Genomic DNA, 54,948 nt, shown 5'->3' on the forward strand with positions numbered 1-54,948 from the left:
TCTTGGGGTGATCTCGCTTGCGCTCTATGGATGGGACATCGCGACGATCTATCGCTCCCGCAAACGGCGCCAGCTCGAGCTGAACATGCGGATGGCAACCGTGTCTTTCGCCAATTTGGCGGCGACGGTGACGCTCGGCACCGTCATCATCGTCACCGGAAAGGTCGGCGTTCATGTCGGCGCGTTCGCGTTCTTGGCCGTGTTCGGCTGGCTGTCTGGTCTCATATTCGCGAAGCTCTACAAGATTATCGCCTTTCTGACCTGGCTCGAAACCTACGGTCCCGTGATGGGGCGCGCCCCGACGCCACGGGTTCAGGACCTGGCGGTGGAACGTCGGTCCGAGAAGTGGTTCATCATCTATTTTCTAGGCGTATGGGCGGCGACCATCATGTTGATGATGGGCGAGGGCCAGGCGTTTCGCGGCGCCGCGGCGGTCATGGCCGTGGGCAGTCTTGGAATCATACACGAGCTTGTGCGAGTCCGACGTCTTTCCGATGTTGCGGGCTCCCGGAGGCTTCCGGCCGGAGCCATCGCGCCAAGCCTGTTGTTCGCCAGAAACTAGGAGGAGAGCCATGACCGCGTACATTGACGTCGACGTCCGACCGATTCTCAGGGCCGGAGGCGAACCGTTCTCCATCATCATGGACGCGGTCGGCCGGCTGGCGCCAGGCCAGGGTGTGCGGCTGATCGCGAGCTTCAGGCCGGTTCCGCTGCTCTCCGTCATGGCAGGAAAGGGCTTCGCCCACACCGATCGACCGCTCGACGATGGCGACTGGGAAGTGCTGTTTTCGCCGTTGGCTGCCGAGGTCGCCGGTCAGGAAGACGCTGGTGCCAGCCTCGCATTCGAGCGATGGCCAGATCCCGTAGTCACGCTCGACAACCGAGAGCTCGACCCACCCGAGCCGATGGTGCGCATCCTTGCGGCCGCGGAGGAGTTGGGCCCTGGAGAGACCTTGTCGGCACTTCTGGGCCGCGAGCCGGTCTTCCTGTTCCCTGAACTTGAGAAGCGTGGCTTTCGCTGGCTCGGCGGGTTTACGCCGGATGGATCGACCTACGAACTGTCGGTGAGGGCTCCGCTATGAGCCGCGACGTCATCGACCGCATCCGCGACGCAATGCGCGTTGTCATCGATCCGGAGCTGGGGGAAAACGTGGTCGATCTCGGCTTCATCTATGAGATCACGGCGACGGATGGTGTCGTGCATGTCACGATGACGGCCACAACGCCCGGGTGCCCCGCAACAGGTTTTCTCAAGGAAGGGGTCGCAAGCAGCATTGCGGAGATTGCGGACGTCGAAGCCGTGGACGTGACGATGACATTCGATCCGCCTTGGACCCCATCCAGAATTGATCCGGCCGTTCGTGCTGCGCTGGGTTTCGACAACGTCAATTGACCGAACGAAAGCGAAAAGCTGGCAGCGGCTCGGCCGGAGAGGCGGCGTCGTTACGCCCGCTCGTCGAAGAACACGTCAACCGTCGTGGACGCCTTCGGCCCATCGCCCGAGTGCGTCTGTCGTGTTCTGTCTTCAAATCCTATCGTCTGTCTTGCTTCGCCATCTCAACAAGATTGCCTGCTTCGGTCGTCCGGTCCGGAAGCCACTCCCGCGCGTTGGCGTGGAGCCCGGGGACGCCGAGCAGGTTGATCGCGCGACAGGCGATCTGCTCGATGACGTCATCGAGCGACTGGGGCTTCAGGTAGAACGCCGGCATTGGCGGCGCGATGATCGCGCCGATCTCGGTGGCCTGCGTCATCGCTCGGAGATGACCGAGATGCAGCGGGCTCTCCCGCACCAGGAGTATCAGCCGGCGGCGCTCCTTGAGTTGAACGTCGGCGGCGCGGACCAGCAGGTTGTCGAGCTGGCCCCAGGCGATCGCCGAGAGGGTGCGGATCGAGCAGGGCGCCACGATCATGCCGGCTGCAGAAAACGAGCCGCTGGCGATGCTCGCGCCGATGTCGGCGACATCATGAGCATGCGCCGCCAGATCGCGCAGCCGCGCCAGGCCGCCCTGGCCGAGCTCCTCGTGCAAGGTGCGCACGGCAGCGTCAGACACCACGAGATGGACCGCGCATTGCGGCTGCTCCGCGAGCCGTTCGACGATGCGCGCACCGATCGCGGCGCCCGAGGCGCCGCTGATGCCGACGATGACGTGATGCCGCCCGTTCATGCCGAGGCCGTTCGGTCGGCTATGGCATCGCCGAGGCCGAGGCTCGGCCACATCGCGTCGATGCGCGCGGCTACAGCGGGGTCCATCGCCAGCACCTCGCCCCAGGCGCGTTCGGTCTCGACCCCGAGCTTGGTTGTGGCGTCGATGCCGAGCTTCCCGCCGAGGCCGGATTTTGGCGAGGCGAAGTCGAGGTAGTCGATCGGCGTGTTGGCAAGCGGCAGCAGGTCGCGCGAGGAGTCGCAGCGCGTTGCGACGGCCCACATCACCGCGCGCCAGTCGCGGACGTCGATGTCGTGGTCGACCACGATGAGGAGCTTGGTGTAGCTGAACTGCGGCAGCATCGACCACAGGCCGAGCATGATGCGGCGGGCCTGGCCCGGATAGCGCTTCTCGATCGCTACTACGGCGATCCTGTAGGAGCAGGCCTCCGGCGGCAGATAGCAGTCGACGACCTCCGGGAATTGTCGTCGGATCAAGGGGACGAACAGCGTGTTCAGCGCCTCGCCAATTCGAGACGGCTCGTCCGGCGCGCGTCCCGTGAACGTCGACAGATAGAGCGGGCTGCGACGCGTGGTGATCGCGGTGACCTGAAGCACCGGAAAGCTCTCGACGGCGTTGTAGTAGCCGGTGTGATCGCCATAGGGCCCCTCCGGCGCGGTCTCCGTGGCCGACACGATGCCCTCGATCACGATCTCGGCTGCCGCCGGCACCGTCAGGGGCACGGTGAGGCATTCGACCAGCTCGGGACGGTCGCCGCGCAGGATGCCGGCGAAGCGCAGCTCGGAGATGGTCTCGGGCAACGGCAACACGGCGCTGAGGATGGTGGCGGGATCGGCCCCGATCACGATCGCAATCGGCATGTCGCGCCCCTGCGCCTGCCACTGCTGGTGGTGGCGGGCGCCGCCGCGATGGGCGAGCCAGCGCATGATGGCGCGATCGCGGCCGAGCACCTGCATGCGGTAGACGCCGACATTTTCCTGCTCGCCGGCGGACGCGTCCGGCGGCACGGTGATGACGAGCGGCCACGTCAACAGCGGCGCTGGCTCGCCCGGCCAGCAGATCTGGGCCGGCAAGGTGGTCAGGTCGATGTCATCGCCCATCGTGACACATTCATGCACCGGCGCGGCTGATCGCAGCCTCGGCCGGGTCGACAGTGCTGCGCGTGCCAGCGGCAGCTTCTGCAGCGCTTCCCTGATGTCGCGCGGCGGCTGGGGGGCGCGCAACTCCGCCATCATCTCGCCGAGCTCCGCCAATCGTTCCGGCTGCACGCCCATGCCCCAGGCCACTCGCTCCACGGTGCCGAACAGATTGGTGACGAGCGGCATTGCCGAGAGCGATCCGCATGCCTTGATCGGTCGTTCGAACAGCAGCACGGGCCCTTCGGCGGAGATGACGCGGCGATGGATCTCGGTGATCTCGTGGACGACCGAGACGCTGTCGCGAATGCGTCGCAGCTGTCCCCGCTCGTCGAGAAAGCGCAGGAAATCCGACAGCTCGCGGAAGCGAGGGACATCACGTCGCAACGATAGGCTCCGTTCAAAAAACGCCTCGTAGCTGGAACAATCAGTGTGATCTTTGTTCCGGGTCAAATACTTCCCCCGCCGATCCGGCCAGAGCTTGTGCCATGAGCTCTCTTCAGGACGCGCCTTCGACCTCACTGCCCCTGTTGCCGCCACTGCTCAGGCAGATGCTGCGTCCGTTGCCATTGCTGCCCCTGCAGATCGCGCTCGGCGCTTTCCTGCGTGGGCTTTTGCGCCGGCATCCGCATCTTCTCGACCGGCTCGGGTCGCATCGCGGAAAGCGCTTTGGCATCAAGCCGACCGATCTGCCGTTCGCTTTCGTGATTCAGGCGGGCCCACAGCAGCCGCAACTCGCGGCGGTGCGCGAGTTGCCCACCGGCCTCGATGCGTCCATCTCCGCGTCGATCGTGAGCCTGTTGGCGCTGGTCGAGGGCCGGCTCGACGGCGATGCGCTGATGTTTTCGCGTCAGCTCGTCATCGAAGGCGATATCGAGGCGGTGCTCGCGCTCCGCAATGCGATCGACGATGCCGGTCTGGATCTGGTCGGCGAGATCGCAGCGCTTTCGGGGCCGTTCGGCGTGCCCGCGCAACGCCTGCTCGCGGCCGCGCGTGACTCGCTGCTGAGATCAACGACGAACGAAAGCGGGATGCGACCATGGAGCTGATCTGTCCGGCAGGGACGCCGGCGGCGCTGAAGAGCGCGGTCGAAGCCGGTGCCGATGCCGTCTATTGCGGCTTCGCCGACGAGACCAATGCCCGCAACTTTCCCGGGCTGAATTTCAGCCGCGAGCAGATGCGCGAAGGAGTAACGTTCGCGCATCGGCGCGGCGCCAAGGTGCTGGTTGCGATCAACACCTTCCCGCGGGCCGGCGCCGTCGAGCTGTGGCGTCGCGCGGTCGACGATGCCGTCGAGGCCGGGGCCGACGCGCTGATCCTTGCCGATGTCGGGCTGATGCACTATGTCGCGCGGCGCCATCCCGAACAGCGACTGCATGTCTCGGTGCAGGCGGCGGCGGCGAATGTCGACGCGATTGCGTTCTATGTTGAGAATTTCGGCGCCCGCCGCGTGGTGCTGCCGCGCGTGCTGAGCGTGCCCGAGATCGCCGATATCACCCGTGAGACGGCATGCGAGACCGAAGTGTTCGTGTTTGGCGGACTATGCGTTATGGCCGAGGGGCGTTGCTCGCTGTCCTCCTACGCCACCGGCAAGTCGCCGAACATGCAGGGGGTATGCTCGCCGGCCAGTCATGTCGTCTATCAGGAGACGATACTGGGCACGACCTCGCGGCTTGGCGCTTTCACAATCAACCGTTTCGGACGCAACGAACCTGCCGGCTATCCAACGCTGTGCAAGGGGCGTTTCTCGACCGCACAGGGTTCTGGCTACATCTTTGAGGATCCGGTCAGCCTCGATGCCACGACCCTGCTCGCAGGCTTGCGCGAAGCCGGCGTCACCGCGCTCAAGATCGAGGGCCGCCAGCGCGGCCGCGCCTATGTCGACGGGGTCGTGCGGCATTTCCGCAGCGTGCTGGCAGCGCTCGATGCCGGCCGGTCCGCCGACGCGTCCGACCTCACGGCGTTCACCGAAGGGCAGGCCACCACGCAGGGCGCCTACCGCAAGACCTGGCGCTAGGACGACATGACAATGGCGGAACAAGGCGCAGGCCGAATGCAGCTCACTCTGGGGCCCGTGCTCTACAATTGGCAGCCCGAGCGCTGGCGTGATTTTTACTTTCGCATGGCCGACGAGGCCCCGCTCGACCGCGTCGTGGTCGGCGAGGTCGTCTGCTCTAAGCGCGCGCCGTTCTTCGAACCCCATTTGCCTGAAGTCATCGAGCGGCTTATGGCTGCCGGCAAGCAGGTGCTGCTGGGTTCGCTGGTCCTGGTGTCGTTGCGACGCGAGCGCCGGCAGACGGCAAGCCTCGCCGAGTTCGGCCACGGTCTGGTGGAGGTCAACGACCTCACCTGCCTCAAATCGATCGCCGGTCGGCCGCATGCCATCGGGCCATTCGTCAACATCTACAACGAGGCCAGCGCCGCGTTTCATGCCGCCCAGGGCGCTACCCGGATCTGCCTCCCGCCGGAGCTGCCACTGTCCTCGGTTGCCGCGATCGCCGGCGCCGTGCCGCAGGTGGCGATCGAAGTGTTCGCCTTCGGCCGTGTGCCGCTCGCGATCTCCGCGCGCTGCTATCACGCCCGCCTGCACAAGCTCGCCAAGGACAATTGCCGCTTCGTGTGCGAGCAGGATCCGGACGGCCTCGTCGTGACGACGCTGGACAATGAAGCGTTCCTCACCATGAATGGCGTGCAGACGTTGTCGCATGGTTGCTGCAACCTGCTCGGCGATCTCGATCGTCTGACGCAGAGCGGCGTGAGATCGCTGCGGCTGTCACCTCAGACCTGCGACATGGTCGCGGTGTCCGAGCAATTCCAGGCGGTCCTGGCGGGCCGCGTGGAAGCTGAGGCAGCCAGGGACCGCTTGCGCGAGATCTATCCGGACGTTCCATTCGCCAACGGCTTCTTGCACGGCGCCCCCGGTGCCTCCTACGTCTCGGGGTAGGTACTGCCGTGTCCTTCTGTCGAGGTGAACTCAGATGTGCCCAGTCTGCATGTTGACTGACCACGGATGGACGACGTTGAGCGACGGCGCGCAGCCCGTTCGTGCCGGCATGCTGCAGATTGCTGACCGCGCCCAGGCGGAAGCCCAGGAAGCCGGGGAAATCGTGGTCTGTCCCCGATTTCCCCTCCCAAGCCGGCTGGCGTCCTACGCGCCGACCGCAAAGCCCAGCTGACGGCCGACGCCTCATCCCGATTTGTCACTGAACGCGGCGGGAAGCGCAGCGAGGAACGCCATGACGCGCTGCGTGCGCAGGGGCGGCCGGCGGTCCGAGGTGCGCAGCATCCATAGGGGCTCCGCCGGCGCGCGCCACGGCTCGAGCACTTCGACGAGCCGACCTGTGCGCAAGTCGTCGTGGACGAGCCATGCCGGGCCCCAGCCAATGCCGAACCCATTCGCGATCAAAGCGACCGAAGCGTGCGCGTCGTCGCAAATGTGCTTGGGCTTGGGCGCGACGCGAACGAGTTTCTTGCCGCGCGGGTCGGTGAAGCGCCAGGTCAGGATCTGCCCGCTCGCGGGATTGCGGAAGCCGACGTGGTCATGTTCGGACAGCTCGTATGGAGTCGCCGGCGCGCCGCGCGCGTTCAGATAGGCGGGCGAGGCGCAAGCGATCCAGGAGAACGTGCAAAGCCGCCGCGCCAGATGACCGGGCGCGCGATCGAGGGGTCCTGAGCGGATGGCGATGTCGACGCCTTCCGCTGCGAGATCAAGAATCTCGTTGCGGAATTTGATCTCGATCTCGATTTCCGGCCGCTCCCGCAGGAACGCAGGCAGTCGCGGCAGGATGCAGGCACGCGCGAACGAGGCGGGGGCGGTCACTCGCACCCGTCCGCCATCGTTACGCGCGGCTTCGCCGAGCGCGGATTGGACGCGATCGAGACTTTCGGCCAGCGCGCGTCCCGCCGCCATCAGCCGCCCGCCCTCTTCGGTCAGTGCCAGCGAATGGGTGGTGCGGTGCAAAAGCCGTATTCCGCGAGCCTGTTCGAGGCGGGCGACCGCCTTGGACATCGCCGAGGTGGTCGTCCCCGCCCGCCGCGCGGCTTCGGCGAAGGAGCCCGCCTCGACGACGCGGACGAAGGCGAGGAGACGCGAGAGGTCGGGAGGCAAGGCTGTTGTGGACATTCAGTCCACATAGTCATGGCGACGGGGTCGCTACAAGAGGCCGTTCCGATGGGCCAAATGGGGAGCGTTAGCGCGCATGCTGCGCCGCTAGAAACCGCGAGAAGTCCCATGAACGCCATCGAAATCACGCTGCAAGCCCTCGACGCCGCCGAGCGCGCGATTCCCCCCGGCCAGCCGGTCTACATGCTCAATCTGCTGCGCTACCGCGCGTATGCGCGTTACGAGGACGGCTTCGACGCCGCGCCCTGTTCGGGCCGCGAAGCCTTTAACGAACGCTATAGACCGGCCTTCCGGCGTCTCGCAGCCGGTAAGCCGCTGGTGCGGATGTTTTCCGGGCCGGTCCTGGCGAGCCTGGTCGGCCCGCAAGGCAAACGCTGGGACGAAGCGGCGATCAATGAATACGGCGATTTCGCCGCCTTCCGCTCGATCGTCGACACCGAGACCTACCAGCGCGAAGTCGCCCCGCATCGGCACGCGGCGCTCGAGGATTTCCGGTTGTTCGCGCTCGCCAAGGCGATGTGAACGCATTGAGGCGGCGGCCTTATGCATTCGCCTTAACCAAACGTGACGCTACGACGAGCCCGGGAATCCGTTCCACCGATCGCAAGAATTGGTGTCGCGGGCCCCGGGATTGGGACTTGTTCATTGGCATTTGGGCTGCCCGCCGACAAGAAAACAGGGCTTCCGAAATAGTGGGTCTAGCGATGTAGCGGACGCCCGACTCGAACCACCGATGCCTCAAGATGGTGGCTCCTACATGTTGGATCGCGGGCGCGCCAACCATGTTTTCAGGCATAGTGACAATCTCTGGCCCGTAGGCGAGGGGCGATCTTTGGGCCCGCTTCAATCAATCGGACAATCCAGAAAAGCTATGTCAGTTCAATCGCGCCTAGAGCTGCGTTTTGTCCGAACGCACCTTGAAAGTATTCAAATGCCGAAACCCTTCCAAGCTGAGTACGATGTTCGACCTTTCATCGCTCCAGATGAAGTTTTCACTTTCTTCTTGTTTTCGGCGCCTGTCAGGCAACCCGCACCGAACGGATGGAATGGAGAGTCTCTGGCTTTAGATGCGTGTAGCGACGCAGCATTTTCCAATCCTTGTGTCCGGTGACAAGTGCAACCTGTTCAATGGAAAATCGTGCCTCGAAAAGACGACTCGTGCCTTCGTGGCGCAGATCGTGGAAATGTAGGTCATCGATCTTCAATTGTTGGCACTGACGGCGAAATGCCGTTCCAACGGATCGTCCTGCAGGGGAATTCGCTGATCGTTGCCCTTCTTCTTTCGGGGATCTTTCCGATTGCGAATGAGGAGCATTCGGTTGCCGGCGTCGAAGTCGCGCATTCGACTCTTGCAATTTCATCTTGCCGCATAGCCGTTGCGATCGCGAATCGGATCACACGACCGACTGGGATCTGTTGCCGACTGTTTAATTCGAACGCTGAGATAATACGATCGAGTTCGTCTTGCGTGGGACGGCGGTTGCGCTCATCGCCTTTTCCGACGAGCCCGAGACGTCGAAGAGCGATCCGGGCGTGGTCGAGTGGTTCGGTTGAAACAACGATGCCGTGTACTGCGGCGGCGTGAGACAGAATCGTTTTGATGTATCCAAGATCGATACCGACGGTCACCGGGCCGACCCCCTCCATCGCGCGCTCTTTTCCAAATTTGATGAACCGCTCTCGATCAAGCTCTGGAAGACGAAGATGCCCAAGTCTTTCGTTCAGGAAGATGAGGCTCGCAGTTTTGGAGCGACCAATGTCCTTTCCCACCTCGGCCAAATCTTGACGATGAAGCGTGACGAGATCGCCGAAGAGTTGGACGTCGCGGGACTTTTGCGTCGTTGTCGGTTCTTGGCGATCGATCCGCCGCTCGATATCGATGGCCCATTCCTCGGCATCCTTTCGGCGGAGAAACGTCCCGTTGACATATTCCCCCTTTCGTCGGACTTGGGCTCTCCAAGAGCCGGATTTCAGTCTGGTGATAGTTGCCACGCGTGTGCGCTCCGTGTGCACTGAGGCGGCAAAAAGCCAAAAAAACATCGCGCTGTGGCGTAGAATAGAGTGCACACGAGGCGACCTAACGAGTTGAATTTGCTCGAAAAATGAAGCAATATCAATCACATAGATTTGCCGTGGCGCCCATGATGGATTGGACCGACCGGCACTGCCGCGTGTTCCATCGGCTGCTGTCGCGCCGGGCGTTGCTCTACACCGAGATGGTCACCACCGGCGCCGTGATTCATGGCGACCGCCAGCGGCTGCTCGGCTTCGATCGAAGCGAGCATCCGGTGGCGCTGCAGCTCGGCGGCTCCGATCCCGGCGATCTCGCGACGTCAGCCAAGATCGGCGAGGAGTTCGGCTACGATGAGATCAATCTCAACGTCGGCTGCCCGTCGGACCGGGTGAAGGACGGCCGCTTCGGGGCCTGTTTGATGGCCGAGCCTGCGCTCGTCGCCGCCTGCGTCGCCGCGATGAAGCGCGCCGTTCGCATTCCCGTCACGGTGAAGTGCCGCATCGGCATCGACGATCAGGATCCGGAAATCGCACTTGATGTGCTGGCGGATGCGGTCGTCGACAGCGGCTCAGACGCGCTGATCGTGCACGCGCGCAAGGCGTGGCTGGACGGCTTGTCGCCGAAGGAGAACCGTGACATCCCGCCGCTCGACTACGACAGGGTGTACCGGCTGAAGGCGAGGCTGCCGCACGTGCCGGTCATCATCAATGGCGGCATCGGCAGCATCGAGGCTGCGCAAGGTCATCTCGCGCATGTCGATGGCGTGATGCTCGGGCGAGCTGCCTATCAGGAGCCGTGGCGGCTGCTCGATGTCGATCCCATGCTGTTCGGTGAGGCCGCGCCGCATCTGTCGATGCAAGAGGCGCTGGCGGCGCTGGAGCCTTATATCGAACATCAGCTCGGGCAGGGCACGCGGCTGCACGCGATGACGCGGCATCTCGTCGGGGCCTATCATGCGGTGCCGGGGGCGCGCGCCTTCCGCCGCCATCTTGCCGAACGTGGAGTCAAGCCGGACGCCGGCATCGAGGTGCTGCGCGAGGCGATGGCAATGGTCGAGGATCGTCCGGCGGTTGCGGCGCTCGCCTGAGCGGATCAGGCCGGCGGCAGCAACTCGGTGACGGTCTGTCGCGCGAGCGCATTCTCCTCCGGCAGGGCTGCAACGAGGCGCTGGGCCTCAGCTGCGGTCGGGAAAGCCGTGCAGCATCAGCCGGTCGGAGCGCACTTCCCAGCGCTCCAGCCGGTCGAGGAAGCTCATGCCGAGCAAATTGGTCTTCATCTGGCCGTGCGGCACTACCAAGGCCGGAACCGAGCGTTCCACCAGTTTGCCGATCGCAAGCCGGTCCAAGGTCAGGCGCGCCGCCTTGGTGTGACCGCCGGCGGTCTCGACGTCGACGTCGTAGGCGAGCAGTTCGAGCGGCAGGCCCGCGGCCTTGGCGGTCTCGTAGGTCAGAACTACCGATGTGGCGCCGGTGTCGACCACCATCGGCGCGGTGACGCCGTTGATCTTGGCGCGCAACGCGAACTCACCGCCTCTGGTGCGCTCGATCTCGACCGCGTTGGTCGGAGGGCTCGCCTTGGCTCTGAGCACGCGGCTGCGCAGAACCTCCGACACGGTGTCGCTTGCGAGCGCCGCCTGCTCGGGATCCTTGTAGACGATCACGGCGCCCGCGGTGAGCACCATGGTGACGAGAACGAGCGCGATCTTGTTCATGCCGCGCCTCCCGTCGGCACGGAGGCGCTCAGTCGTGCCGACGCGCCAGCGCGGGCAGGCCGGCGTCGTGCATGCGGGAAGGCAGCCCGTCCATCAGCGCCAGCCGCTCGTCGCGCGACATGCGGCCCCAGCGGGCGATCTCCGGCAGCGTGCGTCCGCAACCGAAGCAGAGCTTCGTCTTCGGGTCGATCATGCAGACGGCGATGCAGGGCGTATCCTGGCTCATGGAGCGAGTTTGAAAGGTTCTGCCACTGTCGTGCAAGTGCAATCATCTCACAGTCCCGTTCCGGCATTCATGATCGGCTTGCGCACCCGGCGCTTCTCCTTAGCGGGGGCGATCGCATGCTCCGGCTGCAATGGCGGGGCCTCGTCCGACAGCGGAGCGAGCGCCGACATCACCCGCTCCGGCGGGAAGGTGACGATCACCTCGGTGCCGATGCGGACCTTCGATTTCAGCGTGAACGTGCCGCCATGCATCTCGATCAGGTTCTTGGCGATCGGCAGGCCGAGCCCGGCCCCCTGTTCGGCCGACTTGATCGAGTTGGAGCCCTGGCCGAACGAGGCGAGCACGATCGGAATCTCGTTCTCGGGGATGCCCGAGCCGGTGTCCTTGACGCTGAGATATTGCCCGCCCGAGGCTGTCCAGCCGGCCTTGAGCCAGATGTCGCCGCCCTGCGGCGTGAACTTGATGGCGTTGGAGAGCAGGTTGAGCACGACCTGGCGGATCGCGCGCTCGTCCGCCCACAGCCGCGGCATCTTCCGCTCGAACACCTCGTGAATGGTGATGCCGCGGCTCGTGGCGCGCAGCTTCAGGAGATGATGGCAGTCGGCGATCACGTGCACGAGCGCCACGGCTTCCTCGTTGAGCTCGTAGCGGCCGGCCTCGATGCGCGAGAGATCGAGGATCTCGTTGATCAGGTTGAGCAGGTGGACGCCGGAATTGTGGATGTCGGCCGAATATTCCTTGTAGACCGGCACCGCGTGCGTTCCGAAGATCTCGCTCTTCATCACCTCGGAAAAGCCGAGGATGGCGTTCAGCGGCGTGCGCAGCTCGTGACTCATCTGCGCGAGGAAGCGCGACTTGGCAACGTTGGCCGCTTCTGCTCGGTAGCGCGCCTCGTCGGAGATCGCTTTGGCCTGCTCGAGCTCGCCGATCAGGGCGTCCTTCTCGGCGCGTGCTTCGAGCGTGGCGAGCGTGGTCGAATGCAGCTGATGGGCGAGCAGCACGAAATAGCCTTCTGCTGCGACCGCGAATCCGGCCAGCAGGTAATTGTCGAACGTGCCCGACAGCACGAGGCTGAGGGTGATCGCGACCGTGACTGGTGCGGTGACCGCGACGGCTGCGACGGGCAGGTTGGCAGCGAGCATGCTGGAGACGGCGATCACCAGCAGCATCAGGAACATCATCAGCGTGCCTGACACCGCCGCGAGTGCGGGGTGGATCAGGATCGCCATCCAGCACACGCCGTAGAGCAGGTCGAGCAGCACGAAGCGCGTGCGCCAACGCCGCGTCGCCGCCATCGACGGCTGGTCGGCGAGAAAGTTCGAGCAGTTGCGGACGATCGCAGCGTGGATGCAAAGCACGCCGGCCGTCCAGGCGCCGGCCGCCAGCGTATGGAGCCAGGCGCTCAGCATCAGGCCGGTTGCGACCACCAGCAGCACGACGATGTAGGAGGCGGAGATGCGGGTCTGCGCGTATTGGCGCAGCAGCTCGCGATCGAAGGCCGGACGCGTTCCCGATGTCGACGTTAACCGGTCGCGCGCTTCGCGCACCCGCTGCTGCGCGGCCCGGCGCTGGCTTGCCGGTGCAAGCGCCGGCGGATCTGCCGGAAGCTCGACGACCTCAGGCTTTTCAGCGGGTTTACTCATCAAACAACACAAATCCTGCCCGCGAGGTACGGGCTGCTTTCTGCATTGTCTATAACTGGGCCCAAATCCTTAAGACGGATTATAGACAACGAAAAATTTGCGTTAACCGCGCGTTAAATTAACCATTGTGCGAGGCTCAGCGGAGCTGCATTCGCAGGCGGCGCCAGCCGATCACCACGCCCGTGATGCTGAAGACGAGGCCGATCGCGCAAAGGCCGACGATGAGAGCCGTGCGCAGCGCCGCATGGGCGAGCAGGGCCGGAAAGTCGAGCGTGTGCAGCGCCTGATAGAGCCACCGATAGGCGCGTCGGGACGGATCGAGCTTCTCGAGCACCGCGCCGGAGGCGGCGTCGACATGATACCAGGTGTCGCCGCAGATCACGCGATGGACCGGCGCGCCCGTCACATCGGAGACGAACGGATAGTCGTCGCCCGGCTCGACTTCGGTCGAGCGCGCGCAATCGTGGCCCAGGCGGGACGTTGCGGCATTGACGTCGGCCGGCTGCAGCAAGCGTCCGATGATCCTTGCCGAAGCGCCGTCCAGCACCGAAATCTGCTGCTGGCCCGGCGCTCGCCGGGTGCGCTGATGGAGGCGGCCGCCGAAGGCGAACCACTCGATCTCGCGAGCCTCGCCATGCACCGCCGCGAGTGCAACCGCAGTCAGGCGGCTCCAATCCGGTGTGCCGACCAGCATGGCTTCCTCGGACGGCGTCAGATGGCCGGTCGCGAACAGCCTACCATGGTCCATCGACAGCCAACCGCTGACCATCCAGGTCAGCACGAACTGCATGCAGAGCAGACCAGCCCAATGATGCCACAGGTGCCAGCCGCGGTAGCGCGAGCACAGCCGCGCCTCGCGAGGTCGCAGCCGCATCGGACCGAGCAGGGCGCCGGTCACGGCGGCGATGACGGCCGCGAGCGATAGCCACCACACGACGACGTTCCAGGCCGCCCAGTCCTTGCGCAGGACGGTTGGATAGATCCAATGGACAACGCTGCCGACGTAGTTCCAGGCGCGTTCGAAGCGTGTCGTGTCGAGCACGACCTCGCCGGTCTTCGACGACACGTACAGCTCGGTCCCGTCGGGATCGTGGAGCGCGATCCGGTGCAGCGGACGATGCACATCGAACCGGTTCGGCACCGTCCATTGATCGTAGCTGTCCAGCGCTGCGATGGCGGCGCGATCGGCCTCGAGCCCGCGTCGCTGGGCTGCTGCGCGTGCCACCGATAGTGCGAGACCGGGATCGTTCACGTCGGCTGCGGCCAGCGTGTCGGCATGAAAGGCCGCGCTGAGGCCGGCGGCCGAGATGACATAGACCGGACCATCCACGCGCTGAAACAGCCGGATGCGGGCGGGATGATCGATGCCACCAGCGGCGAGGGCCTCCGCGGGACTGCGCAGCGACACGGCGATGTCGAGCACCGGCAGCGCGGCGAAGCGATCGCTCTCGGTCTGCGCCGGGAATGGCACGTAGTGCATCACGATCCCGGTCGCGAACCACAGCACGAACAGCGGACCGAGCGGGATGCTCAACCAGCGGTGCATGAGGATCAGCGCCTGGATCATGCTGTCATCAGAACTTGAACGAGGCCTCGACCTCGTAGGTGCGCGGCGCGCCGAGGAAGATCTGGTCGGGATAGAACGGATCGCTCCAGGCCGCGTAGCGCCTGTCGGTGACGTTGCGGATGCGCAAGGCGAGGCGCGTGCTGGTCGCGGTGGCGAACATCGGCACCTTCGGCAGATCGACGAAGGCGAACAGGTCGGCGGTGGTGTAGGCGTTTAGCTTCACCGTGTTGGCATCGGTGCTCCATCGATCGCCGACATGGCGCACCGAGAAGCCGAGCTCGACCGGCCACCAGCCGGGATTGAGGAAGCGGTAGGAGCCGCCACCATTGACGATGATGGCGGGAATGTTAGGCGGCGTGTTGCCCGAGAACGAGCCGCCGCCCGCGAGATCATAGTCGGCATAGCGGGCGCGGACATAGGCGACGTTGCCCCATAGCTTGCTCTCCGGCGTCGGCCGCACGGCGGCCGCGACCTCGATGCCCTGCGATTTCACCTTGCCGGCGAGGTTGAGCTGCTGGCCGGCCTGGGCGCTGTAGACGTTGTTGCGCGCGATGTCGAAGGCCGACAAAGTCCACTCCGCGCGCCCGTTCCACAGCAGCTGCTTGACGCCGGTCTCGTAGCTGCGGGAGTCGGACAGCGCGAGGTTCTGCGTCGGACTCAAGATGAAGATGCTGTCGGCCGAGATGTCGGTGGCCGTCGCATATTGGCTGTAGAAGGTGGTGCCGGGTAGTGCCTCCCACGTGTAGCCGATGTGGCCGGTGACAGGCTGCCAGCTCTTCGAATAGGGGAAGCCACTTTTCACCGCGCCATTCCTGTCGACCGAGTTGCGGTCGAGCGAGAACGGATTGTAGCGCAGGCCGCCGACCAGGGCGAACGTATCGGTGAGCTTCAGCCGGTCCTCGAGGTTCAGGGCGACGCTGTCGATCGTGGCGGTCTGCAACTGCGTTCCGAGCTGGCCATAAACACCGCGGTCGAAGCCGACCAGGGGGACCGAGTCACCGGGAAAGTTCGCCGCGCCGGGCCGCGTGAAGTCGGTATGGGAGCTCTCGACCGAGGTGACGAGACGGTTGGAAAGGCCGAAGATGCTGCCGTTCCAGGTCATGTCGGTGGTGTTGCCGACCATGTTATGGTTGTGGTGGACGAAGAAGCGCTCGCGATCGACCGTGTTGGTGGTCGCGTTGAACGCCGAGACCTCGTTGTTGTACCAGTCGCGGCTGGCATTGTAGTTGTAGATCTGGCTGCGCAGCTTGACGGCGTTGTTCAGGTCCCATTCGAAGCCGCTGCGAACCCAGGACTCCTTGATCGTCTTGTGTCCGTCGATCACGTTGTAGTTGGTCGATAGCGTGCGGCCGTCGATCGTGACCGCGCCGAGATCGGTGCCATTATAGGCGGACACCTTGGTGCCCGACACGATGCCGCTGGTCGCATTGGCGCCGCTGGAGGCCACCGGCACCAGCGGCGTGCCCTCATAGGGCTTGGCCTTGTAGTCCTTGAACTCGGCGGCAAAGAAGGTCTTGAAGCTGTCGGACAGTCGGTAGTCGAGCTGGCCCGAGACATGGACGTTCTTGAACTCGGTGTCGTCGATGAAGCCGACCTCCCTGGTTCGGCTGATGTCGAAGCGATAGTCGAGGCCCTCGATCGCGGTGCTGCCGCCGGAGTCGAAGCCGCTGCGGAACGTGCCGCGCTGGTCGAAGCCTATGAAAGCCTCGGTCTGGACCGGTCCGTTGTGCGGCGCCTTGGTCACGAAGTTGATGGTGCCGCCGACCGCGCCCTGGCCGGAGATCAGCGAGGAGGGGCCTTTGAGAAACTCGACCCGGTCGAGGTTGAACGTCTCCATCGTCAGCGCGGTGAAGCCGGTCGGCCCGATGTTGATGCCGTTGTAAAGGACGTTGACCTGGTTGCCCTGAAAGCCGCGCATGGCATAGCCGACATCGTTCGGCGCATCGCCAGCGCTGACGCCGGTGGCGCCTTTCACCGCATCGACGGTGGTGTGATAGCCCTGCTCGCGCAGAGTCGCTGCGCCCATTACCTCGATCGATGCCGGCGCCTCGCGCGCGATCAGGCCCAGCCGGCCGCCGACCGCCGGAGCCGCATTGCCGTTGAGTGGCGTCGCCGCTGGGGAGGCGGACGCGTGGGGCGATGGCGCGGCTGCCGGCGATGGCGTCGCTGTGCCTCGGGGCATGGGGTGCACCGTCCCGCTGGCTGTTCTGACCGGTGACGGCGAACGGCCGGCAGCCTGTCGCTGGCGCGGCGCATCGACGGTGACGTTTGGCAGCAGCGTGTCGGCCGCCGGCCTCACGCCAGGATTTGCTGCCTGCTGCGCACGGGCCAGCGGAACAGCTGCGCAGAAGACCGCCGCAACGAGTCCCGCCAACGCAATCAAACCCTGGACGTCCCGCATACTCATTCCGATTCCCCCACGCGGTCCGGCCATGCCGGTGTCCGCGCCCCCTCCAGCGCTCTTGTGACCGGGACGAGAGCTAACGCAGAGCGTAAAACATGTAATGTTATAACATTACATATCCTCTCTTCTGGTCAAGCCTGTCTCTGTTCGGCAACACATGCGAACGATTGGCGATTGCAACGGGTATCAGCGAGTCGGAGGGTGCGCAACGGCGCCGGCTGATACGGGTCAGACAGGGCGCGCGAGGTCCCGGCCGACGGCGGTGACGAGCCAGTTGGTCGTCACGGGGCAGAAATAAACGTGCCGCCGCTCGAAGCGAGCGGCGGCACGTTCATCGGATCGCGATCGCGGATTACTTCTCCAGGCGGGCCAGCAGGCTCGACGTGTCCCAGCGCTTGCCGCCGAGCTTCTCGACTTCGGAATAGAACTGGTCGACCAGCGCGGTCACCGGCAGATGGGCGCCGTTGCGGCGCGCTTCGCTGAGGCAGATCGACAGGTCCTTGCGCATCCATTCCACCGCAAAACCAAAGTCATACTTGCCGTCGTTCATGGTCTTGTAGCGGTTCTCCATCTGCCAGGACTGGGCGGCGCCCTTGGAGATGGTCTCGATCACGGCGGGCACGTCCAAGCCCGACTTCTTCGCGAAATGGATGCCCTCGGACAGGCCCTGCACGAGGCCGGCGATGCAGATCTGGTTGACCATCTTGGTCAGCTGGCCGGAGCCCGCCGGTCCCAGCAGCTTGCACATCCGGGCATAGGCCGCGATTACCGGCTCGGCGCCCGCATAGGCGTCCGCGGTGCCGCCGCACATCACCGTCAGCACGCCGTTCTCCGCGCCGGCCTGGCCGCCGGACACCGGCGCGTCGATGAATTTGAAGCCGGCCTTGGTGGCTGCGGCATCGAGCTCACGTGCCACTTCAGCCGAGGCCGTGGTGTGGTCAACGAAGGTTGCGCCCTTGGTCATGCCGGCGAAAGCGCCGTCCGGGCCGATGGTCACCGCGCGCAGATCGTTGTCGTTGCCGACGCAGCACATCACGAAGTCCTGGCCCTCGGCGGCCTGCTTCGGCGTCGCGGCGGTCTTGCCGCCGAACTTGTCAGCCCATTCCTTCGCCTTGGCCGCGGTACGGTTGTAGACCGTGACCTCGTGACCGCCCTTCTTCACGAGATGTCCTGCCATGGGGAAACCCATGACGCCGAGACCGATGAAAGCGACTTTAGCCATATGAGCTACCTTGACCTTGGGGTTCTGCCGACAGCCTTGAGAGGGCCGGGCCGTTCTTGACGGAAAACATCAGCGGCCGGCCGGGTTCCGGCGGCGGCGCTGGACGCCGCACCATAGCCGCTTGCGAAACAGGGGCAACGGCTTCGTGACGGATGCGAAAACGTCCGCCCGTGCTAAAGAGGCATCATCATGACGGCTTGCAAAGCCGTCATCCGGCAACGAAATCCAGTCAACCAACGAACCAGCCAGGGAGTATCTCGCATGGGCGTCAGCGTCGGCGTGCTCGATCATTTCAACATCCGGACCCGCAACCTCGCCGAGACCGTGCGCTTCTACGAGGACGTGCTTGGGCTCGAGAACGGCGCCCGGCCGAACTTCGCCTTTCCCGGCGCCTGGATGTACAGCGAGGGCCGCCCGGTGGTGCACCTGGTCGACATCTCGCCGACCTCGGAGGCACAGAAGCCGGACTCTGGCGTCGTCCACCATGTCGCCTTTGTCAGCCGCGGCTTTGCCGGCATGAAGGCGCGGCTCGTCGCCAAGGGCATGCCGTTCGACGCGCGGCAGGTGCCGGGTGGGGACCTGTGGCAGATCTTCGTGCGCGACCCCAACGGCGTAACGATCGAGCTCAATTACGAGGCGGCCAAGGAGCAGGCCGACGACGCGCCGGTGGAGACCGCCGGCGACATCGGAACCAAGGTGGCGTTTTGAGCCGGCCGGCCTTATGAAGCAGCGCAACGCAGGGCCGGGGCGGTCCCGTCGCGGACGACGGAAGATCATGTCCGGTCAACAGGATAGGGCGCGACGATGTGGCGCGTTCTGAACTTCTTCAGGAGACGCGCCGTGAGCGTGACGCAGCAGCAGGTTATCGAGGCACTCAAGCGGGTCCGCTCGCCACGCGGCGTGGCGCTGCCGGACGCCGGCGTGCTGTCGCCGATCACCGCCAATGACGGCAAGGTGTTCTTCTCGATCAATGTCGAGGCCAGCGAGGCCCGCGCCTGGGAAGACACCCGCGCGAAAGCCGAAGCCGCCGTGCGCGCCATTCCCGGCGTGACCATGGCGATGATCGCGCTGACCGCCGAGCGCAAGGCGGGCGCTGCCGCCCCGCCGCCGCGGCAGGGCGGCGTGCAGCCGGTCGCGGCGCATCGTCCGCATCAGCACCAGCATCCGGCCGACTCGCCGATGTCCCGGCAGGCTCCGATCCCGGGCATCGCGGCGGTCATCGCCGTCGCCTCCGGAAAGGGCGGTGTCGGCAAGTCGACCACCGCGATCAATCTCGCGCTGGGCCTGCGCGATCTCGGCCTCAAGGTCGGGCTGCTCGACGCCGACATCTACGGCCCCTCGGTGCCGCGACTGACCGGCCTGCAGGAAAAGCCCAAGCTCACCGACGACAAGAAGATGATTCCGCTGTCGCGGTTCGGCCTGTCGATCATGTCGATCGGCTTTCTCGTCGACGAGGACAGCCCGATGATCTGGCGCGGCCCGATGGTGATGTCGGCCATCAACCAGATGCTGCGCGACGTCGCCTGGGGTACGCTCGACGTGCTCGTCGTCGACATGCCGCCGGGCACCGGCGATGCCCAGCTGACTCTGGCGCAGAATGTGCCGCTGAAGGGCGCCGTGATCGTGTCGACGCCGCAGGACCTGTCGCTGATCGACGCCCGCCGCGGGCTTGCGATGTTCCGCAAGGTCAACGTGCCCGTGCTCGGCATCATCGAGAACATGAGCTACTTCCAGTGCCCGCAATGCGGCACCCGGTCCGACATCTTCGGTCATGGCGGCGCGCGCCACGAGGCCGAGCGGCTCGGCGTGCCGTTCCTCGGCGAGATCCCGTTGCACATGGACATCCGCACGACGTCGGACGCCGGCAACCCGTTGGTCGAGAGCGAGCCGAACGGTCCGCACGCGGCAATCTATCGGAGCATCGCCGCGTCGGTGCGGGATCAGCTCAAGGACGCCATCGCCGCTGCTTGATGCACTGCAGCGAAGCGCGTGCGACTATTGGACCGTTTGTCATTCCAACGTCGCGTTTTCGCTTAACCGGTTCCGTGCTAAAGCCCGGCCCGGATCGCCTTCGACCGTGTGCGGCCAATCGCATCGGCGGATAAATGCTTTTTCAACGGGAAACGCCCCCAACAAGGAGATGCCCTAATATGAAGCGTCGTGATTTTCTGAAGGTTTCGGCCGCCGGTGCCGCGGCGACGGGGGCCATCGCCTCGCCGGCGATCGCGCAGTCGTCGCCCGAGATCAAGTGGCGGTTGACCTCGAGCTTCCCGAAGTCGCTCGACACGATCTATGGCGGCGCCACCGAGCTGGCCAAGTACGTCGCCGAAATGACCGACAACAAGTTCCAGATCCAGGTGTTCGCGGCCGGCGAAATCGTTCCCGGCCTGCAGGCGCTGGACGCGACCGCCAACGGCACCGTCGAGATGTGCCACACGGTGTCGTATTACTACGTCGGCAAGGACCCGACCTTCGCGATCTTCGCTTCGGTGCCGTTCGGCCTCAATGCCCGGCAGCAGAACTCCTGGCTGTATCAGGGCGGCGGCAACGAGCTCGCCAACGAGTTCTACAAGAAGTTCGGCGTGATCGGCTTTCCCTGCGGCAACACCGGCACCCAGATGGGCGGTTGGTTCCGCAAGGAGATCAAGACCGCCGCCGACCTCTCGGGCCTGAAATTCCGCATCGGCGGCATCGCCGGCCAGGTGCTGCAGAAGCTCGGCGTCGTGCCGCAGCAGCTCGCCGGTGGCGACATCTACCCGGCGCTGGAGAAGGGCACCATCGACGCGGCCGAGTGGGTCGGCCCCTATGACGACGAGAAGCTCGGCTTCCAGAAGGTGGCCAAGTACTATTACTATCCGGGTTGGTGGGAAGGCGGTCCGACCGTCCATGCCTACACCAACCTGGACAAGTGGAATTCGCTGCCCAAGAGCTACCAGGCGATCCTGACCAACGCGACCATGGCCGCGAACACTTGGATGGCGGCGCGCTACGACATGCAGAACCCGTCGGCGCTGAAGCGCCTGGTCGCCGGCGGTACCCAGTTGCGCCCGTTTACCAACGAGGTGCTGGAAGCCTGTCTCAAGGCGACCAACGAGCTTTGGGGCGAGATCTCGGCCAAGAATCCCGACTTCAAGAAGTCGATCGATGCCATGCAGGCCTACCGCTCGGACGAATATCTGTGGTGGCAGGTCGCCGAATACACCTACGACAGCTTCATGATCCGCTCGCGCACCCGCGGCTGATCTTCAGCATTTCGATCGGCGGATAGACATTGAGCCCGGCCTCGCAAGAGGCCGGGCTTTTGCGTTGCATTGCGACATCGTTTTGCAATGGCACTCCGACGCACTTTGATCCACACTGGAACTAAGCCTCGCAAGAAGGCTGCCCAGGAAACGAACACAATCACCACAAGGGAGGAAAGAGCATGAAGCGGAGAGACTTCATCAAGGTCACCGGGCTCGGCGCTGCAGGCGCCGCCGCGATCGCATCGCCCGCGATCGCGCAATCGATGCCGGAGATCAAATGGCGCATGACCACGAGCTGGCCGAAATCGCTCGACACGCTGCATGGCGGCGCCGAGATCATGGCCAAGATGATTGGTGAGGCCACCGACAACAAATTCCAGATCCAGACCTTCGCCGCCGGCGAGATCGTGCCCGGCCTGCAGGTGCTCGACGCCGTGCAGAACGGCACCGTCGAGATGGGCCACACCGCGTCCTACTATTATTTCGGCAAGGACCCGACCTTCACCTTCGGCTCGTCGGTGCCGTTCGGCCCGAACATGCGCATCAACCAGGCCTGGTACCTGATGGGCGGGGGCAAGGAGATCCTCAACGAGTTCTACAAGAGCTACAACGTCACCTCGCTGCTGGCCGGCAACACCGGCTGCCAGATGGGTGGCTGGTTCCGCAAGGAGGTCAACTCCGTCGACGATCTCAACGGCATGAAATTCCGCATCGGCGGTTTTGCCGGGCGGGTGCTGCAGAAGCTCGGCGCGGTGCCGCAGCAGATCGCCGGCGGCGACATCTATCCGGCGCTTGAGAAGGGCACGATCGACGCCGCCGAATGGGTCGGTCCCTATGACGACGAGAAGCTCGGCCTCTACAAGGTCGCGCCGCACTACTACTTCCCCGGCTGGTGGGAGGGCGGGCCGATGCTGCTCGCCATGATCAACCTCGACAAGTGGAACGCGCTGCCCAAGCACTATCAGAAGCTGATCGAGCAGGCCGGCCACTACTCCAACAACTGGATGATGGCCAAGTACGATTCCGCCAACCCGCTGGCGCTGCGCAAGCTGATCGCCGGCGGCGCCAAGCTGCATCCGTTCCCGGCCCCGGTCATGGAAGCCTCGTTCAAGGCCGCCAAGGAGCTGCATGCCGAGGTCGCCGCCGGCAATCCAAACTTCAAGAAGGCGCTGGACTCGCTCACGGCCTATTCGGGTGCGGGCTATTCCTGGTTCCAGGTCGCCGAGGTCGGCTACGACAACTTCATGGCCCGGCGGTCGCAGAGCTGAGCGAGATTCCGTCGTTGCGAGCGCAGCGAGGCAATCCAGGGCTGCGCGCGTGCCCCTGGATTGCTTCGGCGCAAGGGCGCCTCGCAATGACGCGCTGATAGAGACGGTCCCAAACAGGTCCCAAACAAAAGAGGCGGCCCCAAACAAAAACCCCGGAAGCGGAGCTTCCGGGGTTTTCTTCATTCGGTCGGAGCCGCCGTCTACTGCTTCGGCGCACCGAAATCCAGCGGCGGCAGATCAATCTGCGGCACCTCGATCTTGACCTTGTCGAGGTCGACCTGGACCGGCTTGTCGAGCAGGCCGGTCACCGTGACCGGGAACGCGATTACGAGCAGCACCATGATCGCCTGCAGGCCGATCCATGGCATCGCGCCCCAATAGATGTCGGAGCTCTTCACTTCCTTCGGCGCGACGCCGCGCAGGTAGAACAGCGCGAAGCCGAACGGCGGATGCAGGAACGAGGTCTGCATGTTCACGCACAGCATGACGCCGAACCAGATCAGGGCGGCCTCCGGGCCGACCACCGGCGCCAGGATCTTCTGCGCGATCGGTGCGATCATCGGCAGGATGATGAAGGCGATCTCGAAGAAGTCGAGGAAGAAGGCCAGGAAGAAGATGAAGACGTTGATGAAGATCAGGAAGCCCCAGACGCCGCCGGGCAGGGAGGTGAGCAGGTGCTCCAGCCATTCGCCGCCGGAGACGCCCTGGAACACCACCGAGAAGCAGGTCGAGCCGATCAGGATGAAAGTGACCATGCAGGTGATGCGCATGGTTGTCTCGTAGCCCTGCTTGATCAGGTCGCGCAGGTCGGGGAGGGCGACGGCGCGGATGCAGAGCCAGGCAACCGCGAGATAGGTGACCGCGAAAGAGAGCTTGAATGCGAGGTTCTCGGTGAACAGCATCGCGATGATGGTGCCGATGCCGGCGGCGACGACGCCGACGATCAGGATGCTGCGATCGCTCTTGGTGAACTCCTTGTGGTGGATCACCGCCAGCACGATCGCGCCGACCGCGCCCATGGCGCCGGCTTCCGTCGGCGTGGCCAGGCCCATCATCATGGTGCCGAGCACGACAAAGATCAGCACCGCCGAGGGAATGATGCCCATCAGGCACTTCTTCCACAGCGCCCAGCCGGTCAGCGTACGCGCCTCCTTCGGCACCGGCGGCAGGTGGCCCGGCTTGACCAGGCCGAGCACGAAGGTGTAGCCGGCGAACAGCACGACCTGGAAGATCGAGGGGCCCCAGGCGCCGAGATACATGTCGCCGACCGATTTGCCGAGCTGGTCGGCCAGCACGATCAGCACCAGCGACGGCGGCACCAGCTGGGTGATGGTGCCGGACGCCGCGAGCACGCCGGTGATGTAGCGCATGTTGTAGCCGTAGCGCATCATCACGGGCATCGAGATCATCGCCATCGCGATCACCTGTGCCGCCACCGTCCCGGTGATGGCGCCGAGGATGAAGCCGACGATGATGACGGAATAGCCGAGGCCGCCGCGGATCGGCCCGAACAGCTGGCCCATCGAATCCAGCATGTCCTCGGCGAGCCCGCATCTCTCCAGGATCGCACCCATGAAGGTGAAGAACGGGATCGCGAGCAGCAGGTCGTTGGCGAGCACGCTGCCGAAGATGCGGCCCGGAATCGCCTGCAGGAAGTTGAGGTCGAAGAACCCTAAGTCGATGGCGAGGAAGCCGAACGACAGGCCGACGGCGGCGAGCGTGAACGCCACCGGGAAGCCGATCAGCATCGCCAGGACCAAGCCGCCGAACATCAGCGGCGGCATCATCTCCAGCGTAATCATTGCGTCGGCCTCTCGTATTTGGCGTCGATCGTCACTTCACCGCGCAGCGCGGCGGCGCGCTTGATCACCTCGGAGAGGCCCTGCAGCGCCAGCATCACGAAGCCCGCGGGGATGGCGAACTTCACCGGCCAGCGAAGCAGGCCGCCGGCATTGGCCGACATCTCGTTGACCGAATAGGACTGCATGAAGAACGGCCAGGACAGGTAGGCCAGCAGCAGGCAGGTCGGGATCAGGAAGAACAGTGTGCCGATCAGATCGAGCCAGAGCTGGCCGCGCTCGGACAGATAGAGATAGAGCAGCTCAACCCGAACATGCTCGTTGCGCCGGAAGGTGTAGGAGGCGCCGAACATGACCAGCAGCGCGAACATGTACCACTGCAATTCCAGCCAGCCGTTCGACGAGTAGCTGAAGGCATAGCGGATCATGGCGTTGATCGCGCTGACCAGGCAGGCCAGCAGCACCATGATATTGCAGACGTAACCGATCTTTTCGTTGAGCTGATCGATGGCGTTACTGATTGCCAACAAGGGGCGCATCATTGTCTCCGCTGCGGGCGCTGTCAGACGAGCGCGCCTGAGCTCTCAGGAGGCACGGCTTCGCGATCACGCAGAACGTGCATGTCGTCATGACGGCGCGCTTGAAGCGAATCCAACGAAACGTCCTCCCCCTCGATGCCTTCAGCTCTTGTTCGGCGCTTGTATGAAGGGCGAGCGCCCATCGGCCGCGCTGGGCCTGAAAGCGGGGGCACCATTTCAGCGCGCCGTCCTGCCGTCAATCGGAAAATGGACACATTGACGCGCCGGCAACAGTCTGGCGGCGCTGGCTAAACCCGGGTTCGGGGGGCGGCGTCCGGCCTGCCGAAAGAGCGGGCAGTTCGCTGCCGGCCGTCCATCGCTCCGATGGGGGCGGCCGTGGAGGATGGTCGCGTGGGCTGTCTGGGGCGGAGCGCGGGATCAGAATGTGGTGTGGTGATCCGGCGAGGCGTCTGATCCCCGGCAAGGGAATGTTGGCGTGGGGCCACAAGCTGGATAAAAGCGTCGGCGTGGACGTTTGATGCAGGGACCAACCGGATGAGCAAGCCGAGCAAGACCGAAGCCGAACTGATCGCGATGGCGGTGGCCGAGCTGAAGGCTCATACCGAGTACGCCGAGGGCATTCTCATCGCGGTCGTGCGGGACGGAAATTCCTGGGAGTTTCGCGCCAGTGCCGATCAGGAGACGATCGGCAGGCCCGGCTATCCCGAATGCGTCGCCATGTTGGTCCAGATTGGAGACCATCTGTCGAAGCAGTACGCGCTCCAGGAGAAGTGAAATGGCTTCGTGACCGCTGGCGGCGGGCACTCCGACACCGTCGAACCCGCAGGCATCTGCGGGATGCCAGGGGCCTGACCCGACGCGGCGAGCCTCCTCAAAAATCAAAAAACCGGCCGCGCCGCCTGATGTGCGGCGCTACAGCACCACCACGCCGGAATGCTTGGCCTTGTTCTCGGGTTCGACGTGGATGGTGATCCAGCTGTGCTCGTCGTGCTCGCGCAACGCGGCCTCGATCCGGTCGCAGATTTCGTGCGCCTGGTTGACCGACATCTCGCCGGGCACCACGAGGTGGAACTCGATGAAGGTCAGCTTGCCGGCATGGCGGGTTCGGACATCATGCGCCTCCAGCGCGCCGCCGGCATGCTGACTGATGATCAGGCGAATGCGCGCCAGCGTGGCGTCCGGGACCGCTTCATCCATCAGCCCGCTGGTGGATTCCTTCAGCACCTGCCATCCCGACCACAGGATGTTCACGGCGACCAGCACGGCCAGTGCGGGATCGAGGATCGGCAGCTGCAACATCACCGCGAGGCCGAGGCCGACCACGACGCCGCCCGAGGACACGACGTCCGTCAGCAGATGGCGTCCGTCGGCCACCAGCGCCGGCGACCGCAGCCGCTTGCCCCGCGTGATCAACAGCCAGCACCAGACCGCATTGATCGCGCTCGCCAGCCCATTCACCGCGAGCCCTTCGACGGGCGCCGAAAACGGCCGCGGATTGAAGAAATTCCCGTAGGCCTCATGGATGATGAGCAGCGCCGCCACGACGATCATGACGCCCTCGATCACCGCGCTGAAATACTCCACCTTGTGGTGGCCGAACGGATGGTTGGCGTCGGCGGGCTTGGCTGCGATGCGCACCGCGACGAGCGCGACGGCAGCGGTGACGACGTTGACGATGCTCTCGAGGGCGTCCGAGTACAGCGCGACCGAGCCGGTGATCCAATAGGCAAGATACTTCAGGCCGAGCACGATCGTTCCGACCACGAGGCTGCCGATGGCGAGCTTGAGCGATTGCGAGGCCATGATGTCCTGATCCGATCCCGCGCTGGGGTACTCAACGCTGCGGCGGAACGCAACCTCCGCTGCCGGCCGCTCGCTATCGGAAAAGCTGATATCCTCGGTTCATCGCCGTCGCGAATGCGCCGGGCGCGGCGTTGCCGCGAGCGCAATATGATCTGTGGAAAACAGAAAAGGCCGCGCCCACGGACATGGGCGCGGCCTTGTCGCGGCAACGCCAACAGGAATGACGCCGCCGACTACTTCTCTTTGATGACCTTGGTGGTGCTGGTGGAGCTGCCGACCGTGCCTTCGTCCTCGCAGACCTTGGTCTGGCGGATGCGGTCCTCGGCTTCCACGCGGCTGGTGAACGCCATCGGTCCGATCTGCGTGACGACCTCGCGGTCGGCGGGGCGTGTGGTGGTGATGGTGCAGCGATGGCTCGGTCCCTGCACGATGTAGTATTCGTCCGCGAGCACTGGCGCGACCGATCCGATGATCACTGCGCCGGCAAGAAGAAGGGGTGCTTTCATTGTCGCCTCTCTTTCCAAGAACAGCCAAAAGGGGAGCGGGATTCGATGAGGAGTTTTCTGCCTCATCGTTCGATGCTCCGCGTTTGCAACTCGGCCGGCTGGTCGGGGTTCCGGCAGTTCAAGCGAAGCCTGTGTTGATGCGGTGCAGTGTCGGCAGCGATGGACGCGAGATCCCGTCAGGGCAGCGACGCCAGCGCATGCCCGCGGTGGCTCGCTGGTCGATGTCGGCTGCGACGCGGACGATCTCGCCAAGTCCCCGCGACGGGACCCCGGCCATGCCGGTGGCGAAGCTGAACGAACGGTCTGTGCTCGTCCGGTCTGCACCGTTCCCCAAAACGCGAGCACTCGACGCGAAGATGTTTGCAGACCGGCTCGGGCTCGAGCGGTGACGTTCTTCCGGGCTTCACATTCTCATGCGACCTTATGTTGTGGGGCGGCCCACATGCGCCGTCGGCTCGGACGGGGAAGCGGGGACTCGGACATGCTTCGATTGCGTCTTTTCGGCTTGATCCTGGGAGGCCTGACCGCGATCGCGGCGATCGCGACGCCGTGTGCGGCAACACCGTGCAGCAACCTGCAGACGCTCGCGCTCGAGCATACCACCATCACGCTGGCGACCGACATCACGGGCGGCGTCTTCACCGTTCCCGGGAGCAATCCGGCGCAAGACATCACGGGACTGCCGACGTTCTGCCGCGTCGCCGCGACGATCGCGCCGGCCGTGGATTCGGCGATCAAGATCGAGGTCTGGCTGCCGACGTCGACCTGGAGCGGGCGGTTTCTCGGCCTCGGCAGTGGCGGATTCGGCGGCTACTACGACTACGGCGGCCTCGCGTTCCGCCTCAAGGCCGGCTATGCGGTCGCCTACACCGGTCTGGGAACCGGGACCTCCGGATGCACCGTTCACTACTGCGGATCGGACGGCAACAAGGGCAACGCGCTCGCGATCGCTCTCGGCGACAAGGCCACCCCGAGCCTGGGGCTCTACGGGCATCCCGACCGGATCACGGATTTCGGCCATCGGGCGGTCCACCTGATGACGCTGCGCGCCAAGGAGATCGTACAGGCGTACTATCAGCAGAGCGCGACCAAGGCCTATTTCTTCGGCTGCTCGACCGGAGGTCACAGCGGACTGATGGAGGCGCAACGCTATCCCGAGGACTATGACGGCATCCTGGTCGGTGCGCCGGCCTACAATCGCACGCACCTGTATGCGACGACGCCGCTCGGATGGCGCAACACGCATGCGACGCCGGGGCGGCAGATGCAAGCCGGTCAGATGTCGCGGATCAACAAGGCCGTCCTGGCGCAATGCGCTGGGCGGGATGGCGGCATCGTAACGGACCAGTTCCTGACCAATCCGCGGCGCTGCCGTTTCGATCCGAAGGTCCTCCAATGCACCGGCGGCGATGTGCCGCCGGCATGCCTGACCGAGGAGCAGGTCACGACGATGCAGAACTATTATGCCGGTACGGTCGATCCGGTCACCGGTGAGAGAATCGTTCCGGGCTTTGCGCCAGGCAGCGAGACCGAGGATCTATCGGTGAAGGGGATCATGCTCAAGCAGCAGCTTCCGGAGCCGCTGTTTGATGGTCCCCTGTATTGGGTCTACGGTCCGACCTTCGGTCAGCCCGGCAGCGCCGTCAACTACACGAATTTCGACATTCACCGCGACCTGCCGGCCGTGGAGGCCCTGCTGGCCGAGCCGCTGAACGCCACCAGTCCCGATATCACGGCCTTCCGGGAACGCGGCGGCAGGCTCGTCATGTATCAGGGGTGGGCCGATGAGCTGGTGATGCCGCAGAACACGATCGACTACTTCAACTCGCTCGTGAAATTCGACAGCCCGTCCTTCGCGGCGCGGCGAGGAGATGAAGCGCAGATCGATGCTGACCTCGCGGAAGATCGGTTCGGCGGCGATCATGTGCGAGCCGGGCTGCAGCGAACCCTGAGCTACGCCCGCCTGTACATGGTGCCGGGCATGTATCACTGCGGCGGCGGGCCCGGCCCCAACGCGTTCGTCTTCCTTCCGGCGCTCCAAGACTGGGTCGAAAACGGGATGCCGCCGGGGTCCATCGTCGCGACCAAGTACGTCAACGACACGGCGCCCGACGTGCAGATGACGCGGCCGCTCTGTGTGTTCCCGAAGATCGCACGATACAACGGCAGCGGCAGCACCGACGACGCGGCGAGCTTCTCCTGCGTCGAGGGTGGGCACCGTCATGACCACGGTCCGCACGACGAGCAGTGAGGCAGGTGTTTGAACAGAGCGAAGCGGCTCGCCGACAATCGATGATGACCTCGTCCCTGCATCAGAGAACCACGATCGACGTCGGAATTTCGACAAGCTGGTCCGCGCCGGCGACGATCGTGATTTAGAGCAGCCTGACGGTCACCTTCGCCTTGCCGGTATTGTTCGGATAGAATGCATCGTACACCCAGGGCAGCCCGATCACGGCGTCGTTGACGTAGAGGAACAGCTCACCGCCGCGCTCGGCCTTGAAGCGCGCTTTGTAGGCTTGAGGTGTGGTGTTGGGGGCGGGAACGGGGTCGAGGAAATATTCGTCGACTCCCGTCTCGCCGACCCTGGCGATCAGCCGATACCAGGGCCGGAAGAGAACGCGGCGCAGCAGGATGCCTGCGTAGAACGTCCCGCGGGCGTAGCCCCGGACCGTCGAGGTGCGATAGCCGGCGGGCGTGACCGGATGCCCGGCGTCCTCCCACGGGTCGGTCATGGTGACGACGATCTCGTAGGAGAAGCCGGGACGGACTCTCAACCCGGTGGGAGCGCAAACCGCATCGGTCGAGAAATCCCTGGCATCCTGCGGAATGCCTTTGTCGATCGCGACGAGCTCGTGGGCAGGGGTGCCATGGCAGAAGGCGCCCATCGAGTCCGCGGCGTTGAACAGGACATGGCTGATCAGCGTGGCTGCGAGCCAGACGGTGCCGAGCGCGAGCAGCAACGGGCCGACATGCCGCTTGCCGTTCCTGATGGCGAACTGATAGGCGCGATTGGTCCGGAGGGCGTAGATGGCTTGATGCATCGGGCCGGACAGCATCGGGGGCGCTGCTCGTTCGCGCCAGATCACGCGCATCAGGTCGCTGATGCGGTCGCTGAGGAATGTCCCGGCCGCGGTCAGCGCGACGAGGATGATGATCCCGCCGGCGAACCATTCGGGATTGGCGGCATACCAGTCCGTCTACCAGTGCAGCGATGTCGGCAGGAACGATTCGACCAGCCGGACCGCCTCGGAGACCATCCTGATGCGCGAGTCGTATTCGTGCGTGCGATCGAGGTCGTGGAACAGCCAGAAGGCCGCGAGGTGGAGGGAGGCCGCCAGCGTCGCGAAATAAGCGAGACGTCTGAACCACACCAGATTCCACAGCTTTTCCTGGGCGACGAACCGGGCGGCCGCTCCGGCCGGCGTTTCGAACGTGGTCGGCCCGAGCGGCGTCAGCGTGCCGTCGTAGCGGACGATGACGTAGTTGTCCGGCAAGCCGATGGGCGCATAGGCATTGCAGCCGCTGTCGATGCGGTCGAAGACGCTTTCGTGAATCTTCGGCATCGACACCTGGACGCCCGCCGCCGGGTCGTTGCACAGCTCCGACACCTTGCGCGGGCCGTATCGATAATAGGAGCCGAGCCCGGAGCGCGAGTTGTAGAGTCGGCCGTCCTTGTCCTGTGACGTGACGATCGACTTGATCGCATCCGGATCGGCCTCGGGCGCGGTCTTGAAGACCAAGCTGCGTTTGACGGCCTCGTCCACGAGCCAGGTCAGGGGGACGTAGGAGAGGGAATCGTCCGGATAGCCGCCGCCGACATTGGCGTGCATGCCGACGAACCAGACCTGCACCAGTCTTTCGTCATCGATCGTTTTGGCATCCTGCGGCTTGGTCTCACCCGCCTCGGTCCAGAGCACCGGATGGAAGGTCGTCCTCTCGTCGTCGAGCGCGAGCGCGTGGCGCGCGCATGTCACCCGCGGGCTGAGCACGCGATTGGGAAGCTCGAGCGGCCACACCCAGTTGGAGATGCCCCGCGTCATCTCGTCGATCGGAAGTCCATAGGCCGCGACGGTGTCCCACAGCCCGATGAACTCGATCGCCGGGAGGCTTTTTCGCACGATGAGGTCGAGCGATTTGCGGCCCATGATGCGGTCGATCACCGGCACCAGCATTTTGTCGCGAAGCCAGCGGAACGGCACCTCGATCCGCCAGATCGAATGGTATCCCTTGGCGCGATAGGCGCGATAGGCCTTCACGGTGCCGTCGTGCAGCTCAGCCTCGGTGTCGGCAACGATCAGCCCCTGATCGAGCATCAGTGCGGCGAGCACCCGGACGGTGAAGGCGCCGCGGCTGAAGCCGAACAAATAGATCTTCGAGCCGTCCGCGTGGTCGTAGTTGCGGCAGACGAACTTATAGGCATCCAGGATGTTGCGCTTGAGGCCGAAGCCGAACGCGCCGCCGAGCAGGGCGAGCGGAACGAACGACGATGTGCCGACGCCGTCATCATACTTGGCCGCCTGGGCATTGCCCTGCAGGTCGAGCGCCTGGAACATGCGCCAGACGTTGGTTCGCCACACGCTCGAGGCGGCGTTGCCTGTCCCGTCGGACAGGATGATGATCTTGGGACTCGCCATGCAAAGGACCCCGCTCGACATTCAGAGCCAAGGAGCGGAAGGGTAAACCGCGCGGGGGAGAAATCAACCTGAGATGGTATGGCGCCTTCTGCTGCGTGGCGGGAGGCGCGGGTGCGCCGCTGGAGCGACGCGGCGGGCGGGTAAAAAATGCACTGTCACCGAAATGCTCCGACGTGCTCGACGAGATGCGCGCGCGAGGGCGCTGCGTCGAAGGGATCACTGAAATATTGCGTCTCGTGCGCCACTCCGCCGTCGCGGAATTCCATGATGCTCACCACGTAGGAGGGGGCGCCATCATAGGTCAGGACCAGTTCGGTCACCCAAAGATCGCCGCTGCCCAGGATCCGCCGCACTGAGAAGCGCTTGTGGTTGGGCTGCACGAAGCGGCTTTTCTGAATGTTGCGCCGGCCGTGGATCCGCTCGCCCGATTGCGGATAATCCAGCACGGCATCGTCGCGATAGATGGCGTGCTCGGCCTCAAAATCATTTGCGTCCGATGCATCCCAATGGTGCTGCAGGGCAGCGCGCGTGGCGCGGTCATCCATGGCAATCTCCCATTCAGCTGCGCGCTCTCGTTGCAGAGCTACAGTCTGCAGGCCGGAGAATGGAGCATCCTCGAGACTTTCGCGCGTGGATGCGGGCATCCGCAGGCTTCGCAGCCGCTGACGCATCATAGGACGATGGCCGACGTGTCACCACTCCGATCCGAACGGGAGATGTGAGCGAGGTGACCCAGTCGCTGGAGAGAGTTCTCCGGGCCAGTAGCACCGCGCTGAGCTACGCGCGGCAACGACGCTGTCACGCTGGACGGGTCGCAATCCAGATCACGTGGCGGGCGCCGCCGCCACCGCGGCCGGTGGCGCGGATGTTGATCTCCTCGGCCGCGAAGCCGGCCTTGCGCAGGCGCGGGGCGAAGCGGTCGTCGGGATGTGACGACCACACCGCCAGCACGCCGCCGGGACGCAAGGCGGCGAAAGCAGTGCGCAAACCCGAGGGATCATAGAGCGCGTCGTTGGATTGCCGAGTCAGTCCCTGCGGGCCGTTATCGACGTCGAGCAGGATCGCATCATAGGCGCTGCGCGCTGCGGCGATCAGCTTCACGACGTCGGCCTCGCGGATGTCGACGCGCGGATCGGCAAGGCTGGCGCCGGACAATTCGGCCATCGGCCCGCGCGCCCAGGCGATCACTGCCGGCACCAGCTCGGCGACGGTGACGCGGGCCTGCGGACCCAACACTTTCAGTGCCGCCCGCAACGTGAAGCCCATGCCGAGGCCCCCGATCAACAGCCGCGGAGCCGGCTCGGCCTTGATGCGGGCGCAGCTCAGGGTCGCCAGCGCCTCTTCGGATCCGTGCAGCCGGCTGTTCATCAGCTCGTTCGAACCGAGCTTGATCGAGAACTCCTTGCCACGCTGCATCAGCCGCAGCGGCTCACCGCCGCCGGGCACGTCTGCGGTGTCGATCAGCTTCCAGGGAATCACGGGCGTCTCGCGTCAATTCGGTTGCGGCATTCCAGGCGACAGAGTCGCCACGCTGGAGCCTGCTTACCATGTTGCCCGCATCCCGTGCCAAGGGGCAGTCGCCACTCTCGCGACGACCTGCATCGCGTCGTTGCGCGTCATTGCGGTGGGGACACCAGCATCCAGGCGCCCGCGGCACTGCAAGCAATGCCGGCCGCGCGCGCGATCCACCGTCCGACCGGAGTCAGTTTCTCAAACAGCACGAGCAGGGTCAGAATGGCAATCCACATCACGCTCATCACCCCGCCGACGAACAGCAGCGCCATCAGAGCCCAGCAGCAGCCGACGCAATAGCCGCCGTGTCGAAGGCCCAGCAGCAGGCAGCCCTGCAGGTCGCCGCGAAAGCCGCCGTGGCGCATCAGGAACATTAGCGGCGACTGGCATTGGGCAAGGCAGGCGCTCTTCAGCGGCGTCCACTGATAAACGCCTGCCGCGATCAGCACGATGGCGCCGAGCAGATGGTTGTCGATCGCCATCCGCGAATCCAGCAGCGCAGTCCGCTCCACAAACCATTGCAGGCAGGTCGCCAGCAGCGAAAAGCCGCTCCAGGCGAGCAGATAGCCGGCCGCAAACCAGCCGGTCGCCGCGAACGGCTGGCCCCGCGCGCGACCGTGTCGACCCACACGGGCGTACATCAGGACCATGGGCGCGGCCGAAGGCGCCATCATCCCGACCATCATCACCGCCCACATCAGGAACACATAGGCGAATTCGATCGCGTGCCAGGGCTCGCTGGCCGGCAACATGATTCCGATGCCGGCCGGGATCATGCGAAAGCCGGTCATGTCCATGCCGCCCATGTCCATGTCGTTGGCGAGCCAGAGCACGTAGGCCCATGCCAGGGCGACCATGATCGCGATCGCGCCGCCCACGATCCAGCGATCACGCCGCAGCACGGCTTCCAGGGCGCTGCCCGTCATCTGCAAGGTGGGTTGGCGGCCTTGCCGCACGTCGCATCAGGCCTGGTTGGACCAACTGATCGACGCGTACAGGCCGTTCTTGCCGGAATTGTCCCAGCGCATGCCGTGATCGTTGTAGGTGTTGCCCGCAGCGCCGACGGCCAGCGCCATCCGGTCGGGGCTGACGGGATGGCCGATATTCACCCACATCTCACCGCTCGGATGCATGGTCGGCAGCGGATCGACGGACATGTGCAGAATGTCGGCGATGTCGGCGGACCGCGTCTTGCCGTCGATCCGGAAGGTGATGGCGACCTTGCGCACGCCGAGATTGGTACTGATCAGCGGCGTGAACGCAGCCATCGGGCCGCCCGCGGCGCCGGTGAAGATCGCGGCCATCGCCTCGGTCTGCTGGTCGTCGGCGCGCTGATCGATATAGGCGGCGATCGACCAGTCTCCCTCCGCCATCACGCCGGGCGCATGGAGCATCACCGCCGCGTTGAGGCCATCGAGCGCGACGTCGCCATAGCGGCCGGTTTCGATGTGGAACAGCAATGGTACGTTGCAGAACCCCTCGGTCGGTTGCGCGGTCAGGGGAGGGGCGGCCGACATGAGGCACGGACACAGCAGGCTGCAACTGCAATTCTCGAAATAGTCACCGGACAGGTGCCATGCGACTGGGTCTGCCATCGCTGTCTCCCGCTAGGCCGAACCGACAAATTGCTTTCGAATGCGCGATCTGCAGCTGAAAGCTACGCCGCATGGGGACGTGCCGCAAGCCCAGAAACGATGAGGTTCCGACTGCGATTGATCGCAGGGCCCGATGGTTATGGACGCCGATTACCCGCCCGTCACGCTCATGTGCCGGCTGACGCTCGGACGGTTGTGGCGGCGGTCGATGATGAAGTCATGGCCCTTCGGCTTGAGGCCGATGGCGCGGTCGATCGCGGCGCTGAGCTCCTCGTCGCTGGCCGAGGCACGCAGCGGCTTGCGCAGGTCGGAGGCGTCCTCGTGGCCAAGGCAGGTGTGCAGGGTGCCGGTGCAGGTGACGCGCACGCGGTTGCAGCTCTCGCAGAAATTATGCGTCATCGGCGTGATGAAGCCGATTGTGCCGCCGGTCTCGGCGACGCGGACGTAGCGGGCAGGGCCCCCGGTGGTCTCGTCGAGATCGGTCGTGGTGTAGGTCTGCGCCAGGCGCGCGCGCAGCAGCGACAGCGGCAGATACTGGTCGATGCGGCCTTCGCCGATCTCGCCCATCGGCATCACCTCGATCAAGGTCAGCGCCATGCCCTTGCCGTGCGCCCAGTCGATCAGCGAGGGGATCTCGTCCTCGTTCATGTTCTTCAGCGCGACCGCGTTGATCTTCACGGCGAGACCTGCGGCGCGCGCCGCCTCGATGCCGGCCAGCACACGGTCGAGATCGCCCCAGCGGGTGATGGCGCGGAACTTGTCAGGATCGAGCGTGTCGAGCGAGACGTTGATGCGGCGGACGCCGCAATCGGCGAGCTCGGCGGCATATTTGGCGAGCTGCGTCGCGTTGGTCGTCATCGTCAGCTCGTTGAGCGCGCCGCTCTTCAGATGCCGCGACAGCGAGCGGACCAAGCCCATCACGTTGCGCCGGACCAGCGGCTCACCGCCGGTGAGCCGGAGCTTCTTGACGCCCTTATGGATGAACGCCGAGCACAGCCGGTCGAGCTCCTCAAGCGTCAGCAGGTCGGCCTTCGGCAGGAAGGTCATGTCCTCGGACATGCAGTAGAAGCAGCGCAGGTCGCAGCGGTCGGTCACCGAGACGCGCAGATAGCTGATGCGGCGACCGAACGGGTCGGTCATCGGGCGCGTCAGGGCGGTGTCACTCAACGTCTCTGCGGTCATGAAAAGCCTTGGCTGGTGGCGGCCCAGGTGGCGGCGATGCCACGCGGCGGCCGCGCAAGCGCGGCCGGATGTCGATCTCACGACAATCTAATCATGATCGGCGCGCCTCACAATCATCGACGTGGATCCGTCGATGCTGCAATGCAGCTTCGCCCTGGCAGGTGGCGCGCGGGACGATGGTCCGCTACTGGCGTCCCGGTGCGGGGGCGGGGAAGGCTGAACCGGTGGTCGCGGGCGCCGCCGGCGCGGCGGCTGATTTCTGCGGCTTCGGCTTCTTCGGCCGCATGTGCTTGACGGCCTTCGGCGGCGTACCCGGCATCGGCTGCAGCTCGGCGACCACCGGGCTCGGGTCCATCACGACGGGCGGCGAGCTGTTGAAATCCCCGGTGTTGCGGATCACCTGCACCGGGATGGTCGCGGGCTGGTACCTGTCCATCGTGAAGGTGACGCTGAAGCCGGCATCGGGCGCCGGCACCGAGACCGAGCATGGCGTCTTGCAGCCCGGTCCGAGCGAGGTCTTGGCGTCGGCGCCCGGCGGCACCGAGTCGAGCTGCACCGGCACCTCGGGCGCTGCCATCTTGAAGCTGTCCATGGAGAAGGATGAGCACCCGGCCAAGCCGGCTCCCGCAACCGCAATTGCGATGACACGCCGCATCATGATGTCCGCCCCACAACCCTGCGGCCATCGGCCGCAATCCCAGGGCGACCATAGGAGCGTCAGAACAGCGGCGCAACTGCGGTCAACCCTATTCTCAACAGAACGTTAATGCACCGCAAGGTGCGGATTCAGGTCGACAGGGCAGTGGGTTAGGGTGCGATGCGGCAGTGGAATCGCAAGTCCGCTCAGGCGATCCTGAGCGATGGGCTGAGGGCCGTGACGGCCGCCGGCAGCTCGCGCATGTGGTCGATCAGGTGGTCCGGATTGAGCTCCGCGATCGGTACGTCGGTATAGCCGAAGGTGCAGCCGATCACCGGCACGCCGGCGCGGCGCGCGGCGCCGACGTCGGTGCCGGCATCGCCGACCATGATCGCTGCCCCGATCTCACCGCCGGCCTGCGCGATGGTCTGGCGCAGGATCGCCGGATCCGGCTTGGCGACCCCGAACGTGTCGGCACCGCAGATCGCGGCGAAGCGGGAGGACAGGCCGAGCTGGTCGAGCAACCGCTTCGACAGCCATTCCAGCTTGTTGGTGCACACCGCGAACTGGCAGCCGCGCGCGGCGAGGTCGTCCAGCGCCGACTCCAGCCCCTCGAAGGGACGCGATTCGACCGCGATGTTGTCGGCGTAGAAATCGATGAAATCGGTGGTGAGGCGGCCGATGTCATCGGTGCTGGCCAGGCGACCCTCCGCCTCCAGCCCGCGCTCGATCAGCTTGCGGGCGCCGTGGCCGATCATCTTGCGGGCCGAGGCCAGCGGCATCGGCCGCAGACCCTCGCGCTGCAGGATGTGGTTGAGCGCGCTGATGAGATCCGGCGCCGTGTCGACCAGGGTGCCGTCGAGATCGAAGACGATGGTGCTGGAGATGGGCATCGGTATCCGCTAGCGGCCGGCTCATGTCCTTGCAAGAGGCCCGCAATGGCTTTTTGTCCGATTTCGTGGCCGGCGAGAGCTAGGCCCCGCGTCAAAACATCGCTAGATATGCGCCGGCTTTCGGCCCCCGTCCGTGGGGGTCTCGGGGTGTGAAGGGCGGGTTCCTTGGTCGACATGGATGCATTGAAGCGGCAGGCGGCGGCGCGTGCGCTGGAGGAGGTCGAGAGCGGCATGAAGCTCGGTCTCGGCACCGGCTCGACGGCCAAGCATTTCGTCGATCTGCTCGGGGAAAAGGTGCGCGCCGGCCTCAAGATCGTGGGCGTGCCGACCTCGGAGGCGACAAGGGCGCAGGCGCAAGCGTGCGGCGTGCCGCTGACCACGCTCGATGAGATCGACCGGCTCGACATCACCATCGACGGCGCCGACGAGATCAATCCGGCGCTCGACCTGATCAAGGGCGGCGGCGGCGCGCTGCTGCGCGAGAAGATCGTCGCCAGCGCCTCGGATCGCATGATCGTGATCGCCGACGACAGCAAATGGGTGGCGCAGCTCGGCCGCTACCCGCTGCCGGTCGAGGTGGTTCCGTTCGGCCTCGCCGCGACCCAGCGCGAGATGAGTGACGCCTTCGCCACGGCCGGCGTGTCCGGGCCGATGAGCCTGCGCAAGTCCGCAGACGGCCACGTTTTCGTCACCGATGGCGGCCACTGGATTATCGACGTCCGCCTTGGGGAGATCGTGGATCCCCCGCGCCTGGCGGGTCTTTTGAGCGCAATTCCGGGCGTGGTCGAGCATGGGCTGTTCATCGGCCTCGGCAGCACGGCGATCCTGGCAGGCGCACAGGGAATTCGCGTTATCCAGCGGCCCTGAGCGCGGCACGAGGCTGTGCTCAGGGCGGCAACTCACAGGAGACTTGGAATGAAGAGCGTGTTCAGAATCTTGCCGGCCGCCGGAATCGTACTGGCCTTGGCCTCGGCAAGCCCGGTTGCGGCGCAGGGGCAGGCACCGGCGCTGAAGCCGGCCTCGCCCGCCTGCATGGCCGGCGCGCGCGAGATTCTGGGGATGAAGAACGCGGCTGCGATGTACGCCAATGCCGTCCCGGGCATCGTGCAGCAGACCAAGCAGGCGCTGCTGCAGTCCAATCTCAACTACCAGAAAGACCTCGACGAGGTCGCCGTCTCGGTCGCGCAGACCTATGCCGGCAAGGAGAAGGAGATCGGCGAGAAGATGGCGCAGATCTACTGCAACGAGTTCTCCGACCAGGAGATCGCCAACCTCGTCGCCTTCTACAAGTCAGCCATCGGCCAGAAGCTGCTTGCGGCGGAGCCGAAGGCGATCCAGATGAGCATGCAGGCGATGAACCTGTGGGCGGCGGAGTTTTCCGACACCGTCACCGCGCAGTTCCGCGCCGAGATGCGCAAGCGCAACAAGCCGATCTGAGGCTTGCGGCCGAAAGGCCAGGTCGGGGGAGAGATGGCTGAATTCGACGTCGACCTGTTCGTGATCGGTGGCGGCTCGGGGGGCGTACGCGCCGCCCGTATCGCCGCCGGCTATGGCGCCCGCGTGATGGTCGCCGAAGAATACCGCATGGGCGGCACCTGCGTGATCCGCGGCTGCGTGCCCAAGAAGCTGTTCGTGATCGGCTCGCATGTCCGCCAGGAAATCGCCGATGCCGCCGGCTTCGGCTGGACGATCCCGACCGCGACCTTCGACTGGCCGACGCTGATCAGGAACAAGGACAAGGAGATCGTGCGGCTCGAGGCGGCCTACACCAGCAACGTCGAGAAGTCTGGCGCCAAGATCGTCAAGACCCGCGCCGTGCTCGAGGACGCCCACACCGTGCGGCTGACGACCGGCGAGACCGTCCGCGCCAAGTACATTCTCATCGCGACCGGCGGAGCGCCCAACCACGGCACGCCGATTCCCGGCATCGAGCACGTCATCTCCTCCAACGAGGCGTTTCATCTCGACGAGCTGCCGCGCCGGATCTTGATCCAGGGCGGCGGCTACATCGCGCTCGAATTCGCCTGCATCTTCGCCAATTTCGGCTCCGACGTGACCGTCGTCTATCGCGGCGACAACATCCTGCGCGGCTTCGACGAGGACGTCCGCAAGCATGTCCGCTCCGAGATGGAGAAGGAAGGCATCACCATCCTGACCGGCTGCACGGTGACGAGCGTCGACAAGCACGGCCAGGACTACACCACGCATCTGTCGAACGGCTCCAGCATCGCCTCCGACAAGGTGATGTTCGCGATCGGCCGCCATCCGGCCGTGGCCAATCTCGGCCTGGAGAAGGCCGGCGTCGCCATCAATCCGAGGAACGGCGGCATTGCGGTGGATGCGTTCTCGCAGAGCTCGGTGCCGAGCATCTACGCGATCGGCGACGTCACCCATCGCTTCAACCTGACGCCGGTCGCGATCCGCGAGGGCCACGCCTTCGCCGACACCGTGTTTGGCGGCAAGACCGTTCGCGTCGATCACGCGGACATTCCGACGGCCGTGTTCTGCCAGCCTGAAGTGGGCACCGTCGGTCTCACCGAGACGCAGGCGCGCGAGCTGTACGACCGCGTCGACATCTACAAGACGAACTTCCGCCCGATCAAGGCGACGATGTCCGGCCGCGACACCCGCGTGCTGATGAAGCTCGTCGTCGACGGCGCCAGCGATCGCGTGCTTGGCTGCCACATCGTCGGCGACATGGCCGCCGAGATCACGCAAGCGGTGGCCATCGCCATCAAGATGAAGGCGACCAAGGCCGATTTCGACGCCACTATCGCGTTGCATCCCTCCGCCGCCGAAGAGCTGGTGACGATGCGCACGGTGACCGAGCGCCACGTGCGGCAGGCGGCGGAGTAGGGCGCCAACTGCTTTTGGGGCTCGTGCGCGGCCGGCGTCCGTAGCGACTGCGGTGGGCCGGTGCTCACGGTCTGACGACGGTCCACACCGTGGCCGATCGGGCTTGCTGCCGTTGGAACCGTTCAGCGGTTGGAGAGCGACCAGCATGTCCCAAGATGATTGCCTTGCGACCTATCCGCCGCTGAACACCCTGAAGCCCGTTGCCGAGAACATCTGGATCGTCGACGGGCCCGTGATCCGCTTCGGCATTCCCGGGCTGAAATTTCCGTTTCCCACCCGCATGACCGTGGTGCGATGCGCCTCCGGAGATCTGTTCATCCACTCGCCCACGCCGTTGACGCCGGCACTGCGGGCCGAGATCGACCGGGAAGGCCGCGTGCGCGACATCATCGGTCCGAATCGCATCCACTATTGGTGGATCCCCGACTGGCAGGCGACCTTTCCCGACGCGGCGATCTATCTGGCGCCGGGCATTCGCGCGAAGGCGAAGGGCCGCATCGAATTCGAGGGCAGGCCGTTGGATCGCAGCGGTGGCTATCCCTGGGATGATGAGATCGCGACCTTGCCCGTCGTCGGCAGCTATATGACGGAGGTCGTGTTCTTCCATCGCCCTTCGCGCACGCTGATCCTGACCGATCTGATGGAGAATTTCGAGCCGGCCAAGATCGGCGCCGGCTTGGCGCGCTACCTGAGCTGGATCGGGGGCGTCGGTCCGCCGCATGGCGGCCTGCCGCGCGAACTCCGGCTGACATTTACCTGGCGGCACCGACCCGAGTTGCGGGCTGCGGTCGAGACCATGCTTGGGTGGCACCCCGAGCGGATCGTGATCGCCCATGGCGCCTGGCACCCGACTGACGGCACCGAGATCCTGCGCGAGGCATTCTGCTGGTTGCTGCGGCCTTGAACCGCCGGCTGGGCTTCATGAGACCGGCCTTCGTGATGCCGTGCTTTTCTCTTCCCGCGACGGACGTATAGGCTCGTGCGATTGAGGTTGGCGCCAGGCATCCCTCGGCCGCGGAGGAGCTGGTGACGATGCGCACGGTGACCGAGCGCCACGTGCGGCAGGCGGCGGAGTAGGTGGACGACCGCGACGCGCGGCCGGGTCAGGGGCCGGCTCGCCGGTAAAGCGCAAGGGCGCCGGCAAGGCTCAGCAGCGCGCCGCCGCAGATGCGATCGAGCCAGAGGGCACCGGAGCGCTTGAGGAAACGCATCGCTTGCGAGCCCGCGCTCGCGTAGGCGAGCATGATCAGGACATCGAGCATCGCGAAGGTGAGGGCCAGCGTGAGATATTGCGGCAGCTGCGGCGCGGACGGCACCACGAACTGCGGCAAGAATGCCGAGAAGAACAGATAGCCCTTTGGATTGGTGATCGCGACGAGGAAGCTTTTCAGAAACAGCGCGTGCGGCTGTCGTGACCCGTCCTTGCCGTCTGCGGACGCCGCAAGGTCGATCGACCCGCTGGACCGCAGCAGCATGAGCCCGAGATAGGCGAGGTAGGCCACGCCGATCCACTTCACGACCGAGAACCAGAATTCGGAAGCGGCCAGCAGCGCGCCCAGGCCGACCGCGACGGCGCCGATGAGGATGAAGTCCGAAGCCACCGCGCCGGCGATGCCGGCCCAGGCGCGGCGTACACCGACACGCGAGCCGTTGGTGAGGGCCAGCAGCACCGTCGGACCGGGGGTCGCGATCCCGATGAAGGCGACGATGGCGAAGCTGAAGAGCGTAAGAGCGTTCACGTCAGAATGGCCTCGTTGGCGGAAGACGCGCCAGTAGGGGGCGGTTCGGCCGCGAACGCAAGACGTTCCTTGGAGGCGGCCAGCGATCGTCTTCGCTGACGCACGCTCGACCTGCCGGATCGCCAAGAGGCTTGACTCCCTCCCGGAAAACGCCGCTGGGCGCGATTGCCCGTTCAGCGCTCCACCCGCGAGGCGGTCAACTTCGTCGCGACGTAGGGCAGCGCGAACAGATACAGCCCCGTGCCGAGCAGCACGATGAGCGGAATCAGCGCCAGCAGGCCGACCCACAGCGGGGCTTGCGTCTGCGTCATCGCGGCGATGTTGACGATGACGGCGACCGTGAAGGCGATCGATACCCAGCGATGGACCTGCCGGACGGTGTTGTTCCAGTTCAAGTGCTTCTCCCCTGATGACGTCGTGATGCGCACGCCTCAGCCGAGGCGCGCGACGCTCTGTTCGAGCGCATCGAAGAATTTCGGCCAGCCATAGCGTGCGCCCTGATAGGCGCGGGTCTGGTCGGCTGCGAAGCCGGTCTGCTCCATGCGCAGGTGCGTGCCCAAGGCGGTCGGCGTCAGCGTCCAGGTCACGATGCTGTCGAGGCCAGCCGCCGCCCAGGTGTAGGACAACGTCTTGTGCGGCTCGATGGTCACGACCTGGCAGTCGACGACGCCCCAGTCGGCCTTCAGCTTGAAGCGATGATCGACCGACGGCGCAAAGTCGTTGGTCATCAGCCACTCCGCGATCAGATGCGGCTGCGTCAGCGCGCGCCAGAGTTTTTCGGGCGGATGCGCGAATTCGCGCTCGACGACGACGGTGCGGGTTTCTGGCGCAGGTGAGCTCATTGATCCATCCTGTTGAGCAGAGTGTCGAGTTCGTCGAACCGGCTCTCCCAGAACGCAGCCATCCGGCTGGTCCAGTCGAGCAGCGGCGCCAGCGCCTTCGGTTGCGCACGGTAATGCGTCTGGCGGCCTTCGTGACGCTCCCGCACGAGGCCCGCCTGCTTGAGCAGGCCGAGATGCTTCGACACCGCCGGCTGCGATACGCCGGCCTTGGCCGTCAGCGCCCCGACGGTCTGCTCGCCATGCCGGCACAGGCCTTCGAAGATGGCCCGCCGCGTCGGATCGGCGAGGGACCGGAACAGGAGGTCGGGGGAGCGCGCCATTCAATCCATAACTCGTTGGTTATGGATATTCCCATAACCGTTCGGTTATGGATATGTCAAGCGCAGGCTTTGTCGGGGGAGATTGATGATGTGATCCGGACGGCGTGGCCGCCCGGATCACTGCTCCTGCTCGATGCGATCAGGGCGTCAGCGTCCACAGCTGCGATCCCACCGCCGTGGCGGCGGTGGTCAGCAGCTGGTTGCCGACCGAGGTGCCGTTCTGGCTGACGACCTCGATGGCATAGCTGCGCAGCGCGATCGTGCCGGTCGCAGCATCATAGCGGAAGCGCTGGTTGTTGTTGCCGGTGCAGGTCCAGATGATCAGTTGTGCACCATCGCCATAGGTGCCGTTGTTGTCCACGCAGTAGTGCGGATCCTGCATGCTGCGGATCATGCCGCTGGCGTCGTCGTAGCTCCAGGTCTGGTTGGCGGCGCCGGAACAGTACCACTGGATCACGGCCGTGCCGTCGGCCATCGCGCCGCCATTGACGTCCATGCACAGCGCGGACGTGCGGTTGACGATGCGGACCGGCTGGCGCGATGGTGGCGCGGCGCTGGAGACCGGCGCGTAGACGACGCCGAGCTTGTCGATCCCGTCACCGGACCGGCCATGGAAGCCGGTGATCTGCCAGCCGCTCGGCGCGGCGTAGCTGGTGCAGGTCGCGGTGGTCGCGCCGCCCGCCAGCGTGCGGCCCGTGCTGGTGGTGAACGCAATCCGGAAGATGCGCGTATGGCCCTGGTACTGATCGCTGCACAGACCGACCGAGGTGAGATATTCGCCGCTGCCGAGCGTCAGGCTCTGCGCCGTGCCGCCGGTGCCGCCATGGCTGTAGACATAGCCGTTGGAGAGCGTCAGTTCGACCTGGTCGACCCGGCTTCCGGTGCGGATGGTCAGCTTGCTGACCGCGGGATCGGCGGGCAGCGCCGATGAATCATTGTAGCTCGTGCCATGCGGGCCGCCGAACTGATCGCTCAGCCTGCGGTTCGCGGCCGTCGAGAAGCTCCACTTCACCTCGATCGGGTGATGGTCGGAGAGCTGCGCGCCGCTCGAATCGAGCGCGTCCTGCCGGTCGACATAGGACGTGGCCTGCAGGTTGAGGACGCCGTTGTTGCGCCACAGCACCTTGTCGACGATCTCGCAATCCGGCCGTGCCGTCTGGGGATCGCCGCAGACCAATGCAGCGCCGATCGGAGGCACGCTGCCGCCGCGCATCGTCTCGATCCAGGCATCGCTGAAGCCGTGATGCAGGAATTCCCACATGTTCTGGCCGGCCCGCGTGTAGCGCGTGTTGGTGTCGCCCATCACCATGACGGCATTGCCGGCGGAATTCGCCTCGATGTAGCTCAGGATCTGCACCACGTCGGACTCGCTATAGGCGAGATCGGTGGAGGACGTGCCGGACTGGGCGTGCAGGTTGTAGAAGTCGAGATAGACGCCCTCGGCGAGGCGAGTGCGGACCAGGGAGAATCCCTTCGGCGTCAGCGCGTCGGAATCGGCCCGCTTGGTCCAGGTGACGCGATCGAGATCGTCGAACGCGTAGGTGCTGAGTGTGTTCATGCCGTCGCCGATGCCGGCCGTGCCCGAGGTCGGCGTGCGATACGGATGGTTGTCGCAGGTGTCATAGAGCGCGGCGTGCCAGAGAAAATCCTCCTGCACGTTGACGATGCCGAACTGGCGCAGGTAGCAGCTGATCACGCGCGAATGTGCGTCGCTGCCGCCGTTATAGGCGGTCGGCGTTTCCGCCACGTTGTAGGTCAGCGTGCTGAACGTTCCGTCGGCTGCGTGTAGCGCGCTGCCGAGCAGACTGGCGCATCCAAGCGCGATTGCGCCCGCCCATAGGCGAAGTGTCATTGGTCGAATCCCCTCGATGATGCCGGATAACGGGGCGCGCGATATCATCTGTCGCGTGTCGGCCTGATGACGGATCGATGCATGTTCTCTGCGCGGCGTGTCGGAACAGCGGGTGCAAGCTGGAGTTGCTGCGCTTCCGCACGGCCCTTTCGCCTGCGCTCTCCGATCGTCGGCGGCCATAGTGGCGGTTCGGGATGACGAGCGGAGAAAGGCCGACCAACCCCGCTTCTTCCGGCTCGCTGGGCGTCCTTGTCTTCCGTGAGATCAACGACGCGCTGTTCAGGAAGATCATCCTGAGCATTCTGCTGGCGTCAGGGCTGCTGCTGGCCGTCTGACGGGAGGGACGTCGTTGCTTGCTGAGCATTGCGGGTGATGGCCGATCACTCCACCCATCCCGTCGCGATGGCGTTGGCCCAGTCCGGCCGGCCGCCGCGTCGGGCAAGGGCGGCCATCGCTGTGCCGTCATAAGGCACGTAGCGAAACGTCAATGACCAGCATCCATCTCGGCGCTCTGCGATCGCATAGCAGGCGTCCGGCGTGCCAGTCTGCACGTGATAGCGCTTGGGCGTGGAGATCCGATAGCCCGGCAGCCCGACGCTGCCGGGATTGACGATCAGCCGGCCATCGCCGAGCCGGACGATGCGCGGAATGTGGCTGTGCCCGCACAAAATCAGCGAGGCATCGATGCCGGCGGCCCGCGCTTCGATGCTGGCAAGATTGCTTGGACGCGGTGTGTCGCCCTCCGTGATCCCTTCGAGCCAGAACGCCGCATCGTCGTCCGGGGCGGCGTGACACAGGAACACCTCATCGCGATACAGCAACGTCGCCGGCTGTGCCGCCAGCCACGCGACTTGCTCCTGCCGGAGCGCACGTACGTCCCCGCGGGACAAATCTCCGGCACGATGCCGATCGATCATATGCCGGTCCTGATCGCCCCTGACCGACGGGAAATCGCGTGCCATCAGCATCTCGGCCGTCTGTATCGGCGCGAGCGGGCCGCTGAGATGGTCGCCGAGATTGACGACGTCATCAATGCCAAGCGAAGCGATGTCGGCCAGCACGGCCGCCAGCGCGTCGCAATTTCCGTGGATGTCGGCGATGGCCGCAAACCGCATGAGAGCCTCCGTTCAGGGAACGGCGGGCAGGGCGTTGCCATGCAATGAACCGTTCGCTTTAGCTGCACTTTGAGACGCGCCCGCAAGCTGATGGTCAAATCGGCGCTTGGCACGATCAGTAGCACGCTGCGGATGAGGACGACAATCAGTGGGCCGAGGCCGGATGTCGCTACGCTCGCGGTTCTGTCGACGGCAAAAGCGGTCGTTCCGACGAAGATTCTTCTTTACGAATATCAGAAATCATGCTCTATTGCGCGCATCCCGCCTCACTCGGAGGGGCGTTGCGCGCGATCGTCACGACACGCGGGGCGGGGAGCGATGGCCGCGAGTAAGCCGCAGCGTGTCTTCGGACACGCGGACGAACGGCTTGGCGCGGACGTGAAGTCGCAGCGTGCTGACACCCCGATGCTGGTGTCCCACGCAAGGCGCGTAAGCGCGTTGCGTGCATGGTGGCCAACAAGCCCGGCGCACCAGGCAGACTGCGTATAAGCGTTAAGACTGTCGCGCAGGGAATGCCGGTTGAAACGGCTTTGCCTGTGGTACCTGCCGCCTGCATTTTTTCCGCAGGCGGGCCATGGGTGAGGCCTTCACCCGGCATTCCCTGCGCCCTCCGACTTGATGAGGGTGAACGACATCAGCACAGCTCGGGCAGCACCTGCCGCGGGAGCGCTCGCTCATGGGCCATGACGAACCAATCGCGTCAGCTTTCGAGCAGCCACTCCGTCGCGCTGCGCCACAGCGTGTCGCGATGCGCCGCGCGGAAGAAGCCCATATGGCCGATTGCGGACGCGCCGACGTCCTGCGGCGCGATGCTGAGCAGCTCCGGCGTCGTGCCCGTATAACCAGCGCACAGCAGCTCGACCGCCGGCCGCGTCGCCCAGGGATCGTCGGCGAGGCACAGCGCCCGGACGGGACTCTTGAAGTTGGCGTAGTTGGCAAGCGGCAGCGATGCGTCATCGAACAGATAGCGCGGGCTCATGATCCAGCGCACCCATTGCAGGAAGACACCCTTCGGCAGGTCCTCGCCGACGCCACTCCAGCCCGGCGTGTAACCCAGCGCATGAGTCAGCGGGACGCCAACGCCGTTGAGCATCGTCGCCACGCGCCAGCGTTCGCCCGGGGCCATGAGCTTCCAATAGCCGGCCTGCGAGGCGATGAAGAGGGCGCGCGACACCTCGGTGTTGTTGGCGAGCAGGCCGAGCGTCTGGCCGCCGAAGGAGTGGCCGACATAGCGCAGCGGCAGCGCACCGTAGCGCGCACGCATCCAACCGACCGCGCCGGTGATGTCGAGTGCGGCCCAGTCGGTCATCGAGGCCGCAAAGCCCTTCAGGGAGAGGGGACGGCTGCCGCCGATCCCGCGATAGTCGTAGGTCAGAACCGCGCAACCCTGCTGGGCAAGATGAGCAGCGAAGCCGCGATAGATCCGGCGCGGGATCGCCGCCCCGGAATTGATCAGCACGGCATGCGCGGGTGTACCGCGCGGCGCGAACAGGGTGCCCGCGAGTTCAAAGCCGTCGATGGCCGTAATGGTCAGATCCTCACTCGAAACGCCATTGGATCCCGTCTCGCCCACGCCTCGTCCTCCCATCACGCGCCGAGCCGCAGCAAAGTCAAATTCGGCTTGCGGTGCAAGCCCTTGTGTCTGCGCCCTAAATTCCAAGTGGCGGCGCGGAGGCAGGCTGTGTATAAGGCGCGCGCCGCAGTAGGGGATGAACGCGCGGTATTCGCAAGGGAGTTGAAGCCATGACCGAGCGCTGGAGCCCGGAGAGCTGGCGTTCCAAGCCGGTGCAGCAGGTGCCTGACTATCCCGACCAGAAGGCGCTGGCCGAGGTCGAGGCGCAGCTTGCGACCTTCCCGCCGCTGGTGTTCGCCGGCGAGGCGCGCAACCTGAAGAAAGCGCTGGCGCGGGTTTCGGCCGGCCAGGCCTTCCTGCTGCAGGGCGGCGACTGCGCCGAGAGCTTCGCCGAGCACGGCGCCAACAACATCCGCGACTTCTTCCGCGTGCTGCTGCAGATGGCCGTGGTCATGACCTATGCCGGCGCGGTGCCGGTGGTGAAGGTCGGCCGCATCGCCGGCCAGTTCGCCAAGCCGCGCTCGTCGCCGACCGAGAAGATCAATGGCGTCGAGCTGCCGAGCTATCGCGGCGACATCGTCAACGACACCGCCTTCACGCCCGAGGCGCGCATTCCCGATCCGCGCCGCCAGCTCGACGCCTACCGGCAGTCGGCGGCGACCTTGAACCTGCTTCGCGCGTTCGCCACCGGCGGCTTCGCCAATCTCGGCAGCGTGCATCAATGGATGCTCGGCTTCGTCAAGGATAGCCCGCAGTCGCGGCGCTACAAGGAGCTCGCCGACCGCATCTCCGAGGCGCTCAACTTCATGCGCGCCTGCGGCCTCGACCTCGAGAGCCATCCGGAGCTGCGTGCCACCGACTTCTACACCAGCCACGAGGCGTTGCTGCTCGGCTATGAGCAGGCCTTCACCCGCGTCGATTCCACCACTGGCGACTGGTACGCGACCTCGGGCCATTTCATCTGGATCGGCGACCGCACCCGGCAGCTCGATCACGGCCATGTCGAATATTTCCGCGGCATCAAGAACCCGATCGGCCTGAAATGCGGCCCCTCGCTGAAGCCCGACGAGCTGCTGAAGCTGATCGACATCCTCAATCCCGACAACGAGCCGGGCCGGCTGACCCTGATCAACCGCTTCGGCGCCGACAAGGTCGGCGATCATCTGCCGGGACTGATCCGCGCGGTGCAGCGGGAAGGGCGCAAGGTGGTGTGGTCGTGCGATCCGATGCACGGCAACACCATCACCTCGACCTCGGGCTACAAGACGCGGCCGTTCGACCGCATCGTTGCCGAGGTGCGTGCGTTCTTCGCGGTGCATGCCGCGGAAGGCACCCATGCCGGCGGCATCCATCTGGAGATGACCGGCAAGGACGTCACCGAGTGCATCGGCGGCGCGCGGGCGATCACCGACGAGGATCTCAACGACCGCTATCACACGGTGTGCGATCCCAGGCTCAACGCCGAGCAGTCGATCGACATGGCGTTCCTGATCGCCGAGCTGCTGAAGCAGCAGCGCGGCGGCAAGTCCGCACCGATGCCGGCCGTCGCGGGCTTCTGATGCTGCGCATCTGGCGCGCGACGCTCAACTCGCGCAACGGCCTGGCCTTCGCGCTCCGCTCCGAGCAGGCGGTGCGCGAGGAGGTGGTTGCGTTCCTGCTGGCGCTGCCGCTGGCCTATGTCGTCGGCGCGACGCCGATGCGCAGCGTCGAGCTGGTCTGCGCGGTGGTGCTGGTGCTGGTGGTCGAGCTGCTCAACACCGCGATCGAGAAGCTCGCGGACCGGCTCACCACGGAGCATGATCTGCAGATCGGCCGGGTCAAGGACCTCGGATCGGCCGCGGTCGGCGTCGCGCTGCTGATGTCCGGCAGCTTCTGGCTGTTCGCGATCGCCGAGCGGCTTGGGCTGCTTTGAATGAGTTGAGCGATGGCCGCTGACATCTTCAGGATCACGCTGGCCCAGCTCAACCCGACGGTCGGCGACATCGCCGGTAACGTCGCCAAGGCGCGCGAGGCGCGCGCGAAGGCTTCGGCCGACGGCGCCGATCTCGTGGTGCTGCCGGAGCTGTTCATTGCGGGCGATCCGCCGCAGGACCTCGTCCTGCAGCCGGCATTTCAGGCCGCGTGCCAGGCCGCGATCGAGGCTCTCGCGCGCGAGACCGCCGATGGCGGGCCGGCGGTGCTGATCGGTACGCCCTGGATCGAGGACGGCAAGCTCTACAACGCCTGCGCGCTGCTCGACGCCGGCCGTATCGCCGCGACGCGCTTCAAGGCCAACCTGCCCGATGGTGATCAGAAGCGCCTGTTCACGCGCGGCCCGGCTGCCGGCCCGCTCAGCGTGCGGGGCGTTCGCATCGGCGTCGCGATCGGCGACGACATCTCGCTCGAAGAATCCTCGAACTACGAAAACGTCATCGAGACGCTGGCAGAAACCGGGGCCGAGCTCATCGTCGTGCCGAGCCGCTCATGCTACCTGCGCGGCGGCGGCGACCGGCGCCTGTCGGCCGCCGTGGCCCGCGTCACCGAAAGCGATCTGCCGCTCGTCTGGCTCAATCAGGCCGGCGGACAGGATGGCGAGGTGTGCGACGGAGCGTCCTTCGCGCTGAACGCCGATCTCTCGGTGGCGGCACAGCTCCCCGGTTTCGTCGCTGAAATCACGACCTTGGCATGGAGCAGGGGCGACGATGGCTGGCAGTGCCGGGGACCGGTCACCACGCTGATCGAGGGCGACGAGGCGGACTACGCGGCCCGCGTGCTCGGCCTGGGCGACCATGTCGAGAAGCACGGCTTCACCGGCATCGTGCTCGGCCTGACCGGAGGCATCGAATCCGCGCTGTCATTGGCGATGGCCGTCGATGCGCTGGGAGCTGCGAGGGTTCGCGGCGTGGTGCTGTCCGGGCCCGACATGCCGCAGGAGGCGCGGGCTATTGCAATCGCGGCGCGGCTCGGCGTCACCGCCGAGGTGTTGCCGATCACGGCGGCAGTGGCCGGCTTCGAAACGGTTCTGCCCGGTCCGCTGGCGGGCGGGGCCCGTCACGATCTCCTGGCGCGCGTGCGCGGCACGCTGCTGCTGGCGTTGGCGAGTCTTTCTGGTGCGCTTGCCGTCGCTACAGGCGAGGAGTCGGATCGGAATAGCTGTGAGATCGGTGACGCGATCGGCGGTGTCGCTCCATTCGACGACATGTCCCAGGCCGAGATCGTTCGTCTCGCAGCGCTGCGCAATCGTTGGAAGCCTGCGAACGCGCTGGGACCGTCGGGCGAAGTCATCTCGCCCGATCTCGCTGGCCGCGCGTTCTCAGATGCGTTCGAAGGATGACCCGATGACCCGGCGATCTCGCTCAGCGCGCCGGGATGAAGGTCGGTCCGACCGTGCGGATCTGCTTGTCGCCACCGGCGCCCGTGGTGTCCGCGGTCGCGGGCGCTGCGGCCTCGGCCGGCGCGGCACCCTTCCGGGCGGCGTTCGCAGGCGGCTTACCGGTCTGGCGCTGCTGCATCCGCTTGGCGCTCTCCTCGGTGACGATGATGTCGCCCTGCTGCTCGGCCGCGGCCTTGTCATCGATCGATTTCAGCGCGTCGGCCCAGGTCTGTCCCGCGGCCTTGCAGGAACAGCTCGGATTGAACTCGGTGCGATACTTGAAGGCGTTCGGCAGCGCGGTGTAGGGCTGGCCGTTGACCGAGACCGCCTGGTTCATGTCCTCGCCGGGATTGCGATAGGTGAACAGCGTCGCATCGGCGGCGGGGCATTGCGCCTTGCAGGCGCGCTCGTCGTCGGCGAAGCGGCCGGGAACGGTGGCGAACGAGATCGGGAAATAGGCGCCGTCGCAGCTACGTACGCACACGGTCCGGTAGGTGCCCTGCGGCGCCGCGAGATCGGCGCTCGGCGGGGGCAGCGATGCGGCCGGATTGCTGTCGGCGCCGCCGCCGAACAGGCTGGTCAGGAAGTTGCCGCCGCCGCCGCGATTGGCGTTGGCATATTGCTGGTACTGCGGGCCGCAATTGTTCTGGCCGAGCGCTGCCAGCACCGAGCGGCGCTGATTGTCGCGCTCACCACCAAACCCGCCGCCGCGCAGCCGCTCCAGGCTGTTGGTGATCTGGTCGAGATTGGTTCGCATCTGCTGGATCTGGTTGTTGACCGGAGCGCATTCCGCGGAACGGCCATTGAACAGCGAGAAGAAGCCGGTGCTGTCGCAGCCCATGCGCTTGGCCTGCATGCTGACGCGGTCGAGCTCGCCTTGCTGCTTGGCGGCCGCGTCCTGATAACGCCGGATCTGGTCCTCACGCGCGGGATCGCCGCCACCGCCGCGATCGATCGAGGCGAGCTGCGCTTCCAGACGCGGGCAGATCGGATTGACGCCGGCCTGCGGCCCGGGCTGGCCCGGCGGCATCTGCGCATAGGACTCGGAGCTGGATTGCGCCAGGGCGTGCGAGCCGGTCAGGGTCAATCCGAGCAGCGCAGAGACGGCCAACAGGCGCGGAGACAAGGATGCGATCAAGATGCGGTATTCCGGTCCATGGGTGCAGCCGCGGGACTAGCACAGAATTCGGAAAAATCGCGGCAGCGGCGGGCTTCCCATAGCCGCTTTGTCGGGCATCGTCACGTCGTTTCCGGGGCGCCGGGGTGGCGGGAACAGCCGTTCCCTGCCGTCTCAGCGCTGGCAGGTGATCGCGACGAAGTCGCTGCAGCCGCCGTGGGCACAGTTTGCGCCAGCTTTCGGCACCGATCCGGTGATTTCATCGGGGTCGACGCGGCGATAGGAGGAGGCCTGTGCAAAATCCCGTGATTGGCAGTACGACCGCGCGGCCGAGGCGCCGCATCGGTCGCCCTTGGCGAGGCACTGGTCGACGCCGTAGCCGTCGGCTTCGTTGGCGATGATGAAGATGCGGCTCTCCGCCGTGGCGGTGGTCGCGGCGGCGAGGAGAACACAGCAGGCGAGCAGCGCCGAGGAGATTCGCATGGTGCACCGGTGGGTGTAGGAGACAACTCATGGTTAGGCCCAAAAGGTTAAAAATGATTAACCATGAGGCGGGGCGCGAGCATTTGGGCAGTGAAAACGGCCGTTTTGCGGCTCTTGACGGAGACAGCCTGCTGCAGCATGGTGAGTTTCATGAACGGTTTCCTCGCCATCTGCTGCATTTGCCGCGAGATTACGCGCTAGCGATTCGCTGGCTGAGGCCGTCTTTTCTCAACAGAGATGATCAGGACGCCCGGCCGGCAGGTCGGGAGCGTGATTCGTGCCGTGGCGGCCCGCTCGCGGGCGGTCGTTCGGCGTAGGACACCCGTTGCGCCTCGTCATGGACTGTCGGTCCGGCGGGGCGGTGAGCACAGGGCATTCGGGGACGGACCATGGACTTGCGTTTGTACGACACCGCGTCGCGGGAGAAGCGCTCCTTCGTGCCGCTCGATCCCAACAATGTCCGCATGTATGTCTGCGGACCGACGGTCTACGACTTCGCCCATATCGGCAATGCGCGCCCGGTCATCGTCTTCGACGTGCTGTTCCGGCTGCTGCGGCATCTCTATGGCAAGGATCACGTCACCTACGTCCGCAACATCACGGACGTCGATGACAAGATCAACGCCCGCGCCGCGCGCGACTTTCCCGGACTGCCGCTGAACGAGGCGATCCGGAAGGTCACGGAGGTGACGGCCAATCAGTTCCACAGCGACGCGGCTGCGCTCGGCAGCCTGCCGCCGACCTTCGAGCCGCGCGCCACCGATTTCGTGCTGCCGCGCCCTGATGGCAAGGCGGATATGGTGACGCTAATCCAGCAGCTGATTGCGCGCCGCCATGCCTACGAGGCGGGCGGAGAGGTGCTGTTCGATACCCGGTCGATGCCGGATTATGGCGCGCTGTCGGGCCGCAAGCTCGACGAGCAACTCGCCGGCGCGCGCGTCGCGGTCGATGCGCACAAGAAGAGCCCGGCGGACTTCGTGCTGTGGAAGCAGTCCTCGGAGGACGAGCCGGGCTGGGACAGCCCGTGGGGCCGCGGACGGCCGGGCTGGCACATCGAGTGCTCGGCGATGAGCGCAGCCTATCTCGGCGAGGTCTTCGACATCCATGGCGGCGGGCTCGACCTGATCTTCCCGCATCATGAGAACGAGATCGCGCAGTCGCGTTGCGCGCATGGCACGTCCGTGATGGCGAACTACTGGCTGCACAATGAGTTCGTCCAGGTCGAGGGCGCGAAGATGTCGAAGAGCCTCGGCAACTTCGTCACCATCCGAGACCTGCTGGCGGACTGGCCCGGAGAGGTGTTGCGCCTCAACATGCTCAAGATGCATTATCGCTCGCCGGCGGATTGGACGGTCAAGGGCCTGGAGGAGAGTGCCAAGACGCTCGACGACTGGTATCGCGTCGCGGCCGATGCGCCGGGCGAGCAGCCGGAGCCTCAGATCATCGCCGCCCTCGTCGACGACCTCAACACGCCGCTGATGATCGCAGAGCTGCACGCGTTGCGGAGCCGTGCGGCGTCCGGCGGCGAGATGGATCGCGCTGCCTTTGCAGGCTCGCTTCGTTTTGCGGGCTTCCTGTCAGAAACCGTCGCGCAATGGGAGGCGCGAAAGCAGCAGGCCAAAGGCGTCGACGCCGCCAAGGTCGAAAGCCTGATCGCCGAGCGCACCGCGGCTCGCGCGCGCAAGGACTTCAAGGAGTCCGATCGCCTCCGCGACGAGCTCGCCGCGATCGGCGTGGTGGTGAAGGATGGCAAGGGTGCCGACGGCAAGCCGGTCACGACCTGGGAGATCGCGCGATGAGCAAGCCCGACACGCCGTTTCCGCGGCACTGGCTGTACTACATCCTGCTCAAGCTGGTTCTGATCGCGGGCGC

Annotated in this window: 57 protein-coding genes (1 of these 57 running past the window's edge); 24 read left to right on the forward strand and 33 right to left on the reverse strand. The window is 65.4% G+C overall.

Annotated elements, in window-relative coordinates:
* The 3 genes in view from QX070_RS23885 to QX070_RS23895 are tightly spaced (at most 10 nt apart) and all read left to right on the forward strand, a layout consistent with a single transcriptional unit that may run on beyond the window.
* Positions 1-562: the 3' portion of a hypothetical protein gene (locus QX070_RS23885; RefSeq protein WP_315739594.1), read on the forward strand. Its footprint begins 830 nt before the window's first position; the window shows 562 of its 1,392 coding nt (coding positions 831-1,392); its start codon lies beyond the left edge, outside the window; its stop codon occupies positions 560-562.
* 10 nt (positions 563-572) lie between these two features.
* Positions 573-1,082: a DUF2249 domain-containing protein gene (locus tag QX070_RS23890; RefSeq protein ID WP_315739595.1), complete on the forward strand. Its 510-nt coding sequence runs from the start codon at positions 573-575 to the stop codon at positions 1,080-1,082.
* Entirely contained in the window at positions 1,079-1,393 is a 315-nt protein-coding gene (locus QX070_RS23895) for a metal-sulfur cluster assembly factor (protein WP_315739596.1), read from the forward strand. The genes QX070_RS23890 and QX070_RS23895 overlap by 4 nt, the downstream gene beginning before the upstream one ends.
* A gap of 139 nt (positions 1,394-1,532) precedes the next feature.
* On the opposite strand, the gene QX070_RS23900 is transcribed toward QX070_RS23895, so the two are convergent.
* Both QX070_RS23900 and QX070_RS23905 read right to left on the reverse strand, forming a co-directional pair.
* Positions 1,533-2,165 (reverse strand): UbiX family flavin prenyltransferase, encoded by a 633-nt coding sequence (locus QX070_RS23900; RefSeq protein WP_315739597.1) that lies wholly within the window; start codon positions 2,163-2,165, stop codon positions 1,533-1,535.
* Complete coding sequence (locus QX070_RS23905) at positions 2,162-3,688, reverse strand: UbiD family decarboxylase (protein WP_315739598.1); 1,527 nt, start codon at positions 3,686-3,688, stop codon at positions 2,162-2,164. Before QX070_RS23905 ends, QX070_RS23900 begins: the two co-directional genes overlap by 4 nt.
* Before the next feature lie 101 nt (positions 3,689-3,789).
* On the opposite strand from QX070_RS23905, the gene QX070_RS23910 reads away from it, so the two are divergent.
* Genes QX070_RS23910 through QX070_RS23920 form a run of 3 tightly spaced genes read left to right on the forward strand, consistent with a single transcriptional unit; the run spans position 3,790 to position 6,245 of the window.
* Positions 3,790-4,350, forward strand: a complete 561-nt coding sequence (locus tag QX070_RS23910) for an SCP2 domain-containing protein (protein ID WP_315739599.1) — start codon at positions 3,790-3,792, stop codon at positions 4,348-4,350.
* Positions 4,341-5,318 carry a peptidase U32 family protein gene (locus QX070_RS23915; protein WP_315739600.1) on the forward strand — a complete coding sequence of 326 codons (978 nt, stop codon included), beginning with the start codon at positions 4,341-4,343 and terminating at the stop codon, positions 5,316-5,318. Before QX070_RS23910 ends, QX070_RS23915 begins: the two co-directional genes overlap by 10 nt.
* Positions 5,319-5,354: 36 nt before the next feature.
* A complete protein-coding gene (locus QX070_RS23920) occupies positions 5,355-6,245 on the forward strand; it encodes a U32 family peptidase (RefSeq protein WP_315739601.1) in 891 nt (296 codons plus the stop codon).
* A gap of 243 nt (positions 6,246-6,488) precedes the next feature.
* Here QX070_RS23920 and QX070_RS23925 read toward each other — a convergent pair whose 3' ends face one another.
* Positions 6,489-7,424 (reverse strand): LysR family transcriptional regulator, encoded by a 936-nt coding sequence (locus QX070_RS23925; protein WP_315739602.1) that lies wholly within the window; start codon positions 7,422-7,424, stop codon positions 6,489-6,491.
* Positions 7,425-7,532: 108 nt separating this feature from the next.
* Between QX070_RS23925 and QX070_RS23930 the strand changes: the two genes are divergently transcribed.
* Positions 7,533-7,946, forward strand: coding sequence for a hypothetical protein (locus QX070_RS23930; RefSeq protein WP_315739603.1), 414 nt, complete (start codon positions 7,533-7,535; stop codon positions 7,944-7,946).
* A gap of 497 nt (positions 7,947-8,443) precedes the next feature.
* Here QX070_RS23930 and QX070_RS23935 read toward each other — a convergent pair whose 3' ends face one another.
* Together QX070_RS23935 and QX070_RS23940 are read right to left on the reverse strand one after the other, a co-directional pair.
* Positions 8,444-8,629, reverse strand: a complete 186-nt coding sequence (locus tag QX070_RS23935) for a tyrosine-type recombinase/integrase (RefSeq protein WP_315739604.1) — start codon at positions 8,627-8,629, stop codon at positions 8,444-8,446.
* Positions 8,616-9,416 carry a hypothetical protein gene (locus QX070_RS23940; RefSeq protein ID WP_315739605.1) on the reverse strand — a complete coding sequence of 267 codons (801 nt, stop codon included), beginning with the start codon at positions 9,414-9,416 and terminating at the stop codon, positions 8,616-8,618. Before QX070_RS23940 ends, QX070_RS23935 begins: the two co-directional genes overlap by 14 nt.
* A gap of 110 nt (positions 9,417-9,526) precedes the next feature.
* Between QX070_RS23940 and dusA the strand changes: the two genes are divergently transcribed.
* Positions 9,527-10,525 (forward strand): tRNA dihydrouridine(20/20a) synthase DusA, encoded by a 999-nt coding sequence (gene dusA, locus QX070_RS23945; RefSeq protein ID WP_315739606.1) that lies wholly within the window; start codon positions 9,527-9,529, stop codon positions 10,523-10,525.
* Positions 10,526-10,612: 87 nt separating this feature from the next.
* Here dusA and QX070_RS23950 read toward each other — a convergent pair whose 3' ends face one another.
* The 6 genes from QX070_RS23950 to QX070_RS23975 form a co-directional block, all read right to left on the reverse strand.
* Positions 10,613-11,149: a TIGR02281 family clan AA aspartic protease gene (locus tag QX070_RS23950; protein ID WP_315739607.1), complete on the reverse strand. Its 537-nt coding sequence runs from the start codon at positions 11,147-11,149 to the stop codon at positions 10,613-10,615.
* Positions 11,150-11,177: 28 nt separating this feature from the next.
* Positions 11,178-11,375, reverse strand: coding sequence for a DUF1289 domain-containing protein (locus tag QX070_RS23955; RefSeq protein ID WP_315739608.1), 198 nt, complete (start codon positions 11,373-11,375; stop codon positions 11,178-11,180).
* A gap of 47 nt (positions 11,376-11,422) precedes the next feature.
* On the reverse strand, positions 11,423-13,018 hold the full coding sequence (locus QX070_RS23960) for a HAMP domain-containing sensor histidine kinase (RefSeq protein ID WP_315739609.1): 1,596 nt from the start codon (positions 13,016-13,018) through the stop codon (positions 11,423-11,425).
* 136 nt (positions 13,019-13,154) lie between these two features.
* The gene (locus QX070_RS23965; RefSeq protein ID WP_315739610.1) at positions 13,155-14,585 is read right to left on the reverse strand and encodes a PepSY domain-containing protein; all 1,431 of its coding nucleotides are present in this window, start codon (positions 14,583-14,585) and stop codon (positions 13,155-13,157) included.
* 7 nt (positions 14,586-14,592) lie between these two features.
* Complete coding sequence (locus QX070_RS23970; RefSeq protein WP_315739611.1) at positions 14,593-16,992, reverse strand: TonB-dependent receptor; 2,400 nt, start codon at positions 16,990-16,992, stop codon at positions 14,593-14,595.
* A gap of 349 nt (positions 16,993-17,341) precedes the next feature.
* A complete protein-coding gene (locus QX070_RS23975; RefSeq protein WP_315739612.1) occupies positions 17,342-18,211 on the reverse strand; it encodes an NAD(P)-dependent oxidoreductase in 870 nt (289 codons plus the stop codon).
* A gap of 261 nt (positions 18,212-18,472) precedes the next feature.
* Here QX070_RS23975 and QX070_RS23980 point away from each other — a divergent pair, with 261 nt between their 5' ends.
* From QX070_RS23980 to QX070_RS23995, 4 genes are all read left to right on the forward strand, one after another.
* Entirely contained in the window at positions 18,473-18,919 is a 447-nt protein-coding gene (locus QX070_RS23980; RefSeq protein ID WP_315739613.1) for a VOC family protein, read from the forward strand.
* 132 nt (positions 18,920-19,051) lie between these two features.
* Complete coding sequence (locus QX070_RS23985; RefSeq protein ID WP_315739615.1) at positions 19,052-20,182, forward strand: Mrp/NBP35 family ATP-binding protein; 1,131 nt, start codon at positions 19,052-19,054, stop codon at positions 20,180-20,182.
* Positions 20,183-20,316: 134 nt separating this feature from the next.
* A complete protein-coding gene (locus QX070_RS23990) occupies positions 20,317-21,453 on the forward strand; it encodes a TRAP transporter substrate-binding protein (protein ID WP_409997703.1) in 1,137 nt (378 codons plus the stop codon).
* 182 nt (positions 21,454-21,635) lie between these two features.
* On the forward strand, positions 21,636-22,724 hold the full coding sequence (locus QX070_RS23995; RefSeq protein ID WP_315739618.1) for an ABC transporter substrate-binding protein: 1,089 nt from the start codon (positions 21,636-21,638) through the stop codon (positions 22,722-22,724).
* A 200-nt stretch (positions 22,725-22,924) separates the two neighbouring features.
* On the opposite strand, the gene QX070_RS24000 is transcribed toward QX070_RS23995, so the two are convergent.
* Together QX070_RS24000 and QX070_RS24005 are read right to left on the reverse strand one after the other, a co-directional pair.
* Entirely contained in the window at positions 22,925-24,526 is a 1,602-nt protein-coding gene (locus tag QX070_RS24000) for a TRAP transporter large permease subunit (protein WP_315739619.1), read from the reverse strand.
* Positions 24,523-25,062: a TRAP transporter small permease subunit gene (locus QX070_RS24005; RefSeq protein ID WP_315739620.1), complete on the reverse strand. Its 540-nt coding sequence runs from the start codon at positions 25,060-25,062 to the stop codon at positions 24,523-24,525. Before QX070_RS24005 ends, QX070_RS24000 begins: the two co-directional genes overlap by 4 nt.
* A 534-nt stretch (positions 25,063-25,596) precedes the next feature.
* Between QX070_RS24005 and QX070_RS24010 the strand changes: the two genes are divergently transcribed.
* Complete coding sequence (locus QX070_RS24010) at positions 25,597-25,836, forward strand: hypothetical protein (protein WP_315739621.1); 240 nt, start codon at positions 25,597-25,599, stop codon at positions 25,834-25,836.
* A 138-nt stretch (positions 25,837-25,974) separates the two neighbouring features.
* Here QX070_RS24010 and QX070_RS24015 read toward each other — a convergent pair whose 3' ends face one another.
* Together QX070_RS24015 and QX070_RS24020 are read right to left on the reverse strand one after the other, a co-directional pair.
* Positions 25,975-26,865 (reverse strand): cation diffusion facilitator family transporter, encoded by an 891-nt coding sequence (locus QX070_RS24015; protein WP_315739622.1) that lies wholly within the window; start codon positions 26,863-26,865, stop codon positions 25,975-25,977.
* 233 nt (positions 26,866-27,098) lie between these two features.
* A complete protein-coding gene (locus QX070_RS24020) occupies positions 27,099-27,371 on the reverse strand; it encodes a hypothetical protein (RefSeq protein ID WP_315739623.1) in 273 nt (90 codons plus the stop codon).
* A gap of 481 nt (positions 27,372-27,852) precedes the next feature.
* Here QX070_RS24020 and QX070_RS24025 point away from each other — a divergent pair, with 481 nt between their 5' ends.
* Positions 27,853-29,622, forward strand: a complete 1,770-nt coding sequence (locus tag QX070_RS24025; protein ID WP_315739624.1) for a tannase/feruloyl esterase family alpha/beta hydrolase — start codon at positions 27,853-27,855, stop codon at positions 29,620-29,622.
* Positions 29,623-29,746: 124 nt separating this feature from the next.
* Here the strand turns inward: QX070_RS24025 and QX070_RS24030 are convergent, their stop codons facing one another.
* The 9 genes from QX070_RS24030 to QX070_RS24070 all read right to left on the reverse strand — a co-directional run bounded on the left by QX070_RS24030 (position 29,747) and on the right by QX070_RS24070 (position 37,827).
* Positions 29,747-30,466, reverse strand: a complete 720-nt coding sequence (locus tag QX070_RS24030; protein WP_315739625.1) for a hypothetical protein — start codon at positions 30,464-30,466, stop codon at positions 29,747-29,749.
* A 105-nt stretch (positions 30,467-30,571) separates the two neighbouring features.
* Positions 30,572-32,008, reverse strand: coding sequence for a DUF2235 domain-containing protein (locus QX070_RS24035; protein WP_315739626.1), 1,437 nt, complete (start codon positions 32,006-32,008; stop codon positions 30,572-30,574).
* A gap of 155 nt (positions 32,009-32,163) precedes the next feature.
* Positions 32,164-32,553, reverse strand: coding sequence for a nuclear transport factor 2 family protein (locus QX070_RS24040; protein WP_315739627.1), 390 nt, complete (start codon positions 32,551-32,553; stop codon positions 32,164-32,166).
* Between the two features lie 253 nt (positions 32,554-32,806).
* Entirely contained in the window at positions 32,807-33,487 is a 681-nt protein-coding gene (locus tag QX070_RS24045; RefSeq protein ID WP_315739628.1) for a spermidine synthase, read from the reverse strand.
* A 137-nt stretch (positions 33,488-33,624) separates the two neighbouring features.
* Positions 33,625-34,446, reverse strand: a complete 822-nt coding sequence (locus tag QX070_RS24050; RefSeq protein ID WP_315739722.1) for a DUF2182 domain-containing protein — start codon at positions 34,444-34,446, stop codon at positions 33,625-33,627.
* Between the two features lie 36 nt (positions 34,447-34,482).
* Positions 34,483-35,115, reverse strand: a complete 633-nt coding sequence (locus QX070_RS24055) for a DUF1326 domain-containing protein (protein WP_315739630.1) — start codon at positions 35,113-35,115, stop codon at positions 34,483-34,485.
* A gap of 150 nt (positions 35,116-35,265) precedes the next feature.
* Positions 35,266-36,297 carry a GTP 3',8-cyclase MoaA gene (moaA, locus tag QX070_RS24060; RefSeq protein ID WP_315739631.1) on the reverse strand — a complete coding sequence of 344 codons (1,032 nt, stop codon included), beginning with the start codon at positions 36,295-36,297 and terminating at the stop codon, positions 35,266-35,268.
* 184 nt (positions 36,298-36,481) lie between these two features.
* A complete protein-coding gene (locus tag QX070_RS24065) occupies positions 36,482-36,874 on the reverse strand; it encodes a hypothetical protein (protein WP_315739633.1) in 393 nt (130 codons plus the stop codon).
* A gap of 266 nt (positions 36,875-37,140) precedes the next feature.
* On the reverse strand, positions 37,141-37,827 hold the full coding sequence (locus QX070_RS24070; protein ID WP_315739634.1) for an HAD family hydrolase: 687 nt from the start codon (positions 37,825-37,827) through the stop codon (positions 37,141-37,143).
* A gap of 174 nt (positions 37,828-38,001) precedes the next feature.
* Between QX070_RS24070 and rpiA the strand changes: the two genes are divergently transcribed.
* The 4 genes from rpiA (at position 38,002) to QX070_RS24090 (ending at position 41,587) form a co-directional block, all read left to right on the forward strand.
* The gene (rpiA, locus tag QX070_RS24075; protein ID WP_315739723.1) at positions 38,002-38,694 is read left to right on the forward strand and encodes a ribose-5-phosphate isomerase RpiA; all 693 of its coding nucleotides are present in this window, start codon (positions 38,002-38,004) and stop codon (positions 38,692-38,694) included.
* Between the two features lie 48 nt (positions 38,695-38,742).
* The gene (locus QX070_RS24080) at positions 38,743-39,264 is read left to right on the forward strand and encodes a DUF2059 domain-containing protein (protein WP_315739635.1); all 522 of its coding nucleotides are present in this window, start codon (positions 38,743-38,745) and stop codon (positions 39,262-39,264) included.
* A 33-nt stretch (positions 39,265-39,297) separates the two neighbouring features.
* Positions 39,298-40,683 (forward strand): glutathione-disulfide reductase, encoded by a 1,386-nt coding sequence (gene gor / locus QX070_RS24085; protein ID WP_315739636.1) that lies wholly within the window; start codon positions 39,298-39,300, stop codon positions 40,681-40,683.
* Positions 40,684-40,828: 145 nt separating this feature from the next.
* Positions 40,829-41,587, forward strand: coding sequence for a DUF4336 domain-containing protein (locus tag QX070_RS24090; RefSeq protein ID WP_315739637.1), 759 nt, complete (start codon positions 40,829-40,831; stop codon positions 41,585-41,587).
* A 199-nt stretch (positions 41,588-41,786) separates the two neighbouring features.
* On the opposite strand, the gene QX070_RS24095 is transcribed toward QX070_RS24090, so the two are convergent.
* The 5 genes from QX070_RS24095 to QX070_RS24115 all read right to left on the reverse strand — a co-directional run bounded on the left by QX070_RS24095 (position 41,787) and on the right by QX070_RS24115 (position 45,436).
* A complete protein-coding gene (locus QX070_RS24095; protein ID WP_315739638.1) occupies positions 41,787-42,422 on the reverse strand; it encodes a LysE family translocator in 636 nt (211 codons plus the stop codon).
* Positions 42,423-42,595: 173 nt separating this feature from the next.
* The gene (locus QX070_RS24100; RefSeq protein WP_315739639.1) at positions 42,596-42,817 is read right to left on the reverse strand and encodes a hypothetical protein; all 222 of its coding nucleotides are present in this window, start codon (positions 42,815-42,817) and stop codon (positions 42,596-42,598) included.
* A 36-nt stretch (positions 42,818-42,853) separates the two neighbouring features.
* Complete coding sequence (locus tag QX070_RS24105; RefSeq protein ID WP_315739641.1) at positions 42,854-43,264, reverse strand: SRPBCC domain-containing protein; 411 nt, start codon at positions 43,262-43,264, stop codon at positions 42,854-42,856.
* Positions 43,261-43,584 carry a metalloregulator ArsR/SmtB family transcription factor gene (locus QX070_RS24110; RefSeq protein WP_315739643.1) on the reverse strand — a complete coding sequence of 108 codons (324 nt, stop codon included), beginning with the start codon at positions 43,582-43,584 and terminating at the stop codon, positions 43,261-43,263. The genes QX070_RS24105 and QX070_RS24110 overlap by 4 nt, the downstream gene beginning before the upstream one ends.
* 139 nt (positions 43,585-43,723) lie before the next feature.
* Positions 43,724-45,436, reverse strand: a complete 1,713-nt coding sequence (locus QX070_RS24115; RefSeq protein WP_315739644.1) for a jacalin-like lectin — start codon at positions 45,434-45,436, stop codon at positions 43,724-43,726.
* A 194-nt stretch (positions 45,437-45,630) separates the two neighbouring features.
* Between QX070_RS24115 and QX070_RS24120 the strand changes: the two genes are divergently transcribed.
* Positions 45,631-45,771 (forward strand): hypothetical protein, encoded by a 141-nt coding sequence (locus tag QX070_RS24120; protein WP_315739645.1) that lies wholly within the window; start codon positions 45,631-45,633, stop codon positions 45,769-45,771.
* A 45-nt stretch (positions 45,772-45,816) separates the two neighbouring features.
* Here QX070_RS24120 and QX070_RS24125 read toward each other — a convergent pair whose 3' ends face one another.
* Both QX070_RS24125 and QX070_RS24130 read right to left on the reverse strand, forming a co-directional pair.
* Positions 45,817-46,551: a metallophosphoesterase family protein gene (locus QX070_RS24125; protein ID WP_315739646.1), complete on the reverse strand. Its 735-nt coding sequence runs from the start codon at positions 46,549-46,551 to the stop codon at positions 45,817-45,819.
* 700 nt (positions 46,552-47,251) lie between these two features.
* Positions 47,252-48,124, reverse strand: coding sequence for an alpha/beta fold hydrolase (locus tag QX070_RS24130; RefSeq protein WP_315739647.1), 873 nt, complete (start codon positions 48,122-48,124; stop codon positions 47,252-47,254).
* A gap of 170 nt (positions 48,125-48,294) precedes the next feature.
* Here QX070_RS24130 and QX070_RS24135 point away from each other — a divergent pair, with 170 nt between their 5' ends.
* Genes QX070_RS24135 through QX070_RS24145 form a run of 3 tightly spaced genes read left to right on the forward strand, consistent with a single transcriptional unit; the run spans position 48,295 to position 51,437 of the window.
* A complete protein-coding gene (locus QX070_RS24135; protein WP_315739648.1) occupies positions 48,295-49,683 on the forward strand; it encodes a class II 3-deoxy-7-phosphoheptulonate synthase in 1,389 nt (462 codons plus the stop codon).
* The gene (locus QX070_RS24140; protein ID WP_315739649.1) at positions 49,683-50,036 is read left to right on the forward strand and encodes a diacylglycerol kinase; all 354 of its coding nucleotides are present in this window, start codon (positions 49,683-49,685) and stop codon (positions 50,034-50,036) included. The genes QX070_RS24135 and QX070_RS24140 overlap by 1 nt, the downstream gene beginning before the upstream one ends.
* Before the next feature lie 12 nt (positions 50,037-50,048).
* Entirely contained in the window at positions 50,049-51,437 is a 1,389-nt protein-coding gene (locus tag QX070_RS24145) for a nitrilase-related carbon-nitrogen hydrolase (RefSeq protein WP_315739650.1), read from the forward strand.
* Between the two features lie 22 nt (positions 51,438-51,459).
* Here the strand turns inward: QX070_RS24145 and QX070_RS24150 are convergent, their stop codons facing one another.
* On the reverse strand, positions 51,460-52,614 hold the full coding sequence (locus tag QX070_RS24150) for a DUF2865 domain-containing protein (RefSeq protein WP_315739651.1): 1,155 nt from the start codon (positions 52,612-52,614) through the stop codon (positions 51,460-51,462).
* A gap of 153 nt (positions 52,615-52,767) precedes the next feature.
* Entirely contained in the window at positions 52,768-53,076 is a 309-nt protein-coding gene (locus QX070_RS24155; RefSeq protein ID WP_315739652.1) for a hypothetical protein, read from the reverse strand.
* A gap of 29 nt (positions 53,077-53,105) precedes the next feature.
* On the opposite strand from QX070_RS24155, the gene QX070_RS24160 reads away from it, so the two are divergent.
* Together QX070_RS24160 and cysS are read left to right on the forward strand one after the other, a co-directional pair.
* Positions 53,106-53,393, forward strand: coding sequence for a hypothetical protein (locus tag QX070_RS24160; protein WP_315739653.1), 288 nt, complete (start codon positions 53,106-53,108; stop codon positions 53,391-53,393).
* A 72-nt stretch (positions 53,394-53,465) separates the two neighbouring features.
* A complete protein-coding gene (cysS, locus tag QX070_RS24165; protein ID WP_315739654.1) occupies positions 53,466-54,875 on the forward strand; it encodes a cysteine--tRNA ligase in 1,410 nt (469 codons plus the stop codon).
* Positions 54,876-54,948 lie beyond the last annotated feature (73 nt).

The sequence above is a fragment of the Bradyrhizobium sp. SZCCHNR1093 genome, assembly GCF_032381175.1.
GTDB lineage: Bacteria > Pseudomonadota > Alphaproteobacteria > Rhizobiales > Xanthobacteraceae > Bradyrhizobium.

What these genes read in the sequence shown, in the direction of transcription:
- QX070_RS23890 (WP_315739595.1), top strand. Translation starts at nt 573, where the DNA reads ATGACCGCGTACATTGACGTCGACGTCCGACCGATTCTCAGGGCCGGA.
- QX070_RS23895 (WP_315739596.1), top strand. Translation starts at nt 1,079, where the DNA reads ATGAGCCGCGACGTCATCGACCGCATCCGCGACGCAATGCGCGTTGTC.
- QX070_RS23900 (WP_315739597.1), bottom strand. Translation starts at nt 2,165, where the DNA reads ATGAACGGGCGGCATCACGTCATCGTCGGCATCAGCGGCGCCTCGGGC.
- QX070_RS23910 (WP_315739599.1), top strand. Translation starts at nt 3,790, where the DNA reads ATGAGCTCTCTTCAGGACGCGCCTTCGACCTCACTGCCCCTGTTGCCG.
- QX070_RS23915 (WP_315739600.1), top strand. Translation starts at nt 4,341, where the DNA reads ATGGAGCTGATCTGTCCGGCAGGGACGCCGGCGGCGCTGAAGAGCGCG.
- QX070_RS23920 (WP_315739601.1), top strand. Translation starts at nt 5,355, where the DNA reads ATGCAGCTCACTCTGGGGCCCGTGCTCTACAATTGGCAGCCCGAGCGC.
- QX070_RS23925 (WP_315739602.1), bottom strand. Translation starts at nt 7,424, where the DNA reads ATGTCCACAACAGCCTTGCCTCCCGACCTCTCGCGTCTCCTCGCCTTC.
- QX070_RS23930 (WP_315739603.1), top strand. Translation starts at nt 7,533, where the DNA reads ATGAACGCCATCGAAATCACGCTGCAAGCCCTCGACGCCGCCGAGCGC.
- dusA (WP_315739606.1), top strand. Translation starts at nt 9,527, where the DNA reads ATGAAGCAATATCAATCACATAGATTTGCCGTGGCGCCCATGATGGAT.
- QX070_RS23950 (WP_315739607.1), bottom strand. Translation starts at nt 11,149, where the DNA reads ATGAACAAGATCGCGCTCGTTCTCGTCACCATGGTGCTCACCGCGGGC.
- QX070_RS23955 (WP_315739608.1), bottom strand. Translation starts at nt 11,375, where the DNA reads ATGAGCCAGGATACGCCCTGCATCGCCGTCTGCATGATCGACCCGAAG.
- QX070_RS23960 (WP_315739609.1), bottom strand. Translation starts at nt 13,018, where the DNA reads ATGAGTAAACCCGCTGAAAAGCCTGAGGTCGTCGAGCTTCCGGCAGAT.
- QX070_RS23965 (WP_315739610.1), bottom strand. Translation starts at nt 14,585, where the DNA reads ATGATCCAGGCGCTGATCCTCATGCACCGCTGGTTGAGCATCCCGCTC.
- QX070_RS23970 (WP_315739611.1), bottom strand. Translation starts at nt 16,992, where the DNA reads ATGAGTATGCGGGACGTCCAGGGTTTGATTGCGTTGGCGGGACTCGTT.
- QX070_RS23975 (WP_315739612.1), bottom strand. Translation starts at nt 18,211, where the DNA reads ATGGCTAAAGTCGCTTTCATCGGTCTCGGCGTCATGGGTTTCCCCATG.
- QX070_RS23980 (WP_315739613.1), top strand. Translation starts at nt 18,473, where the DNA reads ATGGGCGTCAGCGTCGGCGTGCTCGATCATTTCAACATCCGGACCCGC.
- QX070_RS23990 (WP_409997703.1), top strand. Translation starts at nt 20,317, where the DNA reads ATGCTTTTTCAACGGGAAACGCCCCCAACAAGGAGATGCCCTAATATG.
- QX070_RS23995 (WP_315739618.1), top strand. Translation starts at nt 21,636, where the DNA reads ATGAAGCGGAGAGACTTCATCAAGGTCACCGGGCTCGGCGCTGCAGGC.
- QX070_RS24000 (WP_315739619.1), bottom strand. Translation starts at nt 24,526, where the DNA reads ATGATTACGCTGGAGATGATGCCGCCGCTGATGTTCGGCGGCTTGGTC.
- QX070_RS24005 (WP_315739620.1), bottom strand. Translation starts at nt 25,062, where the DNA reads ATGCGCCCCTTGTTGGCAATCAGTAACGCCATCGATCAGCTCAACGAA.
- QX070_RS24010 (WP_315739621.1), top strand. Translation starts at nt 25,597, where the DNA reads ATGAGCAAGCCGAGCAAGACCGAAGCCGAACTGATCGCGATGGCGGTG.
- QX070_RS24015 (WP_315739622.1), bottom strand. Translation starts at nt 26,865, where the DNA reads ATGGCCTCGCAATCGCTCAAGCTCGCCATCGGCAGCCTCGTGGTCGGA.
- QX070_RS24020 (WP_315739623.1), bottom strand. Translation starts at nt 27,371, where the DNA reads ATGAAAGCACCCCTTCTTCTTGCCGGCGCAGTGATCATCGGATCGGTC.
- QX070_RS24025 (WP_315739624.1), top strand. Translation starts at nt 27,853, where the DNA reads ATGCTTCGATTGCGTCTTTTCGGCTTGATCCTGGGAGGCCTGACCGCG.
- QX070_RS24030 (WP_315739625.1), bottom strand. Translation starts at nt 30,466, where the DNA reads ATGCGCGTGATCTGGCGCGAACGAGCAGCGCCCCCGATGCTGTCCGGC.
- QX070_RS24035 (WP_315739626.1), bottom strand. Translation starts at nt 32,008, where the DNA reads ATGGCGAGTCCCAAGATCATCATCCTGTCCGACGGGACAGGCAACGCC.
- QX070_RS24040 (WP_315739627.1), bottom strand. Translation starts at nt 32,553, where the DNA reads ATGGATGACCGCGCCACGCGCGCTGCCCTGCAGCACCATTGGGATGCA.
- QX070_RS24050 (WP_315739722.1), bottom strand. Translation starts at nt 34,446, where the DNA reads ATGACGGGCAGCGCCCTGGAAGCCGTGCTGCGGCGTGATCGCTGGATC.
- QX070_RS24055 (WP_315739630.1), bottom strand. Translation starts at nt 35,115, where the DNA reads ATGGCAGACCCAGTCGCATGGCACCTGTCCGGTGACTATTTCGAGAAT.
- moaA (WP_315739631.1), bottom strand. Translation starts at nt 36,297, where the DNA reads ATGACCGCAGAGACGTTGAGTGACACCGCCCTGACGCGCCCGATGACC.
- QX070_RS24065 (WP_315739633.1), bottom strand. Translation starts at nt 36,874, where the DNA reads ATGGCAGCGCCCGAGGTGCCGGTGCAGCTCGACTCGGTGCCGCCGGGC.
- QX070_RS24070 (WP_315739634.1), bottom strand. Translation starts at nt 37,827, where the DNA reads ATGCCCATCTCCAGCACCATCGTCTTCGATCTCGACGGCACCCTGGTC.
- rpiA (WP_315739723.1), top strand. Translation starts at nt 38,002, where the DNA reads ATGGATGCATTGAAGCGGCAGGCGGCGGCGCGTGCGCTGGAGGAGGTC.
- QX070_RS24080 (WP_315739635.1), top strand. Translation starts at nt 38,743, where the DNA reads ATGAAGAGCGTGTTCAGAATCTTGCCGGCCGCCGGAATCGTACTGGCC.
- gor (WP_315739636.1), top strand. Translation starts at nt 39,298, where the DNA reads ATGGCTGAATTCGACGTCGACCTGTTCGTGATCGGTGGCGGCTCGGGG.
- QX070_RS24090 (WP_315739637.1), top strand. Translation starts at nt 40,829, where the DNA reads ATGTCCCAAGATGATTGCCTTGCGACCTATCCGCCGCTGAACACCCTG.
- QX070_RS24105 (WP_315739641.1), bottom strand. Translation starts at nt 43,264, where the DNA reads ATGAGCTCACCTGCGCCAGAAACCCGCACCGTCGTCGTCGAGCGCGAA.
- QX070_RS24110 (WP_315739643.1), bottom strand. Translation starts at nt 43,584, where the DNA reads ATGGCGCGCTCCCCCGACCTCCTGTTCCGGTCCCTCGCCGATCCGACG.
- QX070_RS24115 (WP_315739644.1), bottom strand. Translation starts at nt 45,436, where the DNA reads ATGACACTTCGCCTATGGGCGGGCGCAATCGCGCTTGGATGCGCCAGT.
- QX070_RS24120 (WP_315739645.1), top strand. Translation starts at nt 45,631, where the DNA reads ATGACGAGCGGAGAAAGGCCGACCAACCCCGCTTCTTCCGGCTCGCTG.
- QX070_RS24125 (WP_315739646.1), bottom strand. Translation starts at nt 46,551, where the DNA reads ATGCGGTTTGCGGCCATCGCCGACATCCACGGAAATTGCGACGCGCTG.
- QX070_RS24135 (WP_315739648.1), top strand. Translation starts at nt 48,295, where the DNA reads ATGACCGAGCGCTGGAGCCCGGAGAGCTGGCGTTCCAAGCCGGTGCAG.
- QX070_RS24140 (WP_315739649.1), top strand. Translation starts at nt 49,683, where the DNA reads ATGCTGCGCATCTGGCGCGCGACGCTCAACTCGCGCAACGGCCTGGCC.
- QX070_RS24145 (WP_315739650.1), top strand. Translation starts at nt 50,049, where the DNA reads ATGGCCGCTGACATCTTCAGGATCACGCTGGCCCAGCTCAACCCGACG.
- QX070_RS24155 (WP_315739652.1), bottom strand. Translation starts at nt 53,076, where the DNA reads ATGCGAATCTCCTCGGCGCTGCTCGCCTGCTGTGTTCTCCTCGCCGCC.
- QX070_RS24160 (WP_315739653.1), top strand. Translation starts at nt 53,106, where the DNA reads ATGGTTAGGCCCAAAAGGTTAAAAATGATTAACCATGAGGCGGGGCGC.
- cysS (WP_315739654.1), top strand. Translation starts at nt 53,466, where the DNA reads ATGGACTTGCGTTTGTACGACACCGCGTCGCGGGAGAAGCGCTCCTTC.